A 57103-nucleotide genomic window follows, 5' to 3' on the forward strand; every position below is an offset into this window, starting at 1 on the left:
ATGGCGGCGATGTGCTGGAGCGCGGCGGGGACGAGCCGCGAGGGGTGAAGCTTCTCATCCACCGGGTGACAGTCGGGAGTTGAGTATCCGTCAGCTATGTCTGTCGTCGCCGATGGGGTGGAACACGGGCCTTTCGCCGGCCCCTTTGCAGGCTGTGCCATTGCTGCTGTTCCCTCCGGTGTGGCGCGCCCCCGTCCGCTGCGGACGGACGGGGGCGCGCGTCCCGCGTCAGAGGTTGGTCATGTCGACCGGGATCTTCGGCTGGACCCCGTCCCTGAGAACCGTGGCCTCGATCAGGCCGTAGGGACGGTCCGCCGCGAAGTAGACCTCGTTGTCGTTCTTCAGCCCGAAGGGCTCGAGGTCCACCAGGAAGTGGTGGTTGTTCGGCAGCGAGAAGCGGATCTCGTCGATCTCGCTCCGGCTGTTGATGACGCGCGAACCCATTTGGTAGAGGGTCTGCTGCAGCGAGAGGGAGTACGTCTCGGCGAAGGCCTGCAGGATGTGCTTCTTGGCCTGGTCGTACGACTTCTCCCAGTTGGGCATACGGTCCGCGTCGCTGGTCCAGTTGTAACGCCAGGCGGCGGAGACGTCGGTGCACAGGATGCGGTCGTACGCCTCCTTCAGCGTCGTGTACTTGTCCTTGACGTAGCCCCAGAACTCCGAGTTGGTGGAGTTCATGACCGTGAGGTCCTTGAGCCCGGAGATGATCTCCCAGTTCTCACCGTCGAAGGTGATCTGCGTGGTGCGCAGCTCCTGGCCCTTGCGGGCGAAGGAGTGGTTGACCTCGTCCGAGCCGATGAACCTGGAGTTGTTGTCCGAGGTCGCGATGCGCTCCCAGGAGTACTCCTGGATGCGGATGCGGGCGACCTTGATCGGCTCCTGGGACGTCACGAAGTGGCGGGCCAGGTGGATGCCGAACTGCTCGGCGGACTCGATGCCGTACTCCTTGGCGAACGCGAACACCGTGTTCTTGGTGGTGTCCGTCGGCAGGACGTTGGCGTTCGAGCCGGAGTAGTGGACGTCGTCCATGTCGCCGGAGAGGGCGACCGAGACGTTCAGGTCCTTGATGTGGTGGGTGTCGCCGTCCCGCGTGATCTTGACGACGCGGTTCTCTGCTTTGCCGTACTGGTTCTGGCCGAGAATCGTGGGCATGTCTGCTAGCTCCCTCGGTAAACGGAGTAGCCGAACGGGTTGAGCAGCAGCGGTACGTGATAGTGCTCGCCCGGCGTGACGGCGAACGTGATCGCCACCTCCGGGAAGAACACGTCGCTCGCACCGCTGTCCCTTACGCGGGGGGCGTCCTGCTGCGCCTCGGCTTGCTTCTTCTTGGCGAAGTACTCCTCGACCTCGAAGTCGAGTCGTACGTGGGTGGTGCCCTCCGGCAGCGCCGGCAGGTCCTTGCAACGCCCGTCCGCGTCGGTCGCGGAGCCACCGAGCGCCACCCACTCGGCGTCACGGCCGCTGCGGGCCGTGAGCGAGATGGCGACGCCCTCGGCGGGGCGTCCGACGCTGGTGTCCAGGATGTGCGTGGACACCGAGGCGGTGGTGTCAGTGCTCATCAGTCCTTGTCCTCTTCCACGAGACGGGTCAGCCGGATTCGGTTGATCTTCCCGAGTTCGGAGCGCACGTTCTCGCGCTCCTGCTCGGCGCTGTTGCCGATCCGGGTCTTCACCGCATCGCGCATCTGCTCACCGGTCGCGCCGGTGGCGCAGATCAGAAAGACGTGACCGAACTTCTCCTGGTAGGCCAGGTTCAGTTCGAGCATCTCTTCCTTGAGCTCCTCGGAGGCCCCCGCCATGCCGCGCTGTTCACGCGACGACGTGGGGTCCCCGGGCTTCGGGCGGCCGATCGGCGGGTGCCCGGCCATCGCCTCGGCCAGATCGTCGGCGGTCAGCTCGGCCATGGCGGCGTCACTGGCGGCGAAGAGGGCTTCGACGGTGGGGAAAGGGCGCTGGGAGAGCAGTGTGCTTCCCCAGGCCGATGAGGCGCAGGCCTCGTGGAGGGCGGCGGTGGCCACACTCTCCGGCAAGGCGTTGAACCGGGCAAGGCCCGGCGTCGAGCTCGAAGTCACGGGTGCCTCCGTGGCCATAGGGCCTTGTGCTGGACGGGCTGCGGATAGCTAACGCCAGCCGAAACACCACGTCAACACTTTGTTGAAAACTTCGGGTAACAAAGGCCGCCGTCCGGTTAACGGACGACGGCCATGTGGAGCCCTGTGACCTGGGAGGTCCTGGCGGATCCCGGAAGGTCAGGTGGAGCGGTTCAGGTAGTTGTAGACGGTGAAGCGCGAGACGCCGAGCGCGCCGGCGACCGTCTCCACCCCGTGCCGCACGGCGAAGGCGCCTCGCGCCTCGAGTATCCGTACGACCTCCTGCTTGGCCTTGCGGTCCAGCTCCGACAGGGGCTTCCCGCGCTTGCGCTCCAGGGCGAGCAGGATGTGGTCCAGGGAGTCCGCGAGCTGAGGCAGGCGTACGGCGATCACGTCCTCGCCCTGCCAGGCGAGGACGACGTCGTCGGTGCCCGCCTCGTCGGGGGGCACGATCTCGCCGCCCATGGCGTCCACGAGCGGCTTGACGGCGGCCACGAACGGGCCGTGGTCGTCTCTGGGACCGGTCATTCGATGGCCTCCCCCGACTCTCCGAGCACGTTCACCTGGAGCGAGACGCGCGTGGCGCCCGCCTCCAGGGCCTTGCGCAGCAGCGCGTCGACGGCGGTCAGGACCTCGTCCGCGCCGCCTTCCGCGGTATTGCCGAAGGGGCCGACGTCCACGGCGTCGAGCTCGGCCCCCTGGATGACGTCACGGGCCACCACCGCATGGGCGGGCGCCTCGTCCAGGTCGAAGGGTTCGGTCGTGAACTCCACTCTCAATCGCACGCGCACAACCTACTGCCGCGTGGTGATTTTCCGGCAGCCCCCTCTTGACAAGGGCGGATCCCCAACGGCAATCTTCCATCAGACAGAAATTAACTTCCGCAATACGGAAGGAGCGCGGAAGCCCCATGGGATACTCCGACCAGCGCTTCAATGTGAACCTGTCGATCCTCTTCACGGAACTCCCGCTCCTGGAGCGCCCCGCGGCCGCCGCCGCGGCGGGCTTCACGGCGGTCGAGCTGTGGTGGCCCTGGGTCGACGCCCCCACCCCCGAGCAGTCCGAGCTCGACGCCCTTCGGGCCGCGATCACGGACGCCGGCGTACAGCTGGTGGGCCTGAACTTCTACGCCGGGCAGCTGCCCGGACCGGACCGCGGCGCCCTGTCGATCCCGGGCGAGGAGAGCGAGAAGTTTCGCGCGAACCTCTCGGTCGCGGCGGACTTCGCCGAGTCCCTCGGCTGCAAGGCGCTCAACGCGCTGTACGGCAACCGGATGGAGGGCGTGGACCCCGCCGTCCAGGACGAACTCGCCCTGGAGAACCTGGTGTTGGCGGCCCGTGAGGCCGACCGCGTGGGTGCGGTGCTGCTGATCGAGGCCCTGAACAAGCCGGAGTCCCCGCGCTGCCCGATCGTCAGCGCGGACGCGGCCATCGCCGTGGTGGACAAGGTGAATTCCGCCACCGGTCTCGGTAACGCGAAGTTCCTCATGGACCTGTACCACCTGTCCATGAACGGTGAGGACCTGCCGGCCGTCATCGATCGGTACGTCGCCCAGACCGCGCACGTTCAGATCGCCGACAACCCTGGCCGTGGGGCCCCGGGCACGGGGTCGCTTCCGCTGGAGGAGCTGCTGGATCAGCTCCAGAAGGCGGGATACGAGGGATACGTCGGGCTGGAGTACAAGGCTGGCGACCGTCCCAGCTCTGAATCCTTCGGCTGGCTGCCGACCGGGAACTAGGCCGCCGCTTCGCGGCGGATCTTTCCCGCCCACCCACTCGATTGCCCCGCAGTAAGCAGAAAGGCTCTCACCATGAGCAACCTTCCCAAGATCGCGTGGATCGGACTCGGCATCATGGGGTCCCCCATGTCCGAGAACCTGATCAAGGCTGGTTACTCCGTCACCGGCTTCACCCTCGAGCAGGACAAGCTGGACCGCCTCGCGGCCGCCGGCGGCACCGTCGCCAAGTCCATCGCCGAGGCCGTCAAGGACGCCGACGTCATCGTCACGATGGTGCCCGCCTCTCCGCAGGTCGAGGCCATCGCGTACGGCGAGAACGGCATCCTGGAGAACGCGAAGTCGGGCGCGCTGATCGTCGACATGTCGTCGATCACCCCGCAGACCTCCGTGGACCTGGCCAAGGCCGCCAAGGACAAGGGCATCCGCGTCCTGGACGCTCCCGTGTCGGGTGGCGAGGCCGGTGCCATCGAGGCCGTGCTCTCCATCATGGTCGGCGGCGAGCAGGCCGACTTCGACGAGGCCAAGCCGCTCCTGGACGCCCTCGGCAAGACCATCGTGCTGTGCGGTCCGCACGGCTCGGGTCAGACCGTGAAGGCCGCCAACCAGCTCATCGTCGCCGTGAACATCCAGGCGTGCGCCGAGGCCGTCGTCTTCCTGGAGAAGTCCGGGGTGGACCTGACCGCCGCCCTCGACGTCCTGAACGGGGGGCTCGCGGGCTCGACCGTCCTGACCCGCAAGAAGGACAACTTCCTCAAGCGCGACTTCAAGCCCGGCTTCCGGATCGACCTGCACCACAAGGACATGGGCATCGTCACCGACGCCGCCCGCAATGTCGGTGCCTCGCTCCCGGTCGGCGCCGTGGTCGCCCAGCTCGTCGCCTCGCTGCGCACGCAGGGTGACGGCGGCCTCGACCACTCCGCGCTGCTTCGCGGCGTGGAGCGCCTCTCGGGCGCCGAGCTCTAAGCAGCCGGAAGGCTTCAAGAGCTCAACCGAACTTCCGGGCCGTGGCGGCGCTGACACCTGTCCTGTCGCGCCCAGGCGTCGCCGCGGCCCGGAACCCCAACCTCAACTTCAACAAACTGTTGACGTAGCTGTTCAGGCGTACTTACGCTCACGTCACCTCAGCAGTTCCAGTAGTCCGTACGGAAGGTCAACCTCGCCACCATGTCGAAGCGTGTGCTCACGACCGAGTCCGGCGCCCCCGTCGCCGACAATCAGAACTCAGCCACCGCCGGCGTCGGTGGCCCGCTTCTCCTCCAGGACCAGCACCTCCTCGAGAAGCTCGCCCGCTTCAACCGCGAGCGCATCCCGGAGCGTGTGGTCCACGCGCGCGGTTCCGGTGCGTACGGCTATTTCGAGGTGACCGACGACGTCACCGCGTACACCTCGGCCGACTTCCTGAACACCGTCGGCAAGCGCACCGAGACGTTCCTGCGCTTCTCCACGGTGGCGGACAGCCTCGGCGGCGCGGACGCGGTCCGCGACCCGCGCGGCTTCGCGCTGAAGTTCTACACCGAAGAGGGCAACTACGACCTCGTCGGCAACAACACCCCGGTGTTCTTCATCAAGGACCCGATCAAGTTCCCCGACTTCATCCACTCCCAGAAGCGCGACCCCTTCACGGGCAAGCAGGAGCCGGACAACGTCTGGGACTTCTGGGCGCACGCCCCCGAGGCGACGCACCAGGTGACGTGGCTGATGGGCGACCGCGGCATCCCCGCTTCGTACCGCCACATGAACGGCTACGGCTCGCACACCTACCAGTGGACGAACGAGGCGGGCGAGGCCTTCTTCGTGAAGTACCACTTCAAGACGAACCAGGGCGTACGCAGCCTCTCGTCCGAGCAGGCCGCCGAGCTCGCGGGCAAGGACGCCAACTCGCACCAGACGGACCTGCTTCAGGCCATCGAGCGCGGCGTGAACCCGTCCTGGACGCTGCACGTGCAGATCATGCCCGCGGCGGACGCGGCGGACTACCGCTTCAACCCCTTCGACCTGACGAAGGTGTGGCCGCACAGCGACTACCCGCTGCAGCGCGTGGGCCGCCTGGTCCTGGACCGCAACCCCGACAACGTCTTCGCCGAGGTCGAGCAGGCCGCGTTCTCCCCGAACAACTTCGTTCCGGGCATCGGCCCGTCGCCCGACAAGATGCTGCAGGGCCGCCTGTTCGCGTACGCCGACGCGCACCGCTACCGCCTGGGCGTCAACCACACGCTCCTCGCGGTGAACGCGCCGAAGGCCACCACGGCCGACAACTACGGCCGTGACGGTCTGATGGCGTCCAACGCGTACGGCCGTGACCGCAAGAACTACGAGCCCAACTCGTACGACGGCCCGGTCGAGACCGGCCAGGCCCTCTCCGCCCCGTTGGCCGTCAACGGTCACACGGGCACGCACGAGGCCCCGCTCCACACCAAGGACGACCACTTCTTCCAGGCGGGCGAGCTGTACCGCCTGATGTCGGCCGATGAGCAGGCCCGCCTGGTGGCGAACATCGCCGGCGGCCTCTCGCAGGTCACCCGCGACGACGTCATCGAGAAGAACCTCGCCCACTTCCACGCCGCCGACGCCGAGTACGGCAAGCGCGTCGAGGAAGCCGTCCGCGCCCTGCGCGAGGACTAGAACCCCCCAGCTGCGCCGGAGGATTGACGGGAGGTCAGTTCTCCGGTGCTGCGCCCGCACCATCACGGACCCGGATGAGGGGTGGTCCCGTGGTGTGACCGGGCCGGACGAGGACCGCGGCGGCTCTCGCGAGCCAGTGCGGTGGTTAAGGCGCTGCGATCCCCTTCTCGACCTGAGGGAAGAGGAACCCACAGAGCCATTCGCGGCCGCCGCGGTCCCAGCCGCTTCTTTCGGGCCCCTGGGCCTTGGACCCATATGACTCCGTCCGGCAGCGCGTATGCATGTTCCGCCAGTCGCGCGCGGTCGGACGGCTACAACTTCACATGGCAGTACGGCATTTCAGCAGAGCCAGAGCGCCGAGTACGGACGGTCCCGTACTCGGCGCTCTTTTGTGTCTGCGGGTCCATCGTGGCTTGTCGCGCAGTTCCCCGCGCCCCTTAAAGGGGCTCTCCCCCGGCGGTCGGGCCCTGAAGGGGCGCGGGGAACTGCGCGAGCAACCACGACGCGCCCGCAGGGACAAGCGAGACCTCCGCCTCAACGGACCCTCTCGCCCAACTCCAGCGTCGCCAGCATCCGTTCAAGCCGCGCGGCCCGCGTCTCCGGCGTCTTCGCCGTCATCAGGCGGTGCAGGATCACGTACTGGTCCGACTTGCCGAGGCCGTCAAAGGTCTTGCGAGCCGCCGGGCTCGCCGCGAGCGCCGCCGTCAGGTCGTCCGGGACCGTGGCGTTGCGCTGCGACGCGTAGGCGGCCTCCCAGCGGCCGTCCGCCTTGGCCGCCGCCACCTCCGCGAGGCCCGCCTCGCGCATGCGTCCCGCGGCCGTCAGGGCCTCCACCTTCTCGACGTTCACCTTCGACCAGAGGCCGCGCGGCCGGCGCCGAGTGATCTTCTGCAGGTAGTAGACGTCGTCGTACGACCTGCGCTGGCCGTCGATCCAGCCGTGGCAGAGTGCCGTGTCGATGATCTCCCCCGCCGTCACCGACGGGACGCCCGAGGCCTTCTTGGCGACCAGCAGCCACAGACCGGGGGCGGTGTCGTGGTGCGCGGTCAGCCAGGCATCGAGCTCCGCCCGGCCCTCGCAGGTCATGACCTGCAGCCCTTCCAGCGATTCCATCCGCACACACTAAAGGGGCGGCCCACCCCCCACGGGTGGACCGCCCCTTCAGCCTTGGGGTCAGACCTTCAGCGGCCGGATGGCCGTAGGCGCGTGGCCCGGCTCCGTGGCGATCTCCTCGAACTCCTTGACGTCACTGATGTCCGCCGTGGGGCTCATGGAGATGTTGGTGATGCGCTCCAGGATGGCCTCGACGACGACCGGGACCTGGTGCTCCTGGGCCAGCTTCTTGGCCTGCTCGAAGGCCGCGCCCAGTTCGTTCGGGTCGGTGACGCGGATGGCCTTGCAGCCCAGGCCCTCGGCGACCTTGACGTGGTCGACGCCGTAGACGCCGAGCTCGGGGCTGTTCTGGTTCTCGAACTCCAGGTTCACCTGGAAGTTGATCTCCAGGCCGATCTGGGCCTGGCGGATCAGGCCCAGGTAGGCGTTGTTCACCAGGACGTGGACGTACGGGATGCGGTGCTGGGCGCCGACCGCCAGCTCCTCGATCATGAACTGGAAGTCGTAGTCGCCGGACAGGGCGACGACCGGGGTGTCACGGTCCGCGGTGGCGACACCGAGCGCGGCCGGGATCGTCCAGCCGAGGGGGCCCGCCTGGCCGCAGTTGATCCAGTGGCGCGGCTTGTAGACGTGCAGCATCTGGGCGCCCGCGATCTGCGAGAGGCCGATGGTGGTGACGTACCGCGTGTCCGGGCCGAAGGCCTTGTTCATCTCTTCGTAGACGCGCTGCGGCTTCATGGGGATGTTGTCGAAGTGCGTGCGACGCTGCAGGGTCTCCTTGCGCTCCAGGTGGGATGCGACCCACGCGGAGCGGTCGGGGAGCTTGCCGGCGGCCTTGAGCTCCTTGGCCACCTCGACGAAGAGCTCCAGGGCGACCTTGGCGTCGGAGGCGATCCCGTAGTCCGGCGCGAAGATCTTGCCGATCTGGGTCGGCTCGATGTCGACGTGCACGAACTTGCGGCCCTGGGTGTACACGTCCAGCTTGTACCCGGTGTGACGGTTGGCCCAGCGGTTGCCGATGCCCAGGACGAAGTCCGACTCCAGGAACGTCGCGTTGCCGTAGCGGTGGCCGGTCTGCTGGCCGACCATGCCCGCGTTCAGGTCGTGGTCGTCGGGGATCGTGCCCCAGCCCATCAGGGTCGGGACGACCGGAGTGTTGGTGATCTCGGCGAACTCGACCAGGAGGTCGGAGGCGTCGGCGTTGATGATGCCGCCGCCGGCGACGATCAGCGGGCGCTCGGACTCGACCAGGAAGGTGATGGCCTTCTCGATCTGCGCGCGGGTCGCGGTCGGCTTGTAGACCGGCAGCGGCTCGTACGTCTCCGGGTCGAAGTCGATCTCGGTCTGCTGGACGTCGATCGGCAGGTCGATGAGAACCGGACCGGGACGGCCCGAGCGCATCAGGTGGAACGCCTGCTGGAAGACGCCGGGCACCTGCGCGGCCTCCAGGACGGTGACGGCCATCTTCGTGACCGGCGTGGCGATCGTCGCGATGTCGACGGCCTGGAAGTCCTCCTTGTGGAGCAGGTGCGTCGGCGCCTGGCCCGTGATGCAGAGGATCGGGATGGAGTCACCGGTCGCGGAGTACAGACCGGTGATCATGTCAGTGCCCGCGGGGCCCGACGTACCGATGCAGACGCCGATGTTGCCGGGGTTGGCGCGGGTGTAGCCCTCGGCCATGTGCGAGGCGCCCTCGACGTGCCGGGCGAGCGTGTGGTCGATGCCCCCGCCCTGCTGGAGCGCCTTGTAGAAGGGGTTGATCGCGGCGCCCGGAACACCGAACGCGTTGACGACGCCTTCGCGCTTGAGGATCTCAACTGCCGCGCGGGCAGCGGTCATACGAGCCATGGGGTTCTCCTGCTTCGACAACGGCTTCGGCGGCCTCACGGCCGACGAATACGGCTGGCGGTTTCGGCTCCCGTCGCGCCCCGCGGTGAGCTTCTGTTTCCGCATTGTGGAAATTATGTTCTGCTATATGGAAGCAATGTAAGTGGGCCCAGTGGAGACCGTCAAGAGACGTCCGGGAACCGGGCTGCCCGAAGGCCGCGTCCCAGTCGTTGAATTCGCATTGAGTTCGGGCCACATCTCGGGGGGTCGCGCGTGGCCAGTTCACGGGACGCGTCGCCCGCCGGGCACGGATGGCAGGACCCGCGGAGGTACGGCCGCTGGACGGCCGGGCCCCTGCTCGGGCAGGGAAGCATCGGCCGGGTCTTCCTCGCGCACGACGGAACGGGACGCGCCGCCGCCCTGCGGGTGGTGCACGCCTCGCTCGCCCGTGACCAGGAGTTCCGCGCGCGCCTCGCCCGCGAGACGCGCGCGCTGGGCGCGGTGCGGGGACGCCGCGTAGCCACCCTCGTCGACGCCGATCCGCACGGGGCGGTGCCCTGGCTCGCCACGGAGTACGTCCGCGGGCCGACGCTCACCACGCGGGTAAGGGATCTCGACGGGCCACTGGGTACGAGTGACCTGCGCGCCTTGGCGAACGCGCTCGCCGGAGCCCTGAACGACATCCACCGGGCCGGGCTCGTGCACGGCGCCCTCCGGCCCTCGAACGTGCTCCTGTCGGCGGACGGCCCCCGCGTCGTCGACTTCGGCACGGCGTGGTGCGCGGAACAGGCCGGCTACAGGGGAGGCCCCGACTGCACGGCCTACACGGCGCCCGAGTCGCGGGCGGGGGCGCGCGGCGAGGCCAAGCCGCCGTCGGACGTCTTCTCGCTCGGCGCGGTCATCGCCTTCGCGGCGGCGGGGCGCGCTCCCTTCGATGCCGCAGGCGTGGGCCCGGACCTGACGGACGTTCCGCGGGAGCTGCTGCCCCTCGTCACCGCCTGCCTCGCCGGGCACCCCACGGCCAGGCCCGCCCCACGCACGGTCGCCCGCATGGCGGGCCTCCCGCTGCCCGGCAGCCGCCGCCGTTCCCTGACTCTTGCGGGCACGCTGCTCTTGGCTCAACTTGCTGCCGCGGCAAGCCCACTTGGTGGACGATGGACGTCACGAACCGGCGAACGGTGACGGATACGGTGACGGGTGAGGGTGATGACGGACAGCGGCGTTCCGGTACGGTGCCCGGTCTGCCGGCGCGACCATGTGTACGCCGCTCCCTCCTACCCCTGCGCGTGCGGCGCCCCCGTGACCCCGCCGGTGGCACGCGGCGCGACGGTGACGCCGGTGACGGACCGGACGTGGGTCGACGAGTGGGTGACCGTGCGGTGCCGGATGTGCGGACGCCGGGACCAGTGGCCGCAGCCCGAGCTGGGGTGCGGGTGCGGGGCGGTGCTGCGCATACCGGTGCGCGCGGTGCAGGCACCTTCGACGACGCCTCCGGCCGCCCCGTCCGGCCCGTCGAGTCCGTCCGGCCCGTCGACTCCGACCGGCCCGTCGACTCCGACCGGCCCGTCGCACATCCCGCTGCCCCGGACGGCTCCGACGCCTCGGCCCGCCTTCCAGCCGGTGCCGGTGCGGACGGCGCGGGACGCGGTGACGGTGGCGGCGCTGTACCTGCGGTGGCTCGGGTACGGGGAGATCCGCGGGGCTGTCAAGCGGGCGCCTTCCGGGGTGCGGGTGGCGGCGCGGGGCGTGATCGCGCTGATCGAGCCGTCCGTACAACCGTCGTCGCTTCGGGACGTGGAGTGCGTGTGGCTCAGCGCGATGGCCGAGTCCGTGGGCTGCGTCTGCTTCTCCCTCGCGGGCTACGAGGAGGCGGCCCGCGCACGGGCGGACGCGCTGTCCATCCCGCTGTTCGTCATCGACCTCACGGGTACGCCGCAGCCGGTGAACGGCGCGGCGGAGGAGCTGATCGCCGCGGGGTGATCGGTGGATGGGGTGATCGGTGGATGGGGTGATCCTTGGGTGGGGTAATCGGTGGATGCGGTGATCGGTGGATGGGCGGAAAATCCGGCAGCCGCTGACCGAGAGCCAGGCATACTCACGAGATGCGCATCCGCCGAGCCACCCGCGCCGACCTCCCCACCCTCCAAGCCATCGAACGCGCCGCAGGCGAACCCTTCCGAGCCATCGGCATGGCAGCGATCGCCGAAGACGAGCCCCCCAGCATCGAGGTCCTGGAAGGCTTCCGCAGCGCGGGCGGAGCCTGGGTGGCAATGGCGCCCCAGGCCGGCGAAAGCAGGGACGGGACCCCGCAGGCGTACCTGCTCACCGAACCCGTGGACGCGGCGGAACACATCGAGCAGATCTCCGTGCACCCCCGAGCGGCGCGCCACCGCATCGGCCAGGCACTGATCGAGCACGCGGCCGACCGCGCCCGCGAAGCGGGCAGGGAAGCCCTCACCCTGACCACCTTCGCGGATGTCCCCTGGAACGCCCCGTACTACGCCCGCATCGGATTCCGCGTGCTCGGCGAGGCCGAACTCACCCTGGGGCTACGGAAGATCCGCGCCCACGAGTCCGAGCTCGGTCTCGACCGCTGGCCACGCGTGGCCATGCGCCGCGAGCTCAAGCCCCGTACCGCTCCCTGAGCTCGATCTTCCGCACCTTCCCGGACACCGTCATGGGGAAGCTCTCCAGGATCCGCAGCCCGGCGGGGATCTTGTAGTGCGCCAACTGCCCCTCGCAGAAGGCCCGCAGCTCCTCCGTCGTCAGCGGATCCTCCGCGTCCCGCAGGATCACGCAGGCGAGCGGAACCTCCCCGTAGCGCTCGTCGGGGACGCCCACCACCTGGACGTCGGCGATCTTCGGATGGCCGTACAGAAACTCCTCGATCTCCCGCGGATAGATGTTCTCGCCACCCCGGATGATCATGTCCTTGATGCGGCCGACGATCTGGACGTACCCGTCCTCCCTCATCACCGCCAGGTCCCCGGTGTGCATCCACCGCCCGGCGTCGATCACCTCGGCCGTCCGCTCGGGCTCGTTCCAGTAGCCGAGCATCACGCTGTAGCCGCGCGTACACAGCTCGCCGGACGCGCCGCGCGGCAGCGTCACTCCGCTGACCGGGTCGACCACCTTCACCTCGATGTGCGGCAGCACGCGACCCACCGTGCCCGTCCGCCGCTCCAGGTCGTCCGTGCGGCGGGTCTGCGTCGAGACCGGGGAGGTCTCCGTCATGCCGTAACAGATGGAGACCTCCTCCATGTGCATCTCGGCGACCACGCGCTTCATGACCTCGACCGGGCAGGGCGAGCCCGCCATGATGCCGGTGCGCAGCGAACTCAGGTCGTACGTCGCGAAGTCGGAGAGGTTCAGCTCCGCGATGAACATCGTCGGTACGCCGTACAGCGAGGTACAGCGCTCGCGCTCCACCGCGTGCAGCGTGGCGACCGGATCGAAGGACGGCGCCGGGATGACGATGCAGGCGCCATGGGATGTGGCACCAAGATTACCCATGACCATCCCGAAGCAGTGGTAGAAGGGCACGGGGAGGCACACCCGGTCCTGCTCCGTGTAGCCGACCGTACGACCCACCCAGTAGCCGTTGTTGAGGATGTTGTGGTGGGAGAGCGTGGCCCCCTTGGGGAAGCCGGTCGTGCCGGAGGTGTACTGGATGTTGACCGGGTCATCACCGCTCAACTCGGCTTCGCGCGCGGCGAGTTGCTCGACCGTGGCGGCGGCGGACGCATACAGGAGCTCGTCCCACGACCCGTCCCCGATGTAGTGGACGGACCGCAGATCGGGACAACTGGACCGCACTTGTTCCACCAACGCCCGGTAGTCGCTGGTCTTGTGCGACTGCGAGGCGACGAGAACACTCACCCCGGCCTGCTTGAGCACGTACTCCAACTCATGCGCACGATAAGCCGGGTTGATGTTCACCATGACCGCGCCGATCCGCGCGGTGGCGTACTGCACGAGCACCCACTCGGCACAGTTCACCGCCCAGATGCCGACACGATCCCCCTTGGCGACCCCGACCCCAAGGAACCCCCGCGCCAACTGCTCGACGGCGGCACCGAATTCGGCGTACGTCCAGCGCGTCCCGGCCGCCACGTCCACCAGAGCGTCCCGCTCGGGCCAGGCCTCGATCGCCCGGTCGAGATTGCGCCCGATGGTGTCACCGAGCAGCGGTGTCTCACTGACACCGTGGGCATACGACAGTTCGCTCACCGGAAGTCCTCCTCGCGCGGCTCGCCATCCAGCCCGAACGGGCGGAGACGGAGGTCACTCCGAGCACACCCCACGCGGGCCTTGTGACGCACGGCAGCAAGTGTGACCCGGGGGTCTGCGCTTCGTCGACCCTTGCGCGCCTGAAGGGAGGCGAGAGCCGTCGGCCGTGCAGCAGCCGTTCGGCTCGGAGCCGAAGGTGATCCTGGCCAACCCGCTCGCCAAGCGCGCGTGGTCGAGGCGGACGGGCTGCGCGAGTCGCTCTCCTATTGCCCGGTTCGCGACCAAACTGGACCCGCCGCTCGTGGAGTTCACCGTCTGGTGATCGGCGCCTGCATCGTCATCCTGGCCACTAGCGCCCTTGTCTCCTTGATCCTTCTGGATGCGACGACAGCCAGTGAGATCAACTAGGCGCTTGACCGTACGAGGGCGACCGGATGACGAGAACGCGGCCTTGGCCAATCCAGCCAGGCCGCGTTCCGGCGTGCGCGTCGCAGGCTGAGCTAGGGGCCCTTGCACGAGCCGTGTTCCGGTTCTACCGGGCTGCCCTCGTCGGGGGTCAGAGCTCCGCGATTGAAGGAAACGGCGTTGTCCGAGGTGGCGGGCGTGACGCGGCAAGCGAGTGCCTCACCGCGTCGACGGACCGCATGGGCACGCCCCGGTCGCACCGCGCCCAGAACCTCCCCCGGTTCCGACCGCCCCACGGCCGGCCCGGCACCCCCGCGACGCCGACGGGAACCAGCAACCAGCGCGCCCACCGGCAAGCCGCACGCACATACGTCAGCCAGAGCCCGCCCCGAAAGCGCAATGACCTTGGGCGACCCTGCTCTGAAAGAAATCAGCGCTTGCCGCGCTCCAGCCACTCATCCGCCGCCCCCGACGCCGTCCGCTCCCGCAGGTCGACCCGTCGGATCTTGCCCGAGATGGTCTTGGGCAGCTCCTCCGTGAATTCGATGCGCCGGATGCGCTTATAGGGAGCCAGCACCGATCGCGTGTACTCGAAGATCGCCTCTGCCGTTTCCTCGCCCGGCGCCCAGCCCTTCGCCAGCACGACGTACGCCTTCGGAACGGCCAGCCGCAGCTCGTCCGGCGCGGGCACCACCGCGGCCTCTACCACTGCCTCGTGCTCCAGCAGCGCGCTCTCCAGCTCGAAAGGGGACACCTTGTAGTCGGAGGACTTGAAGACGTCATCACTCCGACCCACATACGTGAGGTACCCCTCGGCGTCGAGCGAACCGATGTCGCCCGTGCGGTAGTAGCCGTCCGCCATCGCCTCGGCGGTGCGCTGCGCGTCGCCGTGGTAGCCGGTCATCAGGCCGACCGGCCGCTTAGAGAGGTCCAGGGAGATTTCACCCTCCGCCGCTCCCGGCTCGCCCGTGACCGGGTCCAGGAGCGTGACCCGGTAGCCGGGGCTCGGGCGGCCCATCGAGCCGGGGGTCAGGCGCTGGCCAGGGGAGTTGGACACCTGGACCGCGGTCTCCGTCTGGCCGAAGCCGTCCCGGATCGTCACGCCCCAGGCGCGGTTCACCGCCTCGATCACCTCGGGGTTCAGCGGCTCACCTGCCGCCACGATCTCCCTTGGTGGCGTACGCAGTTGGCCCAGGTCCGCCTGGATCAACATCCGCCATACCGTCGGCGGCGCACAGAAGCTGGTGACACCCACGCGGTCCATCTCCGCCATCAGGCTGCCCGCGTCGAAGCGCGTGTAGTTGTAGATGAAGACCGTCGCCTCCGCGTTCCACGGTGCGAAGAGGTTCGACCACGCGTGTTTGGCCCAGCCGGGAGATGAGATGTTCAGGTGGACGTCGCCGGGCTTGAGGCCGATCCAGTACATCGTTGCCAAGTGGCCCACCGGGTACGACACATGGGTGTGCTCCACCAGCTTCGGCTGCGACGTCGTGCCCGAGGTGAAGTACAGCATCAACGGGTCGTCGGCCTCTGTGGGGCCGTCCGGCTCGAAGTCTTGCGCGGCCGATGCCGTGTCCGCGTACGCCAGCCAGTCCTCACCCGGGGAGTCCTCACCCGGGGAGTCCTGGCCCGGGGAGTCCTGGCCCGAGGGGCCGGAGCCCTCACCCACCACAATCCTTGTGTACGTGCCGGGAACGCCCTCGAACTTCCCTACATCCTCCCCACGCGTGATCACATGCCGCGCCCTGCCCCGCTCGATCCGGTCCCGCAGATCCACCGTCCCGAGCAGCGGCGTCGCCGGGATCATCACCGCGCGCAGCTTCATCGCCGCGAGCGCCGTCTCCCACAGCTCCACCTGATTGCCGAGCATCACCAGGATCCGGTCGCCCGCCTCGACGCCCTGCGCGCGCAGCCAGTTGGCCACCTGGTTCGAGCGCACCGACAGTTCCGCGTAGCTGAACCGCTCCTCTCCCCCGCCCTCCTCGGCGATATGGAGCGCCGTGCGGTCATTGTCCTCGGCGATCGCGTCGAACCAGTCCAGCGCCCAGTTGAACCGCTCGAACCGAGGCCAGCTGAAACCCGCGTACGCAGCCTCGTAGTCCTCCCGATGCCGCAGCAGGAAGTCCCGAGCCGTGCGGAACTGTTCCGTGCCGCTGGTGCCCGTCGTCGTCATTGCGCTCTCCTCGTCGCCGGTCCGATACCCGGATACCCGGCACCTTCGCCGGGCTCTTCGCCGGAGTCATTGCCGGACGCTACGTAACATCGTGTAATTCGTGATGCGGTCTCACCACCCCCGGACGGGGGTGTCCCGAAGTGAAAGGTCTTGCGCGTGGCGGCTGACGGAGGCGAGGCGGTCGAGATGCGGGCCGCGCTGGTGCGGCTGCGGCGCGGCACGGGTCTGCCGGTGGCCTTCGGGGGCCTCGTCGAGGGGCAGCAGCGGCAGGTGCGCATCGGCGAGCTGACGGGCACGGGGACGCGTGCGCTGTCCGGGCTCGCGGTGTCGTCCGGTAACGGTCTCGGCGGCAAGGCGGTCGCCCTCTCGCGCCCCTGCGCGGTCACCGATTACCACGACTCGCGCCACATCAGCCATGAGTACGACTCCGCGGTGGCCGCGGAGGGCCTGCGCTCGGTGCTCGCGGTGCCGGTGGTGGTACGGCGCAGGGTACGGGGCGTTCTGTACGGGGCCCTGCGCTCGGCCCAGCCGCTGGGCGACCGGACGCTGTCGGCTGCGGTGGCGGCTGCGCGGGACGTGGAGCAGGCCCTTGTCGTACGTGACGAGGTGCACGAGCTCCTCGTGGCTGCGCGGGAGCCGCAGTCGTCGGACGCGGGGCCGTCCTGGGAACAGGTCCGCGAGGCGCACAGCGCGCTGCGGGGCCTCGCCCCGCGGATCTCCGAGCCCGCCTTGCGGGCGGAAATACTGGCGGTGTGCGGCCGGTTGGCCTCGGCGGCCACGCTGCCGCCGGGACGGGAGCATTCGGTGTCCCTCGCGCCGCGCGAGGTGGACGTCCTGGCGTGCGTGGCCGGGGGCGTGACGAACGCGGTGGCGGCGGAGCGGCTCGGGCTGCGGCCGGAGACGGTGAAGGGGTATCTGCGGTCGGCGATGCGGAAGTTGGGGGCGCACACGAGGCTGGAGGCGGTGGTTGCGGCGCGGAGGGCGGGGCTGCTGCCGTGAGCCCTCGGAGCCACTGTTCGAAGACGGGCGCCTTACGCGGCGACCTCAACTAACGCGGCGACCTCAACTAACGTAGCGACGGCGCCTTACGCGGCGACGGCAACGCCGGATTGAATGGGCCGCGGAGGAGGTGATGGGCATGGTGTCCATGGACCGTGTTCTCGCTTTCGCGGCGATGTCCCTGCTGGTGATCGTGATCCCGGGACCGAGCGTCCTGTTCGTGATCGGCCGGGCTCTGGCCCATGGCCGGCGTACCGCCGTGGCGACGGCGCTCGGCAACGTCCTCGGGTCGTACGTCCTGGTCGTCACGGTCGCGTTCGGCGTCGGATCGCTCGTCGAGCGGTCGGCCGCGGTGTTCATGGCGGTGAAGCTCGCGGGCGCCGCCTACCTGGTCTTCCTCGGTGTGCAGGCCTTTCGGCACCGCAAGGAGATGCGGGCCCAGTCAATGGGAACGGCGTCATCCTCGGAAGCACGCACCGACCTGCGCACGTTCATGGACGGCGCGCTCGTCGGCGTGACGAACCCGAAGGGCATCGTGTTCTTCGCGGCGGTGCTGCCCCAGTTCGTCGACCACTCGGCGGGTCATCTGCCCGCGCAGATGCTGCTCCTCGGTCTTGTCCCGATCAGCATCGGCCTCGTCACGGACACCCTGTGGGGGCTGACCGCGTCCGCGGCCCGTACGTGGTTCGCGCGCTCGGAGCGGCGCCTTTCGATGATCGGCGGCGCCGGGGGCGTCACGATGATCGGGCTCGGCGTGACGGTGGCGGCGACGGGCCGGGCGGACTGAGCAGGCGGCTCAGCGCTCGATGACCGGGCCGAAGCGGATGTCGTACGTGGTGGCGCGGTGCAAGGGTCCGGTCATCAACTGCTCGGCATCATCGGTGAGTTCGCGCCGCTGCGCCTTGGTGAGGGTGCCGAAGGGCTCGATGGTGAGGACGGGAGCGGGGTCGCTCTCCTCCACGCGCCAGACGCCCGCCAGGAACCCGTCGACCAGGAAGACGTTGTAGGCGATGTTCCCCTTCCACGTACGGCCCTTGTACTCGGGCGGCACGATCCGGCTCCGGTCGGCGTGCGACAGCAGGAGGTTGTCGAACTCGGGCAGGAAGCGCGCCGGAGCCGGGGTGTCCGCGTCGGGGCGTGGCGCGTCGGGGAGGTCGAAGAGCTCGACGCCGTTCTCGTCACGGAACGTACGCAGTTGGGGCCGGAGCCGCTCGAAGGTGTCCCGCAGCCGCGTCAGCCCGGCCCAGGTCTGCATGTCCTTGACGGATGCGGGCCCGAAGGCGGCGAGGTAGCGCAGAACGGTGGCGTCGGGCGCGGGCGCCGGCTGGCTCGGGCGGCCGAGCCAGTGCTCGACGGTGGTGAGCGCGACCTGCCCACTGCGCCGCCACAGGCCGCGCGGGGTGACCTGGACCAGTGGCAGCAAGCAGCGGGCGGCGACGGCGAGCGACTGCGGGTCGGCGTCGGGCCAGCGGGGCAGCAGGGCCTCCCGCAGCTGCTTCATGGTCCGTGGCTCGTCCTCGACGGCGGCACGGGCGATCGACGCGAGCTCCTCCAGGTCGACGCCGGTCAACCCCTTGCGGAAGGTGTTCAGCTCACGGCTGCGCGCGGCCTGCACGAGCGGGCGCAGGGAGAGGGCGTCGTCGGCGGTGTGCAGGTGGATGGTGGAGCGCATGGTGACGATGCGTACGAGGTCGCGCGAGGCAAGGCGCCCGGACAGGCCCTCCGGGTCGAACCCTTCGAGCCGGGCGGCGAGCGCGTAGTAGGGCGGTTTCACGTTCTGCGCCTGGAGGCCGAGGAGGTGGGCGACGGCGGCATCGACGGAGAGGTCGGTCGAGCGGCACAGGAGGAGTTGGCGTTCGAGGGTGGCGCGGTTGAGGGCGCGGGTGCTGAGAACGGGGCCGGTGGCATCGGCGGGGGCGCTGGCGGTGTTCGGCTGGGTGCCCGACTTCGTCGTCATGCTCCGCACGCTAGCGGGGCTTGCGGACACGTGCTGTCCGCAAGGACATCGAAGGGGCGAAGGAGGCCGAGGAAGGTCGAGGAAGGCCGAGGAAGGCCGAAGGAGCTCCGAGGCCGCGGAAAGGCATCGAGATGTCGTCACGCTCGCGACTTTTGAGGCGTATATCCTGCTTCGGATACCCTGCTTCGAAGCCGTCAGCACACACGTTCGACATCAGTCGACGCCGTCCGACATGGGAGGCAGCCAACATGGCGGAGCGCCGGCCCCGGCCCGTACCGAGCGCGAAGAGGCACGGCTGGCGGCGCACGGCAGCACCGGCCAGGGCCGGTTCGGCATCCGGGAACGGGGACTCCGGAAACCCCGAAGCGACGCCCGCGTCCCCCTCCCCCGCGCCGCCGGACACCGCGAGCGTCGTGCAGGCCGCGCTCTACCGGGACGGGGTCCGCGTAGCGACGCCCGTCTCCCTGGCCGACACCTTCCGGGAGCTGCGCGAGCAGCGCGAGCAGCGCGAGCAGCGCGAGCAGCGCGACGGCATGGCATGGATCGGCCTCGCCCGCCCGACGGAGGCCGAACTCCTCTCCCTGGCTGCCGAGTTCGACCTGCACGAGCTGGCCGTCGAGGACGCGATGGAGGCCCACCAGCGGCCGAAGCTGGAACGCTACGGAGAAACTCTCTTCGTCGTCCTGCGCGCGGCCCGCTACCTGGACGCCCCGGAGGAGGTCGACTTCGGCGAACTGCACGTGTTCGTCGGGCCCGACTTCGTCATCACGGTGCGCCACGGAGCCGCCCCGGACCTGACCGGCGTACGCCGCCGCATGGAGGAGAGCCCGGAACTCCTCAAGCTCGGCCCGGAGGCGGTCCTGTACGCGATCCTGGACGCGGTGGTCGACGGATACGCCCCGGTCGTGGCCGGTGTCCAGAACGACATCGACGAGATCGAGACCGAGGTCTTCAGGGGTGACCCGGAGGTCTCCCGCCGCATCTACGAACTCTCCCGGGAAATGGTCGAGTTCCAACGCGCGACCCGCCCCCTGGTAACGATGCTGCACTCCCTGATGGCGGGCTTCGCGAAGTACCGCACCGACGAGGAACTCCAGCGCTACCTACGAGACGTGGCCGACCACGTCACACACACCAGCGAACGCGTCGACGGCTTCCGCCAGGCCCTGGCGGACATCCTCACGGTCAATTCCACGCTGGTCACGCAACAGCAGAACGCGGAGATGCGGGCGCTGGCGGAGGCGGGGTTCGAGCAGAACGAGGAGATCAAAAAGATCTCCTCGTGGGCGGCCATTCTGTTTGCCCCCACGTTGGTGGGAACGATCTACGGCATGAACTTCGACGAGATGCCGGAGCTGCACTGGACGTTCGGCTATCCGTTCGCGATCGGCCTGATGGCCGTGGTGTGCGTGAGTCTGTACTTCATCTTCAAGCGGCGGGACTGGCTGTAGGGGCGGGCCAAAGGGCCCGCCCGGGAGCCGGCTACGGCGCGGTGGCCGAGCCGTCGTAGACGTTCTTCGGGGTGGCGACCGCTGTGATCGCGCGGGCGAGCAGGGTGGACGGCTCCTGGCCCTGGCTCGTGATGTCGGTGTTCATCATGATCACCAGGGTGGCCTTCTTCGAGGGCAGGTAGACCGTCACGGTCTCGTAGCCCGGGATGGAGCCGTTGTGCCCGATCCAGCCGTGGGTCTTGAGGATGCCGAGACCGTACGTGGTCCCGGGGATGCCGGTGGGCAGCGTCTTGAGCCGCTGCTTCTGGGTCTCGGGGCTGAGCAGCTGCCCGGTGGCGACGGACTTGGCCCAGAGCCGCAGATCGTGCAGGTTCGAGATCATCGCCCCCGCCGCCCAGGCCCAGCTGGGGTTCCAGTTCGTCGCGTCCGCGACCTCACCGCTCAGGGTCTGGTTGGTGTAGCCGCGCGGGTGCGGGTGGGGGAACTCGTTGCCCCGCGGGAACAGTGTGTTGCGCAGGTGCGCCGGGTGCAGCACGCGGTGGTGGATGACGTCGGCGAGCGGGCGGCCGGTCACCTTCTCGATCACCAGGCCCAGCAGGACGAGGTTGGTGTTGGAGTACTGGAATTTCTTGCCCGGGGCGAAGGTGTTGCGGTGCTTGAAGCCGTACGCGAGGGACTGGCGGGGGGTGAAGGTGCGCTGCGGGTCGCTCAGCAGGTCGCGGATGAAGCCGGCGTCCTCGGTGTAGGGGAACAGACCGCTGCGCATCTCCGCGAGCTGACGCAGCGTGATGCGGTGACCCTTGGGCACGCCCTTGACGTACTTGGAGATCGGATCGTCCAGCTTGACCCGGCCCTCGTCCACGAGCTCCAGCAGCGCGGTGACGGTGAACGTCTTGGTCTCGCTGCCGATCCGGACGAAGGAGTCGGCGGTCATCGGCCGGCCGGTCCTGGTGTCGGCGACGCCCATGGACCGGACGTAGCAGCCCTTGCCCGGCATCCACAGACCGACGACGGCCCCGGGGATGTCCGCCTTCTTGCCGACGTCGTTCATGGCCTTGTCGAGGCGGGACGTGAGCCCCCGTCCCAGGCTGTTCGGGCAGTCGCCCTTGTCGGGGTGAGCGCTGACCGGCCGCTGATCGGCCGCGGCGGGATGGGCCACCGCCGGCGCCCACAAGGACGCGACGAGCAGCGCTGCGCAGAGCGTACGGCGGGAGGTCCGGGAGGTGGAAGGTCTCATTCGAGGGTGCCTCTTCCTGACGGGGGGTGGACGTCACGAACATCACCACCTCGGCCCGCGAGGCGCGCCCGACCGCCCGTCCCGGTGCCAAGAAGTCCACTCGATCGGCGCCACCCCGCAGCACGCGGCGGTGATCGCGGTGCACTGGGCGGAGCCCGGCGGCGCCGCGAACGCCGGGTTCAGCGGGTGGCCTCCGCGAGGCTCAGCCGGTCGATCTCCTCGAAGGCCCGGTCCGGGACATTCGCCGCGTCCGGCACCGGCCCACCGGCGAGGGCTCGTACGACCGACTCGGCGACCGTGACGCCCGCCTTCTCCTGGGCCTCCGTGGTGCCCGCTCCCAGGTGCGGGGTGGCGATGACGTTGTCCATGGCGAGCAGCGGCGAGCCGGTGCAGGGCTCCTCGTCGAAGACGTCGAGGGCGGCCCCCGCGATCTCCCCGTCGCTCAGGGCCGCGTGGAGCGCGGCCTCGTCGATGATGCCCCCGCGCGCGACATTGATCATGTACGCGGTCGGCTTGGCACGGCGCAGTTCGGCCGCGCCGATCAGACCCACGGTCTCGGCAGTTCTGGGCAGGTGGACCGTCACGAAGTCGGCCCGGTCCAGGAGTTCGTCGAGCGTGACCAGGGGCGTCCCGTCGTCGGTGGAGGTCACGTAGGGGTCGTACGCGATGACCGACATGTCGAACGCGGCGAGACGCCTGGCGACGAGTCGGCCGATGCGGCCGAAACCCACCACGCCGAGGGTCTTGCCTGCCAGTTCCACACCGGTGAAGCGGCTGCGCTGCCAAGCGCCCTGGCGCAGCGCGCCTGCCGCCTGCGGCAGGTTCCGGGCCGCCGCCAGGATCAGGGCGCAGGTCATCTCCGCGGCGCTGACCACATTGGCGGCCGGTGCGTTGACGACCAGCACACCGGCGGCGGTGGCGGCGGGGATGTCGACGTTGTCGAGGCCGACTCCGGCTCGCCCGACCACCTTCAAACGACGTGCCGTGCCGATCACTTCGGCGTCGGCCTGGGTACTGCTGCGCACCAGGAGCGCGTCGGCATCGGCGACGGCCGCCAGGAGCTGCCCGCGGTCGGTGCCGTCGCAGCGGCGGACCTCGATGTCAGGGCCGAGTGCGTCGACGGTTGCGGGGGAGAGTTGATCGGCGATCAGTACGACGGGCCTGGGCAACGTGATGCCTCCGGTTGAGGGCGGCCTTCGCGGCCGCTGGGAACGGGTGAGTGCGAGGGCAGTGGGTGGGTGGGTCACTGCCAGAGCAGGGCGATTACGCCGAGCACCAGGAACACCGCGGCGTGTGCAGCGAGTACGGTGCGCAGGACCCGTCCAGTGTCGACGGGGGTGTCCTCCGCGGACGTCGGTGACGAGGTCGTCTCGGTCGCCTCACATACCGCCGTCGCGGTGCCCGAGGGAGCCGCGGGCCGCGCCGACGGCTTCTTCGCCTGGTCCGAAGAAGCAACGGGGCCAGGAGTGTTCGTAGCCAGCTCGGCGGCCAGGACCACGCGGGCCACCGAGCCCGCGGAGGCCAGCGCGGCGCTGACGTTCTGGATGCCGACGAGCTGGAGCGCGGGGTAGCCGAGGGCCTGCGCGGCGGCGCTCTGGCTGGCGGCGAACATCGCGTTGGCACCGGTGTTGGAGCCTGCCAGGAAGCCGCCGACCGCGCCGATCCAGGGGGAGAGCATCAGGTAGGCGGGGCCCAGGGCGGCGCAGGCCTCGGCCATTTCCCTGCTCATGCCGGTCACCGTGAGCAGGGCGCCCAAGATCAGGAAGATCGCGGTGGTCAGGGTGACCTGCCACCACCGGGATGTGGCGGAGCGGGCCGCTTCGGGCAGCACATCGCCCGCGGTGCCGAGCAGGCGCGGGGTGAGCGCCGTGGTCAGCAGAAGCCAGCCGGCGGGCCCGGCGACCACGGTCCACCAGCCCTCCTGGATGCCCGCCGCGCTCAGCGCGCCCCGCCCGACGAGCAGGCCGAGCACGAGGAAGGCGTACGGCGCGAGGGCGCGGCCCACGGCCTCGGGACGCTCGCCGGCCGTGTACGTACGGTCCTGACGCGACCGGAAGCGCGACTGGCAGCGCGAGACGAGCAGCAGGACCGCGATGGTGGCGAGACCACCGAGTACGCCGGCGAGCGGCACCCCGATGAAGGTGTTGACCGCCCACACCGTGAGCCACAACGTGCCGGTGGCGAGGAGCAGTTCACCAGTGGCGGCCACCGCACGGCGGGCCCCGAAGGCCACCGCCAGGGCCGCGGCGCCGCAGATCAGGAAGACGGGCGCGGACAGCAGGGCGGAGACGACGCCGAGCTCCTGGAAGTCGACGCCGCCCAGTTCGGCGGAGACCAGACTGCCCGGGGCGAGCGAGCCCCAGGGCACGGTGACCAGGCCGAGCAGGCCGACGACGGCGGCCTTGGCCGGAGTGAGGCCGAGGCGGCGCAGGAGCGGGATGGCGACGACGACACCGATGCCGAACCCGGTGAGCGACTCGGCGAACGGTGTCACGCCGAACACCACGAGCAGCACCGCGCGGCTCTGCGGACCGCTGGCGCCGCCGAGCCGGTCGCCGAGCCGGGCCTGGGCCCCGGTGCGCGACATCAGCTCGCTGAGCAGGATGCCGCCGAACAGGATCCCGGCCAGCTCGACGAGCGTGGGCAGCATGTGCAGCTGGGCGTCGGCGAGTTCGGTGAGCGGGGTGTGGAACACCGCGGCGGTGAGAGCCGCCGCGGCGCCCAGGGCGGCGAGGGCGGCGTACAGCGCACGGACCTTGGCCGCGAGCAGGCCGAGGGTCACCAGGATCGGCAAGGTGGCCAGGGCTGCGTTCATCGGACGGCCTCCGCGGGGGTGAGTCGGCTCTCGCCGGTCCGGCGGGCCGCGTCGAGCATGGCGCGGACCGTGCGGTCCGCGTCCAGGAGCGCGCGGCTCACTCCGCCGGGTGAGGGGACGTAGTGGTTGTAGAACGTGGCGCCCTCGCAGAGCGGACCGAGGATCCACATCTGCTCGTCGACGTCCGCGTCCCGGCCCACCGGGTGCTGGCCGGGGGTGATGTCGACACCGCGGCTGCTGCGCGCTTCGGCGCGGTGGCGGCGGATGCGGCCGCTCTCACGCAGGTCCACGAGGAGCGCGCTGCCGGTGGCAGCCACGTCGGGCTGGCCCGAGGTTGCGTGGCACAGCCAGTCCGCGTGCTCGCTGTGCGGCTCGGTGAATCGGGTCGCCGACAGCCGCCAGGAACGCGTCGGCTCGTCCCAGTCCAGTTCCGGCTCGGGCCCGAAGGGCACGCGTACGACACCGGCGTGGATCAGTGCGAGCAGCTCACGGTGCCGGTCCAGCTGCGGGCCGGTCACCGCACGGTTGAGGTCGGCGGTGAACGAGCCGTAGAACTCGTCGTGCGACTTCTCGTCGAGGCCGCCGAAGTCGACCGCGTACCGGAGCACGTCCCGCTGGTCGCGCAGCACCTCGATGGCGGACTTGAGCGGGCTCGCGCCCAGGCCCTTGGTGGCCTCGACGAGGTCGGCCTCCAGGGCGGCGGTATACCGGTCCTGGTAGTCCGTGCTGTCCTTCAGGCCGCCGAGAGCGGGGAACAGTACTTGTTCGGCGGAGAACTGACCGTAAGCCGCGAGGTGTTCGGCATCGAGGCGGACCAGTTCGGCGCCCAGGGTGCCCGCGTGGGCCGCGGCCCGCAGCGCCTCCTCGGTGGCGAGTTCGGCGGCGCTGCCGGTGAGGGCGGCGCAGCGGCGGTGGAAGGCGATCCGCATCTCGGCACACACCAGCGGCACCAGATCGCCGTGCAGGCTGAGCGTGCCATCGGCCGAGTCGGCGCGCAGCCGGTCGATGCCCCGCTTGTTGAGTGCGAGCGGAGTGAAGGCACCATCGCGGGCCACCGCGGGCCGGGCGCGGAACGGCAGCCCGGTACGGGAGAACAGCAGGATGCTCGGCTCGTGGCCGCCGGGCAGGTACTCCCCCGCCGTGTTGTAGCGCCCGCCGCGGCCCAGGGTGAGAGCGGCCAGCGCGTCCATCCCGGACAGGCCGGTGCCGGCGAGAGCGACGGTGTGCTCGGGGCGGACCTCGGCGAACTGCCGGGCCGGCGGATAGGGCGTACGGATCCGCCGGTGCTCGCCGGGCGACCGCGTGGCCGCCGGCGGCGTGTGGCCCGTGGTGAGGAAGACGTACCGGCTGCGCAGCACCGTGCCGTTGTCCAGGGTGATGGCGCGCAGTCCGTCGCCCGCCTCGGTCAGCTCGATCGCCGTGGTCGGGTGCAGCCGGATGTTCAGGTGCGCGGAGGCGCGGTCGAGGGTGCGCTGCAGGAACCAGCTGAGGTACTCGCCGAGGATCCGCCGTGGCAGATAGTCGTCGGGGCGTATCTCGCGGCCCTGCTCACCGAGGGTGAATCCGTCGTCGGCGATACGCAGTCCGCGCTCGCTCACCCACTCGTACAGGGTGGGGCCGCGGTCGCCGACATGGGCGCCGACGGTGGCCTCACCGGGGAACGGGGAGACCTGGCTGCATACGGTGTTGAGCAGCAGATAGTCGGGCTGACTTGTGTCGTGCAGGCCGACCCCGTCGCAGGCCGGGTCGACGAGGTCGACAGTGAGGGGGCGGCTGCCCCACTCGGGGAGTGAGGTCAGGGTGATGATGCGTTCGAGTACGCCGATGCCGCGTGAGCCGAGCCCGATGACGCTGACGCCGACCGGCAACTCCGCCTCGGTGGGGAGGAATTCCACGGTTACCACCGCTGCGTTTCGCCGAAGAAGTCGGAGATCTCGACGGCTTCGCCGGACTGCACTGCCGTGCGGTAGACGAAGGTGCCGACCGCGAGGTCGAGCACCCCGAGGCCGAACGGGGAGAAGATGACCGGCTTGTCGGCGGCCGGCTCGACCTCGCCGCGGATGACCTGGGCGAGGGTGCCGTCGATGAAGTCGCGGTGGCCGTACTTCTGTTCCGCCAGGTGCGGGGAGGTGTTGGCCGTCATGCAATGGCCGATGTCGTCGAGGATGTTCTGCGCGTCGACGACGATCTCGGGGGCGATGTCGCGCAGCGAGACGTTCAGGACGACCTGGCCGGGGGCGAACGCCTTGGGGTCGAGGACGTAGGGCTCGCCCGCGGTGGTCGCGAACACCACCAGGTCGGCGCCGTCCACCGCGGCCTTGAAGTCGCCCTCGGTGCGTGCCGCGTAGCCGAGTTCCGTGGCGGCGTAGTCGGCGAACGCCGCGCCGTACTCGGGGAGTCGGTCGTGGATGACGAGGTCTTCGGCTTCCCAGTCCTGGGCCTTGAAGAACTCCAGGATGTTGCGGGCGATGATCCCGGCGCCCACGATGGTCAGCCGCTTGACGGTGCGCGAACCGGTCAGCTCCTGGGCGGCGAGGACCGCGGAGGCCGCGGTACGGGCCGCGCTGATCTGGGACGCCTCCAGGCAGGCGAACGGATAGCCGGTCTCGTAGTCGTTGAGCAGCAGGGCCGCGGAGGCGCGGGGCACCTTGTTCTTGATGTTGCCGGGGAAGCTGCTGATCCACTTGATGCCGGCCACGTTGTACTCGCCGCCGAGATAGGCGGGCAGGGCGATGATGCGGCTGTCCGGCTTGTCGGGGAAGCGCAGGAAGTAGCTGTTGGGGTTGATGGAGTCGCCGTCCTCATGTGCTAGATAGGTGGCCCGGACTTCCTCGACGATCTGCTTGCGGTTGCGCCCGATGATGTCCCGGGCGGCCTTTCCGCCGATGACACTGAACTCGAACATGGGTTATCCCTTCATCGCCAGGGCGGCGTCGCGCCCCAGTTCCGCTTCGGTGTTCTGGTACGTGTTCCGGTCCGCGGTCCGGGAACTGCGCGGGCCGGGATCGAGGCGGCCGAACCGCTCGTAGATCCAGACGTCGTCGTAGATCGTGTCGAGATAGCGGTCGCCGATATCGGGCGCGATGGCCATCACCAGGGAGCCCGGCTCGATGCGGTCGCGGTCGCGCTCGACGGCGGCGAGGACCGATCCCGTCGAGCCTCCGAGGGCGATTCCGCGCTCCGCGGCGAGTCGCCGGCACATCCGTACGGCCTCGAACTCCGGGATCAGGATGGCCTCGTCGACCCGCCCGTCCTTGAATATCTCGGGCCGCCTGCTGGTGCCGAGACCGGGAATGTGGCGCTTTCCGGGCGCCGCGCCGAAGGTCACCGAGCCCAGCGAGTCCACGGCGACGATCCGGGTGTGCGGCGAGTGCTCCCGGAAGTAGTCGGTGCAGCCCATCAGGGTTCCGGTGGTACCGGCGCCGATGAAGAGGTGGTCGATCCGCCACTCCTGTTCGGCGGCCTGCCGGACGATGGAGGCGGCCGTTCGCTCGTAGTGGGCCCTCGGATTGGCCGGGTTGGCGTACTGGTTCGGCCAGACCAGTTCGGAGTCCTCGCTCAGCCGCTCCTGGATGTAGTCGATCCGGGTCTGCAGATAGCCGCCGTTGGCGTCGCGCGCGGTCACCAGGACGACATCCGCGCCGAATGCCTCCATCAGTCCGAGGCTCTGCTTCGAGGTGTTCGGGTCGACGACACAGGTGAAGGAGTAGCCACGCGCGGCGCACACGGAGCTGAGGGCGATGCCGAGGTTCCCGGAGGACGATTCGATGACTCGTCCGCCCGGTTTCAGGAGTCCCTTGAGCTCGGCGTCCTCGATAAGACCGACCGCCGCCTTGATCTTGATTGATCCTGCCGGGTTGAGGCCTTCGATCTTGAGTTTGAGATCTACATGGGGGATGAACTGCTCGAGGTCCAGGAAGACGCTGTCCAGGACCAGTTCATGAGCGTTCCGATAGAGCATCGGACCTCGTCCTTCTGTTTCGGTACGAATGGCGGAGCGGCCCCGTGGGCTCCGCGGGCATGGTCGTCATGCCGGGCCGGCGGGGTGCTCCGTGGAGCCCGCCCTCGTCGGCGACAACACGAAGTTAGGGCGACGACCGAGTCGGCTGCGCGCCCTGGGGCCGACTTCGTCAAGTGCCGTTCCACGCACGGTGGATGTGACCTGCGCGCGCAGCGACCTGACGAAGTTGTGGGTGCAGTGGCCGCGGCAGCGGGCAAAGTGACATAGGACGGAGACGCCACTGGCCGCGCCGGGGGTCCCTGCCTAGGCTCTGGCGCATGATCAGCCAAACGGCGATCGGATTCACGGAGCAGCTCGCGGCCGAGGGCGTCCAGTCATGGTTGACGCCGGATCACGCGACGCGTGCCGGGACGGCGCGGCTTCTGCCGTACGCCCTCGCCGTCACTCGGGGCTCCGTGACCGGCGTGGCCCTGCCCGGCGACGTACCGCCCGACCTCAGCGCCGTGACCCCGCTGTGCGAGCGCCTCGGTGAGCCGGCCGCGCCGGGTGGTGGCCCCACCGGGCAGGTGTCGGCGCCGCTCGACCCGGCGCTCGCCCATGACCGTGCGGGACTGGTGTCGGCCGCGTGCGAGCTGCGTGCCGCCGTGGGCCGGGACAACCTCCTGGTGCAGATTCCCGCCACGGACGCGGGCGTCGAGGCCGTCGAGGAGTGCCTGGCCCGGGGCCTGCACGTGGACGTCACACTGATCTGCGGCACACGGCGGTGCGAGCGGGTCCTCGACGCGTACCTGACCGGGCTTGAACGGGCCATGACCGCGGGGCATGACCTGCGGCGCATCGGGACCGTTCTGTCGTGTCCGGTCGACCTCGTGGACACCTTGGCCGCGGCCCCGGAGCAAGCGGTACCGACGGCCGGCGTCGCCACGGCGCGGCTGCTGTACCGGCTGCGCGAGCAGCGACTCGACGGCAGCTGGTGGCGGGTCCTGCGGGCCGCGAGGGCGCGTCAGCCGTCCTTCCTGTGGACAGGCGTGCGGCCGCACCACATGGCCCGCCTGGTCGGCTGGAACACCGGGATGACCTTCACGCCCGACGCTCTCGAACGGGCAGCGTGGGACACCGAGTTGACCGGCGACGCGCTCCTGAACAGGCACCTCGACGCCGAGCGGGAGCTGGCCGCCCTCTCGCCCGCCGGATCCGCTCACGCCACGGCCGACGAGGCCGTCGAGGCGGAACTCGACCGTCGGCGGCACGCCTGGAACGCGCGGTCCCGACGCTGGCGGAGCCCCGCCGGTGAGTGACTTCGCTCGGTGGTCGGCGGGGGCTCGCTCAGCGGCCGACGGGGACGACTTCGAGCAGCATGTGCTCGACGAGGTCGCTGCCGTACTCGCCTTCGAGCACCTCGACGCTGCTCGCGGCACGCAGCTCGCGGCCGGATTCGGCGGCAATACCGAGCAATGCGGTCAGATCGCCCCGGCTGCTGAAGTGGAGCAGGGCCCGTCCGCCCGGGGTGAGGCGGTTGGGCGCCTCGGCAAGGAACCGCTGGTGGGTGCGGTATCCGGCGTCGACGTAGCCACGCTCATGGAGGGAGCTGTACTCGTAACCCTCGGGCGCGAGAACGTAGTTGGAGCTCCAGAAGACGGTGTCGAAGCGCTCGTCGGGGCCGAGTCCGTCGAAGAGGTCACTGTGCAGGGCGCGCACCCGGTCGGTCACCCGGTGACGAGACGCGTTGAGCTCCGCGTTGCGCACCGCCTTCGGGTTGATGTCGAGGGCGACCACCCGCTCCGATCCGGCGAGCGCCGCGAGGACCGCGATCACCCCGCTTCCGGTGCCGACCTCGAGGAAGGATGGCCCCACCGCGGCCGGAGCGTCACCGGCGAGGCCGAGGAAGTCGACACCCACGCCGGTGGACGGCGAGTAGACGGGCGCGAACACCTCGTCGAGGAGGTCCCACTCCCGGCCGCACATGCGGAAGACGTCTGGGCGATCACCTCTGGTCAAGGAGATTCGACTACGCTCGATCGAACGTTCGTAACTCTGGATGTACGCCACTGCTTTCCCCCGTGGAGACTTTTGTCGGCCCTTGATCGTCATCACTAAACGTCAGGGTGTAGCTCCAGAACGATCTCGCCTGGGGCCGGTCACAGGAAGGTGGTCCGGCAACAGGCCTGTCCGTGCGCTGCGGTGCTCCGACCACCACACACTTGCCCTGACCTGGAGTTTTTCGTTCAACAATCTGTTGACGTGAAGCGCGCGGGTCATCTAGTTTCCACAGGAACGGGCAGCCGTGTGCTGCGCGGAGCCAGCAGGGAGCCACCTGCGGGCAGCCACCGGAGCGAGGAGGACGGACGACGTGCGCGAGCCCAGCGAGTCGCACGAACTCGTCGAACTCCTGGAGTTGTTGGCCGAGAACGCTCCGGGGGACCAGTTCGAGGAGGTGCTGCGCCGAGCCCGCGCCACTGACCCGGATCCCGTGCGCATCGAGCGTCTCGAACGGGCCAGGCGCCTGGCTCTGCAGGTGCACGAGACCATGTCGCAGCACCACCGGCGGCAGATCGGACTCTCGGCGCTCGTCGACACGGCCCGCGAGCTGACGCTTCCCTACGACCTCGACGGGCTCCTGAACGTCATCGCGCGCCGGGCGCGCTTTCTGCTCAACCTCGACATGTCCTGGGTGTCGATCCACGACAGTGAGGGCGGCCACTCGGTGGTACGGGCCGCCGACGGGCACATCAGCACGCTCAGCGTGGGCATGCGCGTGCCGACAACGGGCGGCCTCGGCAACATGGTGACCGAGCGCGCGGCACCCGTCTGGACCGCGGACTACCTCAACGACCGGCGGATCCCGCGGGCGGACGTCACCGTGAACGCCGTACGGGCGGAGGGGCTGCGCGCCCTGCTCGCCGTGCCCCTGCGCAAGGAGGGCACGATCCTCGGGGTGCTCTACGCGGCGCAGCGTCAGGTGCGCCGGTTCACCCCGGACGAGATCACGCTGATGTCGTCCCTCGGTGACCTGGCCGCGGTGGCCATCGAGAAGGCCAGGCTCCTCGACCGCGCACAGCACGAGCTGACCGAACTCAGCCGTCACGCGTCGCGCGCCGAGGACTCCTCCACCTCGGCCCAGCGGCTGAACTCCGCGCACACCCGGCTCATCGATCTGGTGCTGCGCGGCGGTGATCTGCACACCCTGGTCGACGCGGTCGGCGAGCTGCTCGACTGCACGGTCCTCCTGCACGACCCGAGCGGCACCAACCTCACCACGAACACCGTCCCGGAACTCGATGAGACCGAGATCCGCAGGGCATCCATCAACGCCCACTCCGGGCAGCAGCCGGTCGAGGCGCCCGGCGGCACCTGGGTCTGCCCCGTGATGGCCGGCGATGAGCTGCTCGGCACCCTCGCCCTCTCCCCCAACACCCCTTTGGGCGAACCGCAGTTCCCGCTGCTCTCCCTGGTCGCCCAGGTGACCGCCGTCTCCGTCCTGCTGCAGCGCAGCACCAACCTCGCCGAGGGCCAGGCCCGCAGCGACGTGTTCCACGACCTGCTCAACGGCGGGCAGTTGTCGGCCAAGCAACTGGACGACCGGGCACGCAGGCTCTCGGTCGACCTCACCCGGCCCCATGTCCTGGTGGTGGCGCGGCCGGACGGCGACTCCCCCGGCCGGGGCGCGTTCTGGGCCTCCTCCTACGCGCACCAGCGGGCCGGCGCGAAGAGTGTGGAGGGCGACGAGATCGTCCTGCTGCTGCCCGGCTCCGATCCCGCGGCGGTCGGCCGTGCCGTGGCTGCGGAGCTGTCCGCGGCGCTCGGCAATCCGGCGACGGTCGGCTCGGCGGGGCCCGTCGCCCACGCCAAGGACCTCACCGACGCCTTCCAGGAGGCGCAGCGGTGTGTGGATTCGCTGCTCGCGCTCGGCTCCGTCGGCGGCAGCGCCTCGACGCGTGAACTCGGCTTCCTGGGGCTCCTGTTGTCGGACCAGCCCAACGCGGTGGTCTTCATCGCGGATGCCATCGGCACGGTCCTCGACTACGACGCACAGCAGGGCACCGAGCTGACCCGCACCCTGGAGGCGTACTTCGCGCACGGTTCCAGCCCCACCAGGGCAGCGGACACCCTCCATGTGCACCCCAACACCGTGGCCCGCAGGCTGGAGCGGATCACCGAGCTGCTCGGTGACGGCTGGCAGGACTCCCGGCAGCTCCTTGAGGTCCAGCTGGCGCTGCGGCTGCACCGGATCCGCCACACCGTGACCACACGGGGCGCCGATCCGGCCGTACGCCGCTGAACCGACGGGCGGCGAGCGCGTGCACAGGGACCGGGGCACGTTCCCCGCGCGACAGGACGGCCACCGCGTGCGCCACCGACGCCAGCGTCATGTGGCGGTGCCAGCCGCCGAACGAGCGGCCCTCGAAGTCCCGCAGCCCGACCTGCCCGCCCACCGTCTCGGCGTCGTGCGCGACGCGTGCGCCCAGCTTGGTCAGGCTCAGCAGTTCGGATGCCGGAATCCGGGTCATCCCGGTCAGCCAGATACGGGCTGGGGGCAGCGCGGGGTCCGTCCACTCCCCTAGGACCAGGAGGGGGCGCCGGTCCCTCGCCGCCGCGGGCGACGACACCGCGGGCGACGACACCGCGGGCGACGCCGGGCGGCCGGTGCCGCGCCGTCCGGGCTCGGGCAGAGTCACCGGGACCGCGGCGACCAGGGAGGTCTGCCTTCGCCCCGTGCGCGGGTCGGTCCACTCGACGGGCCGCCGCAGCCCCTTGACCGCATCGAGCAGGTGGCGCACGCCGAGCGGCCCCGCGCCGTAGCCGGGCAGCGAGGGCTCGGCCACCTCCAGCGTGAGGGCACCGACCCGGGCGAGCAGCGGAACACCGGCCGCATCGAAGTCCGTGATCAGCCGACGGAGGCCGGCCCCGGCCACATCGAAGACCACCGGCAGGGTCGGCCCCTGCCAGGTCCGCATGGCCTCCAGGACGGACGCCGCCGCGCACTCCTCGGGTGTCTCGCTGATCACCTCCGTCGGAATGCCCGCATCGCGGCGACGGACCGGGTCCTCGGTCCAACGGTCCGACAGGAAGAGCCGCCAGGTGACGGGCGCGCTCAGCTCCTCGTTCGCGAACCACACTCCGTATGCGTGCTGCCCGGCCGACGCGCCGCCGCCCTGCTCCACGCCCGTGAGCGGCTCCACGCCCACAGTGCGGTCGCCCAGCTTGGGGATGGTGAGGGACTGGACCACCCAGGCCCGCGGTACCGCCCGCTCGTGCAGCTGCTGCGCGAGCGCCTCCCGTACGGGCCTCCAGTCCCAGGTGGAGGCGCTGATGAAGTGGTGCATGCTCTGCTCCGCCGCGCTGCCGCCGGTCAGGGCTGCGATGCCGCGCATGGACTTGCGGCCCTGGACCGTGAGCAGGCCCCTCACATACTGCTCGCCCTTGGCGCGCTGGTCCCTGCGCTGCAGGGACGGCGGCAGGACACTGTCCACCAGGTCCGTGGCCACTGCCGTCCGGGCCGGGAGCTCGATCACGGCGTCCCCCTTCTTCATGGCTCGATGTCTCTCGATCGAGATCCACAGTGGTCCGCCGACGAGCCACAGACGATGTGCCACCGGCACCCATCTGGGCCGCGGGGTGGTGGTCGGAGCACCACCATCGAGAGCTCAAGGCCGGTGTTTCCTGGCCGCTCTACAATGACCGGGTTCACTCCAGGAGGGCCCCTGGCGTGCCCCGAAACTGGTCAGAAAGGTTGCAAAAGGGCTTGAAATTCGCTAGCCACCCTCACCGCGAACCGCGAACCGCGAACCGCGAACCGCGAACCGCGAACCGCGAACCGCGAACCGCGAACCGCGAACCGCGAACCGCGTAACCTGCGCTGAGCGCAAGGAGGTTCGGGGTGGCCGGGCGTCCCGCTGACCTTCCGTTCCTGCGCGTTCCTGTCGGGCACGACGCCCACCGTTGGAGCACATTCCCCGGTGAGCGAAAGCTCGTCGTCGCCACTCGTACCCTCACGTCGACGATCCGCGTCCTGGAGACGCTGCCATCAGTGCTCCGTGGGGACCCCCGGGTGACCGTGGTCTTCGCCCATGACCCGACATCCGCCTTCGGCGACGGCTCGCTCGACCTGCTCCATGACTCCGGCTGCCGCGTCATGCCGTGGGACCAGCTGCCCCATGTGACCCCCGACCTGATCCTCAGCGCGAGCGAGAACATCGATGTCCCCGAAGGGGACTGCCCGGTCCTCGTGCTCCCGCACGGTGTCGGCTTTCAGAAGTACGTGCCCGATTCCCGTTCCGCGCACAGTCGTCTGTCGGGTGTCGCACCCGACGCGCTCCTCGAAGCGGGCCGGGCCTGGACAGCCGTGTCGCATCCCGAGCAGGAGCGGCAACTGCTCGCCGCTCACCCCAAGAACGCCGGGCGCACGCTGATCATCGGGGATCCCTGCCTCGACGAACTGCTCGTCAGCGGGGACCGGCGAGGTGACTACCGGCGGGCGCTCGGTGTCGCGGACGATCAGCGCCTGATCCTCGTGAGCTCGACGTGGGGGCCGACCTCCCTCATCGGCCGCAGCCCCGGCCTGCCCGCGCGTCTCCTCTCCGGCCTGCCCTGGGACGAGTATCGCGTCGCTCTGGTGTTGCACCCCAACGTATGGGCGGCCCACGGCACCTGGGCCATCCGCGCTCTCCAGGCCGAGGCCCTCGACGCCGGGCTGCTGCTGATCCCGCCGGTGCACGACTGGCGTCCCACGCTCGTGGCCGCCGACGCGGTCATCGGGGACCACGGCTCGGTGACGCTGTACGGCGCCGCTCTGGGCAAGCCTCTCGCCTTGGCCGCGTACGGAGAGGATGCCGTGCCCGGCACCGCCGGCGCCGACCTGGCACGGCTCGCCCCTCGGTTCGATCCCGAGATCGGTCCACTGCGGCAGATCGAGGACGTACTGCGAGCCCATGCGGACAAGCCCGAGCAGTACTCCCCGGTGGCGGCCCGTGCCTTCGACGAGCCCGGCACCTCGCTCAGCCGGCTGCGTACCGCGCTGTACGGTCTGCTCCGTCTGGAGCCGCCACCGACCGCGTCGCCGCCACCGCTCGTTCTGACCGCACCGGGCAACAACCCCGCCTCGCCTGTCGCCTCTTGGACGGTCGGCACGCATGTCGGCTTCGGGACCACGGGAGTGCCTGCCGTGGCCGTCCGCCGTATTCCAGCAGCCGTCACCGACGCAGACTCCGTCGCCGACGCCGACGCCGACGTACAGAGCGAGGGAGAAGAGCACTTCTCGCATCTGTCGGTCCGCCCGGACGAGGAGCGTGACCGCCGCCTGACCGAGAGCGCCTCGGTCCTGCTGGGCTCCGCCCCCGCGCCGACCGCCACCGCCGCCCGGCGCTGGGTCCGCGACGCGCTCGCCAGGTGGCCCGGAAGCCTCCTGGCCGCGACCTCGCTGTCGTCCGGGGACTGCATGGTGGCCCTCCGCGACGGCCGGACCGTCCTGGCGCGGGCCGGCGCGGGGAGCACCGACCCGGGGCTCGTCGCCGCGGCCGTCTACACTTGCCTCCGGGCCGACCACCTGCCGGCCGGCGGCCTGGTCACCGTGCGCACCGGCGACACACTCACCGATATCCGGCTGCTGTCCTGGTCGCACTGACCCCTCTGCCCCTACGTCTCTCCGCCTTGCGGCTCTCCGCCTTGCGGCTCTCCGCCCCTGCGCCTCTCCGCCCCTGCACGCCGTCCCACCGGAGTGCCTTGCCCTCTCGGTACCCAAGTGCCCCACTACACAGTGCTTCTTGATCGCACTACGGTGTTCCTCGACACCCAGGGGGAGCTGACACAGCAGCTCAGCCGGTATGCGGAGGGGGCCAAGTGGCAGTCGAGGTGGCGGCGATCGCCGCGTCGGGGGCGACGAGCACGCTGGTCGGGCTCGCGGTCACCGAGGCGTGGACGCGCGCACGGACTCTCCTCACCCGGCTGTTCAGGGGGCGGCAGGACGTCACCGCCGCAGGAGACCAACAGCTCAGGGACGCCGTGGAGGAGTTGGCGGCGGCGCTCCAGTCGGAGGACCAGCACGCGCTGGCAGACGCCGCCGACCGGCTGCGCCGCAGGCTGCGTCACGCACTGCGGGAGGAGTCCGAGACCGCGCTCGAACTCGTCGCTCTGTTACGTGAGTTGAACCAAGAGGGCGAGCAGGAGCCCGCGTTCGCGACGGCGGCGACCGGGGCCACGGACGACCCGTCCGGCATCTCCTACGCCGTACCGCCCGCCCTGCGCCCGGATGGTCCTCCCTCCCAAGTCCCCGCCCTGCGGACCCGCTTCATCAACCGGGTCACGGAACTCGCCGACCTGGGGCGCACGTCGACGGGCGCCACCGCCGTCGTCTCGCACGTCGATGTCCGCGTACTCGCCGGGCCACCCGGAGTGGGGAAGTCCGCTCTGGCCCAGCACTGGGCGCACACGACGCGCGAGCACTTTCCCGGCGGACAGCTCTACGTCGACTTCGCGGCGCTGCGGGACCGCGCGGGCGTCGGCGCAGACGTGACGGACGCCGTCGGGCACTGCCTTCGGTCCCTCGGCGTCGACGACACGCTCCTGCCACCGTCCTTGGCCGAACGGACCGCGCTCTTCCGCAGCCGGACATCCGACCTGCGGGTGCTCCTCGTCCTGGACGACGTGACCTCACCCGCGCAGGTACGGGCCCTGATCCCGCAGGGGCCAGGCAGTGCCGTACTCGCCACGAGCACCGCGAGGCTCGGCGAACTCTCCCTCGACGGAGCCAGGCCACTGCCGCTGGAGCCCCTCACCCCGGACGCCGCGCTGCTCCTGCTGGCCGACCGATGCGGCGAGGAGCGGGTCGCCGCCGACTCGGATGCGGCACGCCGCGTGGCCGACCTGTGTTCGGGGCTGCCGGTCGCCCTTCATGTCGCCGCAGCACGCGTGGTGAACGACCGCCGTCTCACCTTCGCCGCGCTCGCCACCGAACTGGAGGACGAGCAGCACCGGCTGTCCGTCCTGAGTGTGGGAGGCCGGTCCCCGGTGTCCGCCGTCTTCGATGCCTCCTATCGGCAGCTGTCACCGGAGCTGGCACACGGCTACCGGCTCCTCGGGCGGATCCCCGGCCACTGCTTCGACACGGCGACGGCCGCTGCCGCGCTCGGCTCCGACGTGGCGGCAGCCCAACTGCTCCTCGACGTCCTGGAAGACATGAGCCTCCTGGAGGCGATGGAGGACCGCCGCTACCGGTTCCACGGACTCGTACGCGCCCACGCCCGTGAGCGTGCGGCGGCCGAAGAGCCGTCGCACGCCGAGGCCACGGTCGTACGGCGGGTGCTGAGGCACTACCTGGTCCTCACCGCACTCGCCGACCGCTCGGTCCGCGCCGACCGGACGCGCGTCACCGATCTGGGCCGCCTCCTGGCCGAGTGGGCGGACCCGTTCGCGACGCCGAGCGGCCCCGAGCCCCTGGACTGGCTGGCCGCCGAGCGGGCCAACATCATGGCGGTGCTCCGTGCCGCCGGCGCGCACGAGCTGTACACACCGGGATGGCAGCTCGCGGAGTGCTTCACCGTGCTGTTCCTGCACCACCGGCGCCTCGGCGACTGGAAGGAGTCCCTGGAGCTGGGCGCCCGGTATGCGCAGGCCGCCGTCGCCCCGGCAGCCGAAGCGCGGCTGCGCGCCCTGCTCTCCCGGCCGCTCATGGACCTCGGCGAACACGACCGGGCAGAGCGGGAGCTGACGGCGGCGCTGGCCTGTGCCGAGGTGTCGGGCGACGTGGTGCTGCTCGCGTCCGCGCTGGAGTTCTCCGGCCGCTACTGGGACCGGTTCGATCCGGCCCGCGCCATCGCGGCGTACCGGCGTTCCATGGAGCTGAACGCGCGAGCCGACGAACCGCGCGGAGCCGCCATCGCCGCCTTCTTCCTCGGGCGCGCCCAGGACGCGAACGGCGATTCCGCGCACGCGCTCACCACCCTTCGGGAGGCCCGCGCGGACCTGCTGTCGCTGCCCGACCCCGATCACCGCATGGCGGCCCGAGCCACCGCCGCGCTCGGCCGGGCCCTGGACCACCTGGGCCGGACCGACGAAGCCGTATCCACCCTGCGGGAAGGCGCGCGGACGCTTCGGGAGCGCGCGGCGTACGCCTACGAGGCCGAGGCCCTGCTCGACCTGGCGTCCATCGCCGAACGCCCCGGCGCCGACCGGTCCCGGCTCCGGGACGACCTGGTCAGGGCCCTGTCCATCCACGAGAAGATGGGCAGCCTGCTCGTCGAAGACCTGCGCGAGCGGTTGCGCGCCGCGGAAGGACCGGACGGGGCCTGAGCGGACGGGTCTGAGCGGACGGGTCACAGCGGACGGGATCACCGATCGGCTTCGCGGACGCGGGCATCAGGACTCGGATGGTCGATACCTATAGTTCTCGGGTGGGTTCACGAATACACCTCAGAGCTTGGTCCGCCGCGTGGCGTCGGCCACGGGCGGTCCTGTGGGTCACGGCTGGTGTGGTGGCCCTCGGGTTCCTCATCGCGCTGGAGATCGCCGCGCGGCGCTACGGCGGCGTGCCGGGGCCGATCACCAACCAGGCGCGGGAGGTGATCTTCGCCCCCAAGCCAGGACCGCTGTACGGCGGTCTGGCGTTGATGATGGTGGTGCTCACCTGGCGGCAGCGGTTCATCGCCGCCGGTGCCGCGATCGGCATCGACATCGTCTTCGTGCTGGCGCGGTGGGCGGTCGACGCGGACGTGCCCGAGGGGCAGTTCTTCGGCAATGGCGCACTGTGGGTGATGCTGGGCTGCGGGGTCATCGCGCTCACGCGCCGCACCGGCAAGGAACGTGTCCTGCTGCTCAAGGGCGTGGGCCTCGGCCTGCTGCTCGTGGCCGGCCGCAAGACCGGTGACACCTGGCTGCTCATCACGGCGAAGACCCGTCCGACCGTGCTCGACCCGTACGTGATGACCGCCGATCACGCGCTGGGCAACCCGTCCTGGCTGGCGGGCCGCATCCTCGATGCCAGCGGCTCCCTCGTCCCCCACGTCATCGACCTGGTCTACGCCCAGCTCGCGGTGGCCGCGGTCGTCGCCGCCCTCTACCAGCTGCGCAACGTGGCGACCGAGCGCCGTTTCCCGCGCCACCACCTCGTACGCACCTTCCTGCTGATAGGCCTGCTCGGCCCCGCCGTCTACATGATCTTCCCCGTGGTCGGGCCGATCTTCGCCTACGGGCCCGGCACCTCCGGCACCGGTGGCGTCCAGTGGGCGGTGGCCAATGTGTGGCCGCACACCCCGCCGCCGCTCGGCGTCCCGCACCCCGTGCCGTACGACGGGATCACCCCCCGCAACTGCATGCCCAGCCTGCACACGGCGTGGGCCACCGCGATCTTCATCCACTCCCGCAAGGGCCCGCGCCTCCTGCGCTACGCGGGGACCTTCTGGCTGGTCGCCACGCTCAGCGCGACGCTCGGCTTCGGCTACCACTACGGCGTGGATCTCGTCGCCGGCGTGGTGTTCGCGCTCACGGTCGAGGGAGCCCTGCGCGCGTACGACCGCGGCTGGGACCGGTCGGGGATCCAACTGGTCGCTCACGGCACTGCGGTCTTCGCCGCGCTCCTGGTGTCGTACCGCTATCTGCCGACGGAGATGGCCGCACACCCGTGGGTGTTCGGCCCCCTCGTCATGCTGTCGATGGCCTCGGTGATCTACGGCTACGTACGGACCACCGGAGCGTGGGAGCCGAAGCCCGGACCGGCGCTCCCTCCGGAGTCACGTGGACCGCGGGAACCACGTGAACCACAACCCGAACTGGTGGTCTGACTCACCGCCGGTCGTGCCGCCGGTCGTGCCGCAGGTCGTCGAAGAGGCGCGCCGACTTCTTCGCGTCCCACTTCAGTACGTTGCCCTTGGAGGTGGGGACGCCGAAGCCGGACACCGGGACGTTGAGCCGCCTGCCTTCTCCGCCCGAGACGCTCTGCACGGCGCGGAACATGTTGCTGAGGTCGCGCAGGCTCATGTCCTCGTCGACGATGAGCGTGTCGAGACCGGCCTGCATGGCCGGGCCGATCTCCGTCGGGTCGAGGAGGGTGCCTGGCCGGGCCGCCTGGTGGGCGAGGGTCGAGAGGAACTTCTGCTGGTTCTTCGACCGGCCGAGATCGCCCTCCTTCTCCTGGTGCCGCTGACGCACGAAGGCCAGCGCCTGCTTGCCGTCGAGGCGTTGACAGCCCTTGCGCAGGTCGGCGCCCGACTGCTTGTCCTTGATGTCCCGGTCCAGACACATCCGTACGCCGCCGATCGCGTCCACGATGCTCACGAACCCGGCGAAGCCGATCTCCGCGTAATGATCGATGCGCAGCCCGGTGTTCTGTTCGACGGTGTGCACGAGGAGTTCGGGGCCGCCGTAGGCGAAAGCGGCGTTCAGTTTGTCCCCCTCGGGCCGCTTGGTCTTGCCCGTCTTGGTGTCCAGACGGCCGGGCACGGTGACCCAGGAGTCGCGCGGCAGGCTGACCATGCTGGTCCCGTTGGCCCCGGTGTGCAGGAGCATCATCGAGTCGGTGCGCCGCCCGCCGCCCCCGCCTGCGCGCAGGTCCTGCACGGCGTCCGGCGAGAGCCCGTCGCGGCTGTCCGAGCCCACGATGAGGTAATTGGTGCCCTTGCCGGGCGGCGGGCGATCCCCGTACGCGCCGAGGTCGACCTCACGCTGCAGCCGTGTCTCGGCCCAGCCGTACGTGCCGCCCGCCGCCACGATCACACCGGTCAGCACCACGAGCGCCGCCCGCCGCAGCCTCCGGCGCTTCTTCGGATGCCGGGCATGGGCGCGCCGGGGCCCGTAGCGGGAGCTGGGGCGCTCGGCGAATCGCTCACGCGCGGTGGGGCCGCCTTCCGGGGCCGTGTCCGGGCCCTGGCCCGTGTACGAGTCCGGCGCCGCCGGGGGTATGGCGCTGTCGGCCCGCTGGTCAAGCGGGTCTGTCATGGTCCACTCCCTTGGTCACGTCCCTGGTCCGACTCGCTCGGCCGCTCGCCGGTTCCCCCGCGGCTCCACGGCGCTCTCCCCCGGGGGTGCTTCGAGCAGATACGGGTCGGCGGTTCCGGTGCGCTTCATGCTGTGCCACTTCAGGCGGGTGCCGAGCAGCGCCGTGATCACGGAGTGGATGACCACCAGGTACATCAACTGCCGGTAGACGAACTGCTGGAGCGGAAGGACCCACAGCACACGCAGCCGTTCGCGGTCCAGCCGCAGCGCGTACGCGGCGGTGACCAACTGGACGGCGAGGAAACCGAACCAGACGAGGGCCGCCTCCACCGGGTCGCGGAACAACGCGCCGAACAGGGCGAACATGTCCACCACCGGTGCGCACAGCGGCAACACGATCTGGAACAGCGTGACGTAGAGCATCACGCGCCGGCCGAAGCGTCCGGCGGGTCCGACCTCCACCGCCGCGTGACGGTGCTTCCACATCGACTGGAGCGTCCCGTAGCACCAGCGGTAGCGCTGTCGCCACAACTGCCGCACCGTGCTGGGCACTTCGGTCCACGCCACCGCCGACTGCTCGTAGACGACGCGCCAGCCGGCCCGCCAGAGCGCCATCGTGAGGTCGGTGTCCTCGGCCAGGGTCTCGTCGCTGACGCCGCCGACGCCCATCAGCGCGTCCCTGCGGTACGCGCCGATCGCCCCCGGCACGGTCGGCATGCACTCCAGGACCTCGAACATCCGCCGGTCGAGGTTGAAGCCGAGTACGTACTCCAAGTGCTGCCATTTGCCCAGCAGGCGGCGCCGGTTGCCGACCTTGGTGTTGCCGCTGACCGCGCCGACCGCCGGGTGGGCCAGCGGCTGGACGAGGCGGGCAAGGGCCTCGGGTTCGAAGATGGTGTCCGCGTCGACCATGACGACGATGTCGTGCCGGGCGTACGCCAGACCGGTGTTGAGTGCGCTCGGTTTGCCGCCGTTGGGCTGGCGGATCACCGTCACCCTCGGGTCGCCGATCTCCTCGGCGATGTCGGCGGTGGCGTCGGTCGAGCCGTCGTCGATCACGATGATCTGGAAGTGCGGGTGGGTGGAGGCGAGCAGCGAGTACACGGTGGAGGCGATGCCCGCCTCCTCGTTGTACGCGGGCACCAGGACCGTCACCGGGTCCCGCACCTCCCGGAGCCGTGGCGCACCGGGACGGTACCGGTGGTGTCTGCGCACGTGGAGCCGGGCGAACAGCGCGAACAGGAGCATCCGTAGGACGCCGAGCACGCCCGCGACGGTCAGCGTCCACACCATGACGGTGAGGAAGGCCTGCCCGAGGCGCTGCGACCAGATCAGGCCCTGACCCTTGACCTCTTGGGCGACCGGGACCCCGTCGACGAAGGAGGGACGGCCGAGGCCTCCGCTGACCGTGGTGAACGTCTTCACCCGGCGGTCCTTGAGCAGCTCCTCGGCCTCGCGGAAGCCGAGGTCGGTCTGGCTGTGCTGCGTCACCACTCCGCGCCATGGCTTGCGGTCCTTGCGGTCCGACGCGACCACCAGGTACCCCTGCTCCGCCGCGCGCTTGGCGGCCGTCCACTCCGGGCCGCAGAGCGTGTCCGCCGCCGTGGTGTGCGGAAGGCGCAGCAGAGTGGTGTTCACCCCGGCCGCGCCGGCCAGGGCGGCCTGGGTGAGCGAGAGTTCGAGACGCGCGCGCAGTGGTGACGCGACGCCGAGGTCGCCGCCGCTGTAGGTGTACGAGCCGACCTCGTGGCCCTCGCGCACGATCCGCCGCATCAGTTCGGGATGCCGGGCCACGTCCTTGCCGTGGACGAAGAAGGTGGCTCGTGCGCGATGCCTGCTCAGCAGATCCAGCAGACGCGGCGTCCACAGCGGGTCGGGCCCGCCGTCGAAGGTGAGCGCGACGGTTCTGGGCGGTACGCCCGTGGTGTCGACGCCGGTCGGGCCGAACCGCAGCAGCGGCTGCCCGTCGTCCGCCGCGCGCGGGATCGGCTTGGTGCACGGCGGTTTGGTGCGCGCGGCGTCGACCTGGTGGGTCGTCCAGCCCTCGAAGACGAGGGCGACGGTGACCACCAGGAGGAGCAGCAGGAGCACGAGCCAGTGTCCGCGCGGCGGGCGGCGGACAGCGGCGGCGCTCCCCCTCACTGCTTCGGGCCTCCGGCCGGCGGGGCGGATCTGCCGGCCGGCTGGCGGCGGTGGTCGTGCCGGTCCGCGTGGGCGGCCCCGGTCCGTACGTCCGAGCGGCCCTGCGGCGACGTGCGGGTGCCGTCCTGGCCGGTCGGCGCGGGTGCGTTCGTACTCGGCGGTTGCGTGCCGACGGGATTCCAGAGCTCGCTGATCAGCGTGCCTGCGAACAGCAGATAGCCGAGGCCGGCGCAGCCGACGACCAGGCCCAGACCTTGCAGAGTCCGTCTGCGCCAGCCCGACTGGTCGATGAAGACGGGAAGTTGGGGGTCGACGGGCCGCGGGCGGCGCGCCGCCGGATCCACCGGGTCCACCGGGGGTGCCTCCACCCGGTGCGGCGCGCGGTGCGCCACGTCCCGCCCGGTGTGCTGCGCCTGACGGGCAGCCTGGGGTGCGGACGGCAATCGCCCGTCGTGCGGTGTGCTGGCTATGTGGGGGGTGCCCTGCACTCGTGCTCCTGGTCTGCGGCCGCACACGCGCGGCTCTTTGTGTGGGGGGTACGGACCCGGGGGCCCGTTGTGCTGCGCGCGAGTAGACGTCGCAGCCGCATCCCGGTGCCCGGCGCGCACGGTGGGTTCCGTACGTGCGCATACGGTGCGCCCTTCCCGGGTGGGGCCGGGAAGGCCACGTACGCATGTGCCCTCACAAGGACCGGAAGGCCAGGGTGCAACCGTCAGCCATCACGCAGCCCCTGACCCTACTCGGGCGGACGGACGCGGTCACCCGGGTGCCGTGGCAACGGGCCGTCCCGGCCGCCGACGTCGTGGGGCGAACGGACGCGGGCAGGTGCGGGCACACGGGTCGGCGCGGACGGACACGGCAGGCGCGGACCGGTGCCACCGTCCGTTCATCCAGCGGTCCTCCGCCCGACTCCCCTTCTGCCGGGGGCCTTCACGGCAAGATCACATAGTGCTCTCTGTCATGGGATGCTCATGACAGAGAGGATTCTCACATGGCCAAGTCCCGTAGAAACCGGCCCGCTTATGGCCGGCTCGCCCTCGTCACGACCCTCGCGGCGTTCGCCGCGACCGTGCCCCTGAACTCTGGCGCCCTCGCGGCCACCGCTCTGCCCGCCGTCCAACCGCGCGCCGAGACCCCCGCCCTGCACGACGACGACGCGGGCGGCGACGCCGACGCCGACGACCCGGCGATCTGGCGCAACGCCGCCGACCCGGACCGCAGCCTGGTCGTCGCCACCGCCAAGCAGGGCGGGCTGCGCGTGTACGACCTCGCGGCGCGCGAGGTGCAGTCCGTTCCGGCGCCCACGCCCCCCGGCCCCGATGACGCGCCCGGCCGCTTCAACAACGTCGACCTCGTGCACGGCCTGCGCCTGCCGTCGGGCCGCGCGGACCTGGCGGTGACCAGCGACCGCGGCAGCGACCGGCTGCGCGTCTACCGCATCGACCGCGACCGCTCCGGCGGCCCGCTGACCGATGTCACCGACCCGTCCGCGGCGCCCGTCTTCTCGTCCTCCCAGGAGGAGATCAACGAGCAGCGCACCGCGTACGGTCTCGCGACGTGGACGGACCCGTCCACAGGCCGGTCGTACGCGGCGGTCAGCCGGCGGGAGCGGACCCGCATCGCGCTCCTCGAACTGACCCCGAAGAGCGACGGCACGGTCGGCTACCGCAAGGTCCGCGCCCTCGACCTGCCCGCCGACTTCCGCCTGCCGAACGGCACTACGTGGTCGCCGTGCGGCGAGCCGGGCGAACTGCCGCAGGTGGAGGGCATGGTCGTGGACCCGGCCAACGGCACGCTCTACGCGGGCCAGGAGGACGTCGGCATCTGGCGGCTTTCCGCCGACCTGAGGGACAAGCCCCAACTGGTGGACAAGGTAAGGGAATACGGCGTCCCCGGGACGTACGACCCTGCGACCGAGGAGTGCGTCGCGGGCGCCGATCCCGGCTACGGCGGCAAGCGTCTCAGCGCCGACGTCGAGGGGCTGACCCTCCTGAACGAGGACGACGGCGACGGCTATCTGCTGGCGTCCAGCCAGGGCGACAACACCTTCGCCGCCTACGACCGCGAGCTGTCCGACCGCAACGAGTACGAGGGCGGCTTCCGTGTCGCCGCCGCCTCCTCGACGCTCGACGGATCCGAGGAATGCGACGGCGCCGCGGTCCTCAACGAGCCGCTCGGCGACAGGTATCCGAACGGTCTGCTCGTCGTGCAGGACGGTCACGACGCGCCCGGCGACCCCGAACGGGCCTCCACCAACTTCAAGTTCGTGGATCTGGGCGACGTGCTCGACGCCGTCGACGACTGATCCACGGGCCGCGGGAAGCTCCTCCGGTGGACGAACACCCGCCGGAGGGCTACTCGGCCGCCCACAGGCCGCGCACGTGACCGAGATGACGGGTCATCACCTCGCGCACCGCCTCCTCGTCGCGGGCGAGCAGCGCGTCGAGGATCTCCAGGTGCTCCTCGGCCGACGCCTCCAGACGTCCGGCATCGACCAGCGCCTGCAGTCCGTACAGGCGTGAGCGCTTGCGCAGGTCGCCGACCACCTCGACCAGGTGGTCGTTGCCGCGGAGCGCGAGCAGACCGAGGTGGAAGCGGATGTCGGCCTCCACGTACGCGATGAGGTCGCCGTCCGCCGCCGCGGTGACGATCTCCTGGGCGACCGGCCGCAGCGCTTCCAGCGCGGCGGGGTCGGCCGATGTGGCGAGCTCCGCCGTGGTGGGGATCTCGATGAGCGCGCGGATGTGCTTGTACTCGTCGAGTTGCTTCTCGGAGACCGCGGTGACCCGGAAGCCCTTGTTCGGCACCGTGTCGACGAGCCCCTCCTTGGCGAGGTCGAGCATGGCCTCGCGCACCGGTGTCGCCGAGACGCCGAAGCGCACGGCGAGAGTGGGCGCGGAGTAGACCTCGCCCGCGCGCAGTTCACCCGCGATGAGCGCGGCACGGAGGGCGTCGGCGACCCGCTCGCGATAGCTGCTGCGCGTCCCGCCCAGATTGGGCAGGGTGGGGGCTGCGGATGCCGCGGGGGCTGCGGACGGAGCACGGTTGCGCTGGGCGGCCATGGGGGCGGTTCCTCCTGGGTGCAATGTCACGTGCCACGAGTATCCCAGCGATTCACAGGACGAACCCCGCCGGGAAGGGATCGTCCGGATCGAGGAGGTACTGCGCGGTGCCGGTCACCCAGGCGCGCCCGGTGAAGCTGGGCAGCACCGCGGGGGTGCCCGCGACCTCGGTGGTGCCGAGCAGTCTCCCGCTGAACTGCGTACCGATGAAAGACTCGTTGACGAACTCGGTGTTCAGGGGCAGCTCTCCGCGCGCGTGCAGCTGGGCCATGCGCGCGCTCGTCCCGGTGCCGCAGGGCGAGCGGTCGAACCAGCCGGGGTGGATGGCCATCGCGTGCCGGGAGTAGCGGGCGGTGGCGCCGGGCGCGTACAGGTGGACGTGGTGGCAGCCGCGGATGGACGGGTCCTCCGGGTGCACCGGCTCACCCTCGGCGTTGATCGCCTCCATCAGCGAGAGTCCCGCCGCGAGGATCTCGTCCTTGCGGTCGCGCTCGAAGGGCAGGCCGAACTGCTCCAGGGGCAGGATCGCGTAGAAGTTGCCGCCGTAGGCGAGGTCGTACGTCACCGAACGGCCGTCCGGCAGGCTGATCTTGCGGTCCAGGGCGACGGCGAAGGACGGCACGTTCTTGAGCGTGACGGCCTTCGCGGCGCCGCCCTCGACGGCGACCTCGGCGACGACGAGGCCCGCCGGGGTGTCGAGGCGGATCGTGGTGACCGGCTCGACGACCTCGACCATGCCGGTCTCGACGAGGACGGTGGCGACGCCGATGGTGCCGTGCCCGCACATCGGCAGATAGCCCGAGACCTCGATGTAGATCACGCCGTAGTCGCAGTCGGGCCGGGTGGGCGGCTGCAGGATCGCGCCGCTCATCGCCGCGTGGCCGCGCGGTTCGTTCGTCAGGAGCTGCTTGATGTCGTCGCGGTGCTCGCGGAAGTACAGCCTGCGCTCGTTCATCGTCGCGCCGGGGATGGTGCCGATGCCGCCGGTGATGACCCGCGTCGGCATGCCTTCGGTGTGCGAGTCGACCGCGTGCAGGACGAGTTTGCTGCGCATGGGCGTGGCCTTTCGTAACGAGTCCTACGAGGGCGGGTGCTCGGGGCGGCTAGGCGAGCCCGGCGGCGATGGCGCGTTCGGTGGCGGTGCGCACGGCCTGCTCCTGCTCGGGCAGCAGGGGCACGCGAGGCGGGCGGCAGGGGCCGCCGTGGCGTCCCGCGATGTCCATGGAGAGCTTGATGGCCTGGACGAACTCGGGCTTGGAGTCCCACCGGAGCAGGGGGTGCAGCTGCCGGTAGAGCTTGGTGGCCGTGCCCAGGTCGCCGGCCACCGCCGCGCGGTAGAGCTCGACGGACGCGGCGGGCAGCATGTTCGGGTATCCGGCGACCCAACCCTTGGCGCCCGCGACGGCCAGTTCGAGCAGGACGTCGTCGGCGCCGATCAACAGGTCGAGTTCGGGGGCGAGTTCGGCGATGCGGTAAGCACGCCGAACGTCACCGGAGAACTCCTTCACGGCGTGCACGTACCCTTCGGCGTGCAGCTTCGCGAGGAGTTCGGGCACCAGGTCGACCTTGGTGTCGATGGGGTTGTTGTACGCGACGACGGGGATGTCCGCCTTCGCGACCTCCTCGTAGTGCGCGAGGACGGAGCGCTCGTCGGCGCGGTAGGCGTTCGGCGGAAGGAGCATCACGGAGGCGCAGCCCGCGTCCTTGGCCTGCTCGGCCCAGCGCCGGGCCTCGGCGGATCCGTAGGCGGCGACGCCGGGCATCACGCGCTGCCCGCCGACCGTCGCCACGGCGGTCTCCACGACGTTGGCACGCTCCTCTGGGGTGAGCACCTGGTACTCGCCGAGCGACCCGTTGGGCACGACGCCGTCGCAGCCGTTCTCGACGAGCCAGGCGCAATGCTCTGCGAACCGGCCGTAGTTGACGGAGAGGTCGTCGTTCAGCGGGAGCGCGGTGGCGACGAGTACGCCGTGCCAGGGGCGGTTGCGGTTGGGGTTCATGGGCGTTCCCTTCGTTGTTGTGCGGCGGCTAGGAGGGGTCTGGGTCCTGCTGGTCGTCGTCGGTCCGCGCGAGTACGCCGAGCGGCACGGGCCGGGCGAACGGCCGCCGCGAGGACCGCTCCTCGCAGCCCGCGAGCCCGGCGACGGCCGCCGAGCACATCCGGCCCTGGCACCAGCCCATGCCGGCCCGGGTCAGGAGCTTCACGCTCCGCACGTCCGTGGCCCCGAGCTCCTCGACGGCCTCGCGGACGGCCGATGCCGGTACCTCCTCGCAGCGGCAGACGAGTGTGTCGTCGTGGAGCTGTTCGGCCCAGTGGGCGGGCGGCGCGTACACGGCGCGGAGGGCAGCGGCGAACTCCCGCATTTTCGTACGTGACTTGGCGGCGGCGCTCCAGGCGCGCGGGTCGGGTTCGTTCCCCCGCAGCCGGGCGGCGGCCGAGCGCCCCGCGATGTGTCCTTCGGCGAGCGAGAGGGCGGCGCCACCGATGCCGGTGGTCTCACCGGCGGCCCAGACGCCGGGGACGTCGGTGCGCTGCTCGGCGTCGACGGCGACGTTCACGCCCTCGACGCGGCAGCCGAGCCCTTCGGCGAGATCGGTGTGCGGCAGCATGCCGTGGCCGACGGCGAGGGTGTCGCAGGGGATGCGGCGCTCGGTGCCGGGTGTGACATGCCCCGCGGGGTCGAGGGCGGCGATGGTCACGGCGTGGAGCGTGTCCATGCCGTGGGCTTCGACGACGGTGTGCCGCGAGGCCAAGGGCACCCGGTGACGGGCGAGTTGGGCGAGGTACTGGGCCCCCTCGGCGAGCTTGTCCGGGTGGGCGGCGAGGGTCGCCGCGTGCCGGGCGAAGGCCTTCGGGTCGGCGGATTCGACGAGGGCGGCGACCTCGGCCCCGGCCGCCGCGAGCCCGACGGCGACGGGCATGAGCAGGGGCCCGGTCCCGGCCACGACAGCCGTCCGCCCCGGCAGCACGAGGCCTCCCTTGAGCATGGCCTGCGCACCACCGGCGGTGATCACACCGGGCAGGGTCCAGCCGGGGAACGGCAGGACCTTCTCGTATCCCCCGGTTGCCAGAAGCACGGCGTCGGCACGCACGGCAACGGACTCCGACTGCTCGGGCCCGAGCAGCGCATGCACGACGAAGCCGTCCACGACGCGCTCCACGAACCAGACATGACGCTCTGTCAAATGCGTGATCCGCCCCACCGCGATCTGTTCCGCCAGTCCATCCCGCAGCCGCTCCCACGTACGCCACTGGTGATGCAGGGCCTGCGGGCGGCGTGCGCCGAGCGCTTCGGCAGGCTGCCGGTAGAACTGGCCGCCTGCCTGCGGGGCGGCGTCGACCACCGTGACCTGTACGTCCCGCTGCGCGGCGGCCAGCGCGGCGGCGAGGCCGGCGGGGCCGGCGCCGATCACCGCCAGCGTCCTCGGCGGCTCCGTGCGCGGCATCACTGCCCGTCACCCCGCAGCCTTCTCTTGCCGACCGGGCCTCTCCCACGCACCCGCCCACAACCCCGCATCCACCCCTGCACGAACAAGCCTTCCCGCCCACCCGACCGATTGCCCCGCGGCGCCAGAGGATGGGTGGGGCGTTTGCGTGCAACAGCGGGGGTAGGTGGGGTGTGCGTGCAGCCGGGTGGGTCAGCAAGCGTAGGCAGGGTGCGACGTAGCCCGTGAGAGATCAGCCCCCACACGTCCGCAGCCGGCAGCGCTCCTGAGGGGACGTGCCGGTATGTCCGCCCGGAGCACGGCTCGCGACACTCCCCCGCCGAAGAAACCCCACGGTCACCGGAAGACAGCGAGGACGGACATACCGGCACGGCCCCGCCCCCAAGACGGGCCAGTACCGTACCCCCGCCGTCACGCAACGTTCTCATCGCCGCTCCTGATCACATCTCCCGGCGCCGCCGGAACCAGGCAAGCCCGTTGATTCGCCCGCCCGTTGACCTCCACCAGGCAGTCGAAGCAGACGCCGATCCCGCAGAAGACTCCCCTCGGCTCGCCCCTTCCCCGCGTCCTGCGCCACGACGTGATGCCCGCCGACCAGAGCGCGGCGGCCACCGTCTGGCCCGGTAGCGCCGGAATCTCGTGGCCGTCGAACGTGACCGTGTGCGGTGGGCCCGGGTGGGCCCGAGCCAGGGTCAGGGGGTTTCGTCTGCTCATGGCGTCTCCTCGGCGAAACGGTCCGGGCGGAACGGGGTCAGGTCCAGGTCCGGGGTCGCCCCGGTCAACGCCTGGGCGATCAAGTGGCCCGTACCCGTCGCGAGGCCGATCCCCGCGCCCTCGTGCCCGCAGGCGTGGATGAGCCCCGGCACGCGGGCGTCGGGGCCGATGGCGGGTAGGTGGTCCGGCATGTAGGGGCGGAAGCCCACGTACGCGCGCATCGCGCTGACGCCCTCCAGGAACGGGAAGAGCCGGGTCGCCCCTGCCGCGAGGGCCCGCAGCACCGGCAGGGAGATGGAGCGGTCGAAGCCGACCCGCTCTCGGCTCGCGCCGATCAGGATCGGCCCCGCGGCCGTACCCTCGACCACTGGCGACGTCTGGAGGGCGGCGGACCCGCTGGCCACGTCGGCCACGTAGTCGGCGGCGTACACCTTGTGCCGGACCATGCGCGGTAGCGGCTCCGTGACCAGGACGAAGCCCCGCCTCGGCAGCACGGGCAGGTGGGCTCCGGCGAGGGCGGCCACCTCGCCGCCCCAGGTGCCCGCCGCGTTCACGACGTACGGGGCGTGGATCTCCCCCCGGTCGGTGCGCACCCCGCGTACGTCGCCGCCCTCAGTCCGCAGCACGGCAGTGACCGCCCAGCCAGTTCGCAGACAGGCACCGAACTCCGTCGCCAGACGCACCAGTTGAGCCGCCGCCAGCGACGGCATCACCTGGCAGTCCTGCGGATAGAAGACGCCGCCCGCCGTGCCGGGCGCGAGGTGCGGCTCCAGTTCGTGCAGCTCGGAGGATGACACGGCCCGCGCGTCGACCCCTGCTTCACGCTGCCCCGCGGCGAACTTCCCCAGCGCCGCGAGCCCTTCACCGGACGACGCCACGACGACGCCGCCCTTCGCCTCGAACTCGATGCTCGCGCCCACGCCTGACTCGGAGGCGAGCTCCGTCCACAACCGCCCTGAAAGGAGGGCGAGTTCGAGCTCGGGGCCGGGCTCCTTGTCGGAGACCAGGAGGTTGCCCTCACCGGATCCCGTCGTGCCGCCGGCCACCGGACCCCGGTCCACCAGGACGACGGACAGTCCGGCCCGCGCCGCGTACAGGGCGCAGGCGGCGCCCACCATCCCGGCGCCGACTACCACAACATCGCAGGTCAGCCGCTTTGTCACGTCAGTACTATGTCACATGTTCCCTTGCGGGCCAAGGGTCTCTACGCTGGCGGTACCGCCACAGAGCACTCCGCCACGAGCCCCGAAACGGGGCAGAAAAGGTGAACCCCATGGCCAAGCCCACCAAGCCCACCAAGCCCCTCAAGCCGGCGAAGTCCACCAAGACCAACCCGCGCAAGAACGGCCTCTACGCCGAGATATCCGAAGAGCTCTCCGCCCTGATGCGGACGGGCTGGGCCGACACCGAGCAGCGCGACCTGCGCCCGGCCGAGCAGGCCCCGCACGCCGCACGCCGCCGCGCGGCCCTGTCCGCGCTGTTCCCTGGCGAGCGCCTGGTGATCCCCTCGGGGAAGCTCAAGATCCGCTCGAACGACAGCCATTACCCCTTCCGCCCGTACTCCGGCTACGTCCACATGACCGGCGACCAGGCACGAGACTGCGCCCTCGTACTCGAACCGCGCACAGGAGACGACGGCGGCGACGGCGGTGACCACGACCGCGGCCACGACGCCCACCTCTACCAACTCCCGCGCGACAGCCGCGACAGCAACGAGTTCTGGATCGGCATGACGGCCGAGCTGTGGATGGGCCGCAGGCGCAGCCTCGCCGAGTCCGAACTGCTCCTCGGCCTGCCCTGCCGCGACGTCCGCGACGCCCCGGCCGAGCTGGCCGCCGCCCCCGACGTGCCGACCCGCATCGTGCGCGGCCACGACCCGGCGCTCGAAGCGGCCGTGACGACCGACGAGGAGCGCGACGCCGAGTTGGAGGAGGCCCTCTCGGGGCTGCGTCTCGTCAAGGACGACTGGGAGATCGGCGAGCTGCGCAAGGCGGTCGACTCCACCGTCCGCGGATTCACCGATGTCGTAAGGGAGTTGGCCTCCGCCGTCGCCACATCGGAGCGCTGGATCGAGGGCACGTTCTTCCGCCGCGCCCGCCTGGAGGGCAACCACATCGGCTACGGCTCGATCTGCGCCGCGGGCGAGCACGCCACGATCATGCACTGGGAGCAGAACGACGGCCCCGTGCGCCCCGGTGAACTCCTGCTCCTGGACGCGGGCGTGGAGACCCACACCCTCTACACCGCCGACGTCACGCGCACCCTCCCCATCAGCGGCACCTTCACCCCGCTCCAGCGCACGATCTACGAGGCGGTGTACGAAGCCCAGGAGGCGGGCATCGCCGCGGTGAAGCCGGGCGCCGCGTACCGCGACTTCCACGACGCCGCGCAGCGGTACCTCGCGCACAAGCTCGTCGAGTGGGGCCTCCTCGAAGGCGACCCGGAGCGGGTCTTCGAGCTCGCCCTGCAGCGGCGCTTCACCATGGCGGGCACGGGGCACATGCTCGGCCTCGATGTCCACGACTGCGCCCAGGCCCGCACCGAGGAGTACGTGGGCGGCGTACTCGAAGAGGGCATGGTGCTCACCGTCGAACCCGGCCTGTACTTCCAGCCGGACGACCTCACCGTGCCCGCGGAGTACCGCGGCATCGGGGTCCGCATCGAGGACGACATCCTCGTCACGGCCGACGGCAACGAGAACCTGTCGGCGGGCCTGCCGCGCGGCGCCGCGGCGGTGGAGGCCTGGATGAGCGAGCTTGGGGGCGGCCCGGTGACCACCAGCTAGAGCGGGCAGAGCAGGCACACGACCACGGGAGCGCGACTCGGCGACCCCCTCTATGCACTGCGTGTATACGCGCTATGTATAGTGCTCGCATGTCCGCTGCGAAAAGCAAGATGAAGAGATCCACCAAAGGGTTCCGTCGCGCCGCTTCCATGACGGCCATGACCTCCGCGGTCATGGCCGTCGCCCTGACGGGATGCACCAAGGTGGACACCACGGCGCCGAGCTCCGTCCGCAAGGACGCGGCGTCCGTGAGCGTCAAGAGCCAGGCGAAGCTCGGCACGGTCGACTGCCGCAAGGCGAAGTGCGTGGCCCTGACGTTCGACGCGGGACCCAGCGAGAACTCGCCGCGGCTGCTCGACATCCTCAAGGAGGAGAAGGTGCCCGCCACCTTCTTCCTGCTCGGCAAGAACCACATAGCCAAGCACCCCGAACTCGTGAAGCGCATGGCGGCCGAGGGTCACGAGGTGGCGAGCCACACCTGGTCGCACAAGATCCTCACCGACATCACTCCGGAAGAGGCGCGCCAGGAACTGCGCAAGCCCAACGAGGCGATAGAGAAGCTCATCGGCCACAAGCCGACGCTGATGCGCCCGCCGCAGGGCCGCACCAACCCCGACGTCAACGAGATCTCGCGCAAGGAGGGCCTCTCCGAGGTCCTGTGGAGCGTGACCGCCAAGGACTACACGACCAACGACTCCGCCCTGATCCAGAAGCGCGTCATCGACCAGACGAAGCGGGACGGCATCATCCTGCTGCACGACATCTACAAGGGGACGGTGCCCGCGGTGCCGGGCATCATCGACGAGCTGAAGAAGCGCGGCTACGTCTTCGTGACGGTCCCTCAGCTGCTCGCGCCGGGCAAGGCGGAGCCCGGGAAGATCTACCGCCCCTAGCGGGCCCGCGGCAGGCGCGTTCCGACTCCGGGACCTGGCAGGATCGGTGCGTGGCTCTCTTCCGTATCGACCGGGAATCGTCCCTGCCCGCCGACGAGGTCTGGCGCCGGCTCACCGCGTGGGAGCGGCATGCCGACGTGGTCCCGCTGACGCGGGTGTCCGTCAGGACGCCGCCGCCCAGCGGGGAGGGGACGGTGTTCGTCGCCCGCACCGGGATCGGTCCCGTCGGGTTCGACGACGTGATGGAGGTCGTGACGTGGCGCCCTGCCGCCGGGGGCGGGGGCCTGTGCCGCCTGGAGAAGCGAGGGTCGTTCGTGACGGGGTGGGCGGAGATCGAGGTGTCCCCCAGGGCGGGGGACGGTTCGACGGTCGCCTGGCGGGAGGATCTGCGGGTGCGGGGGCTGCCGCGGGCCTTCGACGGGGTACTCGTGAGGGCGGCGGTGTGGATGTTCGGGCGGGCGGTGGACGGACTGGTGTCCTCTCCCCCGCCGCGCCCCTCCACTTGACCGGGGCGCAGACCCCGGCCCGCTCACACAGCAGAGCGAGCCCGCGCCCAACTCACCTCAGGCGCACCGGAATCGACGCGAAGCCGTCCGCGATGAAGGAGCCCACCGTGGACGCGGTAGTGCACCCCGTGGCCGTAGCCGAGGCGCTCCTTGTCGTCCTTGTCGATGCGGCCGACGTCGAACTGCCCGGCGATGGCGCCCTGCCGCAAGCGGGTCGCGGCCCACGGGCGTGGTCGCGGGGAGCCCGTGGCGGGGACCCCGTTGCTCAGTCGCGCGAAGCCGGCGCGGACCCCCGCCCGTGCACGCCATGCAGCGTCCGTGCCACCCTCGGCCCCAGCCACCGCTTCATCTTGCGCAGCGGCTCCAACTGCTCGGCCGCGCGGTCGATTCGGTAGTACAGCTGCGGCGGGATGTGCGGCAGGAGCGGTGAGTGGCGTTGGCCGAGGAGCGCGAACATCTGGGCCGGGTCGAGGCCGATGTAGCGCGGCAGGTTCTCGTACCACCGGGCGCTGTAGCGGGCCGCGCTCTGGACGGAGAGAAGGGCGGTCCGGCGTTCCCGCTCGTAGCGCGCGAGGGCGGGGGTGAGCTCCGCCCGGCTGCCCCGCAGCGCGTCCGCCAGCGCCATCGCGTCCTCCAGGGCGAGCGTCGTGCCCGCGCCGATGGAGTAGTGCGTGGTGTGTGCGGCGTCGCCGAGCAGGACCACGTTGCCGCGGCGCCACGTCCGGTTGGTCAGCGTACGGAAGTTGAGCCACTGCGCGCTGCCGTCGGCCTGCGCGCGGCCGATCAGGCGGTGCCCGTCCAGCGGCACCGCGAAGAGCTCCTCCAGGAGGGCCAGACCGTCGGCCTCGCTCGCCTCGTGCAGGCCGAGGCCCGTCCAGGTCTCCGGGGAGCACTCGATAACGCAGGTGCTGCGCTCGTCGCTGAATCGGTAGCCGTAGCACCAGATCCAGCCGTGCGCGCTCTCCACGAAGGCGAAGGTGAAGGAGTCGAAGACCTTGGTGGTGCCGAGCCAGATGTACTTGTTCCGGCCGCGCGCGATCTGCGCGCCGAAGTGGTCCGCGTGGCGCTCGCGCAGCACGCTCCCGACACCGTCGCCCGCCACGATCAGATCGGCGTCGGGCAGCTGGGCCGCGTCCGTGATCTCCCGCTCGAACTCGATGCGTACGCCCAGGGATCGGGCCCGCTCGGCGAGGATGTCGAGCAGCTTGTGGCGCCCGATGCCGAAGCCCTCGTCGCCGTGGTGGACCGTCGTGCGGTCGCCGACGTGCGCGACGCCATCGCTCCATCGGACCGAGTGCTCGCTGATGGCGCGGGCGGACTCGGGGTCGCGGGCGTGGAGCTTCTCCAGCAGACCGCCCCAGTAGGTGACCCCCCAGCCGTACGTCGACCCGGCGGGGTTCCGCTCGTGGACGGTGATGTCGTGGGTCGGGTCCTGCCGCTTGAGCAGGATCGAGAGATACAGGGCGGCGGGCCCGCCACCGACGCAGGCGACCTTCACACATGCTCCCATTACGTCACACAGCGATCATATTGTGACACAACGTAGCAGGGGTGGGAGGTGATCCCGTGGACGCCGGGCCGCGGGTCCAAGGCGTCAGGCAAGGCGTCGGACAGGGCGTCAGGCCACGGACCCGATCCGCCCCGCGGGACGCCGCGTGCCGTCGTGGTGGATCGGCGTGTGCGCGCCCGTCAGGGAGACCCCGCTGCCGCCGCGCCGGTTGGCGACGATCTCCGCGGCGATCGACAGGGCCGTCTCCTCCGGGGTGCGCGCGCCCAGGTCGAGGCCGATGGGCGAGTGGAGGCGGGCCAAGTCCAGCTCGGTGACGCCCACTTCGCGCAGCCGCTCGTTGCGGTCCTCGTGCGTGCGGCGCGATCCCATCGCGCCCACGTAGGCGACCGGCAGACGCAGGGCCAGTTCGAGCAGGGGCACGTCGAACTTGGCGTCGTGGGTCAGGACGCACAGCACGGTGCGGCCGTCGACCTCCGTCCGCTCAAGGTACTTGTGCGGCCACT

Annotated in this window: 48 protein-coding genes and 2 pseudogenes (2 of these 50 only partly in view); 19 read left to right on the forward strand and 31 right to left on the reverse strand. The window is 70.6% G+C overall.

Features of this window, described 5'->3' with window-relative positions:
* The 6 genes from AC5P1C_RS00600 to AC5P1C_RS00625 all read right to left on the reverse strand — a co-directional run.
* A protein-coding gene (locus tag AC5P1C_RS00600; RefSeq protein WP_493863622.1) for a nucleobase:cation symporter-2 family protein crosses the window boundary here: on the reverse strand, window positions 1-161 show its start. 1261 nt of this gene lie to the left of the window's left edge; only the first 161 of its 1422 coding nucleotides appear in the window; the start codon lies at window positions 159-161; its stop codon lies off the left edge, out of view.
* A 67-nt stretch (window positions 162-228) separates the two neighbouring features.
* The gene (gene pucL, locus AC5P1C_RS00605) at window positions 229-1152 is read right to left on the reverse strand and encodes a factor-independent urate hydroxylase (RefSeq protein WP_493863623.1); all 924 of its coding nucleotides are present in this window, start codon (window positions 1150-1152) and stop codon (window positions 229-231) included.
* Window positions 1153-1157: 5 nt separating this feature from the next.
* Window positions 1158-1559, reverse strand: coding sequence for a hydroxyisourate hydrolase (gene uraH, locus AC5P1C_RS00610; protein ID WP_493863624.1), 402 nt, complete (start codon window positions 1557-1559; stop codon window positions 1158-1160).
* Window positions 1559-2071, reverse strand: a complete 513-nt coding sequence (gene uraD, locus AC5P1C_RS00615; protein ID WP_493863625.1) for a 2-oxo-4-hydroxy-4-carboxy-5-ureidoimidazoline decarboxylase — start codon at window positions 2069-2071, stop codon at window positions 1559-1561. The genes uraH and uraD overlap by 1 nt, the downstream gene beginning before the upstream one ends.
* 177 nt (window positions 2072-2248) lie before the next feature.
* Entirely contained in the window at window positions 2249-2617 is a 369-nt protein-coding gene (locus AC5P1C_RS00620) for a helix-turn-helix domain-containing protein (protein ID WP_493863626.1), read from the reverse strand.
* Window positions 2614-2874 carry a YkoF family thiamine-binding protein gene (locus AC5P1C_RS00625; protein ID WP_249586930.1) on the reverse strand — a complete coding sequence of 87 codons (261 nt, stop codon included), beginning with the start codon at window positions 2872-2874 and terminating at the stop codon, window positions 2614-2616. The genes AC5P1C_RS00620 and AC5P1C_RS00625 overlap by 4 nt, the downstream gene beginning before the upstream one ends.
* Window positions 2875-2999: 125 nt before the next feature.
* Here AC5P1C_RS00625 and AC5P1C_RS00630 point away from each other — a divergent pair, with 125 nt between their 5' ends.
* The 3 genes from AC5P1C_RS00630 to AC5P1C_RS00640 all read left to right on the forward strand — a co-directional run bounded on the left by AC5P1C_RS00630 (window position 3000) and on the right by AC5P1C_RS00640 (window position 6449).
* The gene (locus AC5P1C_RS00630) at window positions 3000-3827 is read left to right on the forward strand and encodes a TIM barrel protein (protein ID WP_493863627.1); all 828 of its coding nucleotides are present in this window, start codon (window positions 3000-3002) and stop codon (window positions 3825-3827) included.
* Between the two features lie 72 nt (window positions 3828-3899).
* Window positions 3900-4790, forward strand: coding sequence for a 2-hydroxy-3-oxopropionate reductase (locus tag AC5P1C_RS00635; protein WP_493863628.1), 891 nt, complete (start codon window positions 3900-3902; stop codon window positions 4788-4790).
* Window positions 4791-4991: 201 nt separating this feature from the next.
* Window positions 4992-6449, forward strand: a complete 1458-nt coding sequence (locus tag AC5P1C_RS00640; RefSeq protein WP_493863629.1) for a catalase — start codon at window positions 4992-4994, stop codon at window positions 6447-6449.
* 534 nt (window positions 6450-6983) lie between these two features.
* Here the strand turns inward: AC5P1C_RS00640 and AC5P1C_RS00645 are convergent.
* Together AC5P1C_RS00645 and gcl are read right to left on the reverse strand one after the other, a co-directional pair.
* The gene (locus AC5P1C_RS00645; protein WP_493863630.1) at window positions 6984-7562 is read right to left on the reverse strand and encodes a YdeI/OmpD-associated family protein; all 579 of its coding nucleotides are present in this window, start codon (window positions 7560-7562) and stop codon (window positions 6984-6986) included.
* 60 nt (window positions 7563-7622) lie between these two features.
* On the reverse strand, window positions 7623-9410 hold the full coding sequence (gene gcl, locus AC5P1C_RS00650; RefSeq protein ID WP_493863631.1) for a glyoxylate carboligase: 1788 nt from the start codon (window positions 9408-9410) through the stop codon (window positions 7623-7625).
* 252 nt (window positions 9411-9662) lie between these two features.
* Between gcl and AC5P1C_RS00655 the strand changes: the two genes are divergently transcribed.
* The 3 genes from AC5P1C_RS00655 (at window position 9663) to AC5P1C_RS00665 (ending at window position 12034) form a co-directional block, all read left to right on the forward strand.
* Window positions 9663-10571: a protein kinase domain-containing protein gene (locus AC5P1C_RS00655; RefSeq protein ID WP_493863632.1), complete on the forward strand. Its 909-nt coding sequence runs from the start codon at window positions 9663-9665 to the stop codon at window positions 10569-10571.
* A gap of 24 nt (window positions 10572-10595) precedes the next feature.
* Window positions 10596-11369 (forward strand): hypothetical protein, encoded by a 774-nt coding sequence (locus AC5P1C_RS00660; RefSeq protein WP_493863633.1) that lies wholly within the window; start codon window positions 10596-10598, stop codon window positions 11367-11369.
* 122 nt (window positions 11370-11491) lie between these two features.
* Complete coding sequence (locus AC5P1C_RS00665) at window positions 11492-12034, forward strand: GNAT family N-acetyltransferase (protein WP_493863634.1); 543 nt, start codon at window positions 11492-11494, stop codon at window positions 12032-12034.
* Here the strand turns inward: AC5P1C_RS00665 and AC5P1C_RS00670 are convergent.
* Window positions 12012-13619 carry an AMP-binding protein gene (locus AC5P1C_RS00670; protein ID WP_493863635.1) on the reverse strand — a complete coding sequence of 536 codons (1608 nt, stop codon included), beginning with the start codon at window positions 13617-13619 and terminating at the stop codon, window positions 12012-12014. The two genes, AC5P1C_RS00665 and AC5P1C_RS00670, sit on opposite strands and share 23 nt — an antisense overlap.
* Before the next feature lie 166 nt (window positions 13620-13785).
* On the opposite strand from AC5P1C_RS00670, the gene AC5P1C_RS00675 reads away from it, so the two are divergent.
* Window positions 13786-13941 carry a hypothetical protein gene (locus AC5P1C_RS00675; RefSeq protein WP_493863636.1) on the forward strand — a complete coding sequence of 52 codons (156 nt, stop codon included), beginning with the start codon at window positions 13786-13788 and terminating at the stop codon, window positions 13939-13941.
* Between the two features lie 513 nt (window positions 13942-14454).
* Here AC5P1C_RS00675 and AC5P1C_RS00680 read toward each other — a convergent pair.
* Complete coding sequence (locus AC5P1C_RS00680) at window positions 14455-16197, reverse strand: AMP-binding protein (RefSeq protein ID WP_493863637.1); 1743 nt, start codon at window positions 16195-16197, stop codon at window positions 14455-14457.
* 156 nt (window positions 16198-16353) lie between these two features.
* Between AC5P1C_RS00680 and AC5P1C_RS00685 the strand changes: the two genes are divergently transcribed.
* Window positions 16354-17196: a helix-turn-helix transcriptional regulator gene (locus AC5P1C_RS00685; RefSeq protein ID WP_493863638.1), complete on the forward strand. Its 843-nt coding sequence runs from the start codon at window positions 16354-16356 to the stop codon at window positions 17194-17196.
* A gap of 139 nt (window positions 17197-17335) precedes the next feature.
* Window positions 17336-17983, forward strand: a complete 648-nt coding sequence (locus AC5P1C_RS00690; RefSeq protein ID WP_493863639.1) for a LysE family translocator — start codon at window positions 17336-17338, stop codon at window positions 17981-17983.
* A 9-nt stretch (window positions 17984-17992) separates the two neighbouring features.
* Here AC5P1C_RS00690 and AC5P1C_RS00695 read toward each other — a convergent pair whose 3' ends face one another.
* Window positions 17993-19153 (reverse strand): winged helix DNA-binding domain-containing protein, encoded by a 1161-nt coding sequence (locus AC5P1C_RS00695; protein ID WP_493863640.1) that lies wholly within the window; start codon window positions 19151-19153, stop codon window positions 17993-17995.
* A 248-nt stretch (window positions 19154-19401) separates the two neighbouring features.
* On the opposite strand from AC5P1C_RS00695, the gene AC5P1C_RS00700 reads away from it, so the two are divergent.
* Window positions 19402-20604, forward strand: a complete 1203-nt coding sequence (locus AC5P1C_RS00700; RefSeq protein WP_493863641.1) for a magnesium and cobalt transport protein CorA — start codon at window positions 19402-19404, stop codon at window positions 20602-20604.
* A gap of 31 nt (window positions 20605-20635) precedes the next feature.
* Here AC5P1C_RS00700 and AC5P1C_RS00705 read toward each other — a convergent pair whose 3' ends face one another.
* The 6 genes and pseudogenes from AC5P1C_RS00705 to sbnA form a co-directional block, all read right to left on the reverse strand.
* The gene (locus AC5P1C_RS00705; protein ID WP_493863642.1) at window positions 20636-21841 is read right to left on the reverse strand and encodes a serine hydrolase domain-containing protein; all 1206 of its coding nucleotides are present in this window, start codon (window positions 21839-21841) and stop codon (window positions 20636-20638) included.
* Between the two features lie 236 nt (window positions 21842-22077).
* Window positions 22078-23010: pseudogene (locus tag AC5P1C_RS00710) on the reverse strand (hydroxyacid dehydrogenase); the annotation flags it as partial.
* A 74-nt stretch (window positions 23011-23084) separates the two neighbouring features.
* Window positions 23085-24656 (reverse strand): L-lactate permease, encoded by a 1572-nt coding sequence (locus AC5P1C_RS00715; RefSeq protein WP_493863643.1) that lies wholly within the window; start codon window positions 24654-24656, stop codon window positions 23085-23087.
* Window positions 24653-26551 (reverse strand): FAD/NAD(P)-binding protein, encoded by a 1899-nt coding sequence (locus tag AC5P1C_RS00720; protein WP_493863644.1) that lies wholly within the window; start codon window positions 26549-26551, stop codon window positions 24653-24655. Before AC5P1C_RS00720 ends, AC5P1C_RS00715 begins: the two co-directional genes overlap by 4 nt.
* Before the next feature lie 2 nt (window positions 26552-26553).
* Window positions 26554-27561, reverse strand: coding sequence for a 2,3-diaminopropionate biosynthesis protein SbnB (gene sbnB, locus AC5P1C_RS00725; protein ID WP_493863645.1), 1008 nt, complete (start codon window positions 27559-27561; stop codon window positions 26554-26556).
* 3 nt (window positions 27562-27564) lie between these two features.
* Window positions 27565-28617, reverse strand: coding sequence for a 2,3-diaminopropionate biosynthesis protein SbnA (gene sbnA, locus AC5P1C_RS00730; protein WP_493863646.1), 1053 nt, complete (start codon window positions 28615-28617; stop codon window positions 27565-27567).
* Window positions 28618-28934: 317 nt separating this feature from the next.
* Between sbnA and AC5P1C_RS00735 the strand changes: the two genes are divergently transcribed.
* Window positions 28935-29915: a transaldolase family protein gene (locus AC5P1C_RS00735; RefSeq protein WP_493863647.1), complete on the forward strand. Its 981-nt coding sequence runs from the start codon at window positions 28935-28937 to the stop codon at window positions 29913-29915.
* 28 nt (window positions 29916-29943) lie between these two features.
* Here AC5P1C_RS00735 and AC5P1C_RS00740 read toward each other — a convergent pair whose 3' ends face one another.
* Window positions 29944-30615, reverse strand: coding sequence for a 50S ribosomal protein L11 methyltransferase (locus tag AC5P1C_RS00740; protein ID WP_493863648.1), 672 nt, complete (start codon window positions 30613-30615; stop codon window positions 29944-29946).
* A gap of 529 nt (window positions 30616-31144) precedes the next feature.
* Between AC5P1C_RS00740 and AC5P1C_RS00745 the strand changes: the two are divergent.
* A pseudogene (locus AC5P1C_RS00745) lies at window positions 31145-32779 on the forward strand (helix-turn-helix domain-containing protein); the annotation flags it as partial.
* On the opposite strand, the gene AC5P1C_RS00750 reads toward AC5P1C_RS00745, so the two are convergent.
* Entirely contained in the window at window positions 32769-34148 is a 1380-nt protein-coding gene (locus AC5P1C_RS00750; protein WP_493863649.1) for an IS701 family transposase, read from the reverse strand. The pseudogene AC5P1C_RS00745 and the gene AC5P1C_RS00750 overlap by 11 nt on opposite strands.
* Window positions 34149-34495: 347 nt before the next feature.
* Between AC5P1C_RS00750 and AC5P1C_RS00755 the strand changes: the two genes are divergently transcribed.
* The 3 genes from AC5P1C_RS00755 to AC5P1C_RS00765 all read left to right on the forward strand — a co-directional run bounded on the left by AC5P1C_RS00755 (window position 34496) and on the right by AC5P1C_RS00765 (window position 40388).
* Window positions 34496-36238: a hypothetical protein gene (locus AC5P1C_RS00755; RefSeq protein ID WP_493863650.1), complete on the forward strand. Its 1743-nt coding sequence runs from the start codon at window positions 34496-34498 to the stop codon at window positions 36236-36238.
* A 215-nt stretch (window positions 36239-36453) separates the two neighbouring features.
* Window positions 36454-38901, forward strand: a complete 2448-nt coding sequence (locus tag AC5P1C_RS00760) for an ATP-binding protein (protein ID WP_493863651.1) — start codon at window positions 36454-36456, stop codon at window positions 38899-38901.
* Window positions 38902-38978: 77 nt separating this feature from the next.
* A complete protein-coding gene (locus tag AC5P1C_RS00765; protein ID WP_493863652.1) occupies window positions 38979-40388 on the forward strand; it encodes a phosphatase PAP2 family protein in 1410 nt (469 codons plus the stop codon).
* A 1-nt stretch (window position 40389) separates the two neighbouring features.
* On the opposite strand, the gene AC5P1C_RS00770 is transcribed toward AC5P1C_RS00765, so the two are convergent.
* The 3 genes from AC5P1C_RS00770 to AC5P1C_RS00780 are packed head-to-tail and all read right to left on the reverse strand — an operon-like array spanning window position 40390 to window position 44171.
* Window positions 40390-41541 carry an LCP family protein gene (locus tag AC5P1C_RS00770; RefSeq protein WP_493863653.1) on the reverse strand — a complete coding sequence of 384 codons (1152 nt, stop codon included), beginning with the start codon at window positions 41539-41541 and terminating at the stop codon, window positions 40390-40392.
* 15 nt (window positions 41542-41556) lie between these two features.
* Window positions 41557-43683 (reverse strand): bifunctional polysaccharide deacetylase/glycosyltransferase family 2 protein, encoded by a 2127-nt coding sequence (locus AC5P1C_RS00775; RefSeq protein ID WP_493863654.1) that lies wholly within the window; start codon window positions 43681-43683, stop codon window positions 41557-41559.
* Window positions 43680-44171, reverse strand: a complete 492-nt coding sequence (locus tag AC5P1C_RS00780) for a hypothetical protein (RefSeq protein WP_493863655.1) — start codon at window positions 44169-44171, stop codon at window positions 43680-43682. The genes AC5P1C_RS00775 and AC5P1C_RS00780 overlap by 4 nt, the downstream gene beginning before the upstream one ends.
* Before the next feature lie 503 nt (window positions 44172-44674).
* On the opposite strand from AC5P1C_RS00780, the gene AC5P1C_RS00785 reads away from it, so the two are divergent.
* Window positions 44675-45988: a phytase gene (locus AC5P1C_RS00785; protein WP_493863656.1), complete on the forward strand. Its 1314-nt coding sequence runs from the start codon at window positions 44675-44677 to the stop codon at window positions 45986-45988.
* Window positions 45989-46037: 49 nt separating this feature from the next.
* Here AC5P1C_RS00785 and AC5P1C_RS00790 read toward each other — a convergent pair whose 3' ends face one another.
* The 6 genes from AC5P1C_RS00790 to AC5P1C_RS00815 all read right to left on the reverse strand — a co-directional run bounded on the left by AC5P1C_RS00790 (window position 46038) and on the right by AC5P1C_RS00815 (window position 52069).
* Window positions 46038-46745 (reverse strand): GntR family transcriptional regulator, encoded by a 708-nt coding sequence (locus AC5P1C_RS00790; RefSeq protein ID WP_493863657.1) that lies wholly within the window; start codon window positions 46743-46745, stop codon window positions 46038-46040.
* Between the two features lie 52 nt (window positions 46746-46797).
* A complete protein-coding gene (locus tag AC5P1C_RS00795; RefSeq protein WP_493863658.1) occupies window positions 46798-47799 on the reverse strand; it encodes a proline racemase family protein in 1002 nt (333 codons plus the stop codon).
* Window positions 47800-47848: 49 nt separating this feature from the next.
* Window positions 47849-48745: a dihydrodipicolinate synthase family protein gene (locus AC5P1C_RS00800; protein ID WP_493863659.1), complete on the reverse strand. Its 897-nt coding sequence runs from the start codon at window positions 48743-48745 to the stop codon at window positions 47849-47851.
* 28 nt (window positions 48746-48773) lie between these two features.
* A complete protein-coding gene (locus tag AC5P1C_RS00805; RefSeq protein WP_493863660.1) occupies window positions 48774-50192 on the reverse strand; it encodes an FAD-dependent oxidoreductase in 1419 nt (472 codons plus the stop codon).
* A 411-nt stretch (window positions 50193-50603) separates the two neighbouring features.
* Window positions 50604-50906, reverse strand: coding sequence for a (2Fe-2S)-binding protein (locus tag AC5P1C_RS00810; protein WP_493863661.1), 303 nt, complete (start codon window positions 50904-50906; stop codon window positions 50604-50606).
* Entirely contained in the window at window positions 50903-52069 is a 1167-nt protein-coding gene (locus AC5P1C_RS00815; protein ID WP_493863662.1) for an NAD(P)/FAD-dependent oxidoreductase, read from the reverse strand. The genes AC5P1C_RS00810 and AC5P1C_RS00815 overlap by 4 nt, the downstream gene beginning before the upstream one ends.
* Window positions 52070-52179: 110 nt before the next feature.
* On the opposite strand from AC5P1C_RS00815, the gene AC5P1C_RS00820 reads away from it, so the two are divergent.
* From AC5P1C_RS00820 to AC5P1C_RS00830, 3 genes are all read left to right on the forward strand, one after another.
* A complete protein-coding gene (locus tag AC5P1C_RS00820) occupies window positions 52180-53691 on the forward strand; it encodes an aminopeptidase P family protein (RefSeq protein WP_493863663.1) in 1512 nt (503 codons plus the stop codon).
* Window positions 53692-53801: 110 nt separating this feature from the next.
* Complete coding sequence (locus tag AC5P1C_RS00825; protein WP_493864013.1) at window positions 53802-54584, forward strand: polysaccharide deacetylase family protein; 783 nt, start codon at window positions 53802-53804, stop codon at window positions 54582-54584.
* Between the two features lie 50 nt (window positions 54585-54634).
* Complete coding sequence (locus AC5P1C_RS00830; protein WP_493863664.1) at window positions 54635-55090, forward strand: SRPBCC family protein; 456 nt, start codon at window positions 54635-54637, stop codon at window positions 55088-55090.
* A gap of 23 nt (window positions 55091-55113) precedes the next feature.
* Here the strand turns inward: AC5P1C_RS00830 and AC5P1C_RS00835 are convergent, their stop codons facing one another.
* The 3 genes from AC5P1C_RS00835 to AC5P1C_RS00845 all read right to left on the reverse strand — a co-directional run.
* Complete coding sequence (locus AC5P1C_RS00835) at window positions 55114-55299, reverse strand: hypothetical protein (RefSeq protein WP_493863665.1); 186 nt, start codon at window positions 55297-55299, stop codon at window positions 55114-55116.
* Between the two features lie 56 nt (window positions 55300-55355).
* The gene (locus AC5P1C_RS00840) at window positions 55356-56588 is read right to left on the reverse strand and encodes an FAD-dependent monooxygenase (protein ID WP_493863666.1); all 1233 of its coding nucleotides are present in this window, start codon (window positions 56586-56588) and stop codon (window positions 55356-55358) included.
* A gap of 120 nt (window positions 56589-56708) precedes the next feature.
* A protein-coding gene (locus AC5P1C_RS00845; protein WP_493863667.1) for an XdhC family protein crosses the window boundary here: on the reverse strand, window positions 56709-57103 show its 3' portion. The gene runs 769 nt beyond the window's last position; only the last 395 of its 1164 coding nucleotides appear in the window; the start codon falls outside the window, past its right edge; the stop codon is at window positions 56709-56711.

It is taken from the genome of Streptomyces sp. A18, from assembly GCF_059026065.1.

What these genes read in the sequence shown, in the direction of transcription:
- pucL (WP_493863623.1), bottom strand. Translation starts at nt 1,152, where the DNA reads ATGCCCACGATTCTCGGCCAGAACCAGTACGGCAAAGCAGAGAACCGC.
- uraH (WP_493863624.1), bottom strand. Translation starts at nt 1,559, where the DNA reads ATGAGCACTGACACCACCGCCTCGGTGTCCACGCACATCCTGGACACC.
- AC5P1C_RS00620 (WP_493863626.1), bottom strand. Translation starts at nt 2,617, where the DNA reads ATGACCGGTCCCAGAGACGACCACGGCCCGTTCGTGGCCGCCGTCAAG.
- AC5P1C_RS00630 (WP_493863627.1), top strand. Translation starts at nt 3,000, where the DNA reads ATGGGATACTCCGACCAGCGCTTCAATGTGAACCTGTCGATCCTCTTC.
- AC5P1C_RS00635 (WP_493863628.1), top strand. Translation starts at nt 3,900, where the DNA reads ATGAGCAACCTTCCCAAGATCGCGTGGATCGGACTCGGCATCATGGGG.
- AC5P1C_RS00640 (WP_493863629.1), top strand. Translation starts at nt 4,992, where the DNA reads ATGTCGAAGCGTGTGCTCACGACCGAGTCCGGCGCCCCCGTCGCCGAC.
- AC5P1C_RS00645 (WP_493863630.1), bottom strand. Translation starts at nt 7,562, where the DNA reads ATGGAATCGCTGGAAGGGCTGCAGGTCATGACCTGCGAGGGCCGGGCG.
- gcl (WP_493863631.1), bottom strand. Translation starts at nt 9,410, where the DNA reads ATGGCTCGTATGACCGCTGCCCGCGCGGCAGTTGAGATCCTCAAGCGC.
- AC5P1C_RS00660 (WP_493863633.1), top strand. Translation starts at nt 10,596, where the DNA reads ATGACGGACAGCGGCGTTCCGGTACGGTGCCCGGTCTGCCGGCGCGAC.
- AC5P1C_RS00665 (WP_493863634.1), top strand. Translation starts at nt 11,492, where the DNA reads ATGCGCATCCGCCGAGCCACCCGCGCCGACCTCCCCACCCTCCAAGCC.
- AC5P1C_RS00680 (WP_493863637.1), bottom strand. Translation starts at nt 16,197, where the DNA reads ATGACGACGACGGGCACCAGCGGCACGGAACAGTTCCGCACGGCTCGG.
- AC5P1C_RS00690 (WP_493863639.1), top strand. Translation starts at nt 17,336, where the DNA reads ATGGTGTCCATGGACCGTGTTCTCGCTTTCGCGGCGATGTCCCTGCTG.
- AC5P1C_RS00695 (WP_493863640.1), bottom strand. Translation starts at nt 19,153, where the DNA reads ATGACGACGAAGTCGGGCACCCAGCCGAACACCGCCAGCGCCCCCGCC.
- AC5P1C_RS00700 (WP_493863641.1), top strand. Translation starts at nt 19,402, where the DNA reads ATGGCGGAGCGCCGGCCCCGGCCCGTACCGAGCGCGAAGAGGCACGGC.
- AC5P1C_RS00705 (WP_493863642.1), bottom strand. Translation starts at nt 21,841, where the DNA reads ATGAGACCTTCCACCTCCCGGACCTCCCGCCGTACGCTCTGCGCAGCG.
- AC5P1C_RS00715 (WP_493863643.1), bottom strand. Translation starts at nt 24,656, where the DNA reads ATGAACGCAGCCCTGGCCACCTTGCCGATCCTGGTGACCCTCGGCCTG.
- sbnB (WP_493863645.1), bottom strand. Translation starts at nt 27,561, where the DNA reads ATGTTCGAGTTCAGTGTCATCGGCGGAAAGGCCGCCCGGGACATCATC.
- sbnA (WP_493863646.1), bottom strand. Translation starts at nt 28,617, where the DNA reads ATGCTCTATCGGAACGCTCATGAACTGGTCCTGGACAGCGTCTTCCTG.
- AC5P1C_RS00735 (WP_493863647.1), top strand. Translation starts at nt 28,935, where the DNA reads ATGATCAGCCAAACGGCGATCGGATTCACGGAGCAGCTCGCGGCCGAG.
- AC5P1C_RS00750 (WP_493863649.1), bottom strand. Translation starts at nt 34,148, where the DNA reads ATGAAGAAGGGGGACGCCGTGATCGAGCTCCCGGCCCGGACGGCAGTG.
- AC5P1C_RS00765 (WP_493863652.1), top strand. Translation starts at nt 38,979, where the DNA reads ATGGTCGATACCTATAGTTCTCGGGTGGGTTCACGAATACACCTCAGA.
- AC5P1C_RS00770 (WP_493863653.1), bottom strand. Translation starts at nt 41,541, where the DNA reads ATGACAGACCCGCTTGACCAGCGGGCCGACAGCGCCATACCCCCGGCG.
- AC5P1C_RS00785 (WP_493863656.1), top strand. Translation starts at nt 44,675, where the DNA reads ATGGCCAAGTCCCGTAGAAACCGGCCCGCTTATGGCCGGCTCGCCCTC.
- AC5P1C_RS00790 (WP_493863657.1), bottom strand. Translation starts at nt 46,745, where the DNA reads ATGGCCGCCCAGCGCAACCGTGCTCCGTCCGCAGCCCCCGCGGCATCC.
- AC5P1C_RS00795 (WP_493863658.1), bottom strand. Translation starts at nt 47,799, where the DNA reads ATGCGCAGCAAACTCGTCCTGCACGCGGTCGACTCGCACACCGAAGGC.
- AC5P1C_RS00800 (WP_493863659.1), bottom strand. Translation starts at nt 48,745, where the DNA reads ATGAACCCCAACCGCAACCGCCCCTGGCACGGCGTACTCGTCGCCACC.
- AC5P1C_RS00805 (WP_493863660.1), bottom strand. Translation starts at nt 50,192, where the DNA reads ATGCCGCGCACGGAGCCGCCGAGGACGCTGGCGGTGATCGGCGCCGGC.
- AC5P1C_RS00810 (WP_493863661.1), bottom strand. Translation starts at nt 50,906, where the DNA reads ATGAGCAGACGAAACCCCCTGACCCTGGCTCGGGCCCACCCGGGCCCA.
- AC5P1C_RS00820 (WP_493863663.1), top strand. Translation starts at nt 52,180, where the DNA reads ATGGCCAAGCCCACCAAGCCCACCAAGCCCCTCAAGCCGGCGAAGTCC.
- AC5P1C_RS00825 (WP_493864013.1), top strand. Translation starts at nt 53,802, where the DNA reads ATGAAGAGATCCACCAAAGGGTTCCGTCGCGCCGCTTCCATGACGGCC.